The following is a 57,671-nucleotide window of genomic DNA, read 5'->3' as shown; positions in this document are numbered from 1 at the left end:
TTGCAGGGGTTCACTTTATGGCTGAGCAAGCCTCTGCCCTTAATCCAGACAAGAAAGTCCTAACTCCAGATCCTGAAGCAGGTTGTTCTCTGTCAGACGCCTTAGATGTAAAGACATTAAAGAAATTTAAAGAGGAATACCCAAGAGCCCCTGTAGTCCTATACATTAACACGAGCATATACGTTAAAGCGTTGGCTGACTACATAGTAACGTCTTCCACTGCAGTAAAGATTGTGAACAAGATAGACTCTGACGTAATACTCTTCGGTCCTGACGCAAACTTAGCAAATTACGTCGAGAAAAAAACCGGCAAAAAACTGATAAAAGTACCGCCGAATGGGAGGTGTATAGTTCACGCAAATTATACTAGGAAGATGGTTGAAATAGTGAGAAAGGAACATCCAAATGCCTTACTTTTAGCTCACCCTGAAGCTCCACAAGAGATAATTGAGTCAGCCGACTTCGTCGGATCGACAAACCAGATGATTGAGTTCTCTAGGAAGATCAGTTCTAACGAATTTATAGTAGCTACTGAATTAGGGATGATCAACGCTCTTCAAATTCAAGTTCCAGGAAAGACGTTTCACCCATTTGTTACAATGGAGAGGTGCGCTTGTGCTAGATGTCCTTATATGGCGATGATTACTTTGGATAAGGTTAAGAGATCATTGGAAGAGGAGGTATTTGAAGTAAAGGTTCCGCGCGACGTTGCAGATAAGGCTAAGGAAGCTTTCGAAAGAACTATAAAAGCGTTACAAGAGTGACGTATGATGATAGTAGTAGGATCAGGTATTGCAGGCCTATCCTCAGCAGTTTTCCTTAAAAAGGAAGGATATAACGTAAAGGTAATAAGTAAAGACGTTGACGGAGGTTCCACGCCTATAGCTAAGGGAGGGATGGCTGTCGCAATATCAAGAGATGATTCCCCTATTATCCACGCTGAGGACACGTTGAAGACAGGAGATGGAATGTGCGATGTAAAAACTGTAGAATACGTTACATCAAAGGCCAAGGAAGCGGTAGAGAATTTAATAAAATTAGGCTTTGAATTTGATAAGGGTCTAAGGCTTGAAGGAGGCCACTCTAAAAGGAGGGTAATGCATAAGACTGATGAGACAGGTAGGGAATTATATTTCTTCCTCCTTAAGAAGGCTAAAGAGATGGGAATACCAATAATTGAAGATACTTTGCTAAGCCTTAAGGTTAAGGATGGGAAGGTTAAGAGTTTAGTTTTAAGATCTGGTGAAGTTGAGGAGGATAAGGTTATACTAGCTACTGGAGGATATGGATTTCTCTTTAAGTTCACGTCTAATCAACCAACAAATACCGGAGACGGTATGGCCGTTGCGTTTAGATCAGGGGCTTACCTATCTGACATGGAATTTGTTCAATTTCACCCTACAGTAACAGCGCTAGATGGAGAGGTATTCCTCATGACAGAAACCCTCCGAGGTGAAGGAGCAGTCCTCGTTAATAGTAAAGGTGAAAGATTTACCCTTAACTATGACAGCAGGGGAGAACTAGCTCCTAGGGACGTCCTATCTAGAGCAATATACATAGAGTACGAAAAGGGAAATGAGGTATTTATGGATCTCTCAGGAATTGAGTGCTTCGAACAGAAGTTCCCCGTTGTAAACGCCTACCTGAAAAGACATGGACTTACTCCTAAGGACAAAATAAAAGTATTTCCTGGAGCCCACTTCGTTGACGGTGGAATCAGAGTTAACATTAGGGGAGAGACAAACGTAGTAGGGCTTTACGCTGTAGGAGAGGTGAGCGATACTGGACTTCACGGAGCCAACAGGCTCGCTAGTAACTCTCTTATCGAGGGTTTAGTATTTGGCTACAATATTTCAAATTACGTGGATAAATGGGAAGGACTTGGAGATCCAGAAGACGGTATAATAGAAAGGGTTAATCTTAGCAATGGCGGAAAAACTATTAGTGTAGATAGAATAAGGGAAATAAACTGGAGTTATTTAGGAGTGATAAGGAATGGAGAAAAGTTAAAGCTAGCATCAAACATCTACTCAGCAATACCTTCATGTCCATCTGAGGAGTCTAACGCTATGTTAGTTTCAGCTCTTATGGCAAGGTCTGCATTGATGAGGGAGGAGAGTAGAGGAAACCACTATAGGGAAGATTTTCCAGAGAAAGCTAAATCGTGGGAAGGAAAGAGAATATATTTCATTATAAAAAAGAATTATTGAAATAGATAAGCGGTATTACATCTACTTATACTTTTTTATATATACTTTTACGGAGAAAAAGAGTTTATCAGATATATAAGTTATAAGGGATCCTGTAAACTATATAATCATGGAGTCTGCTACTAGAACGGAACTTGATTGTAAGAGAATTGGAGGAGTTTGTATATGCTTAAGCTATGACAATTCCTATAAGTCAAATGATAATGAAAGGCAGATAGTTTAATTTCTAGTTCTTTAGTAGCTTTCTTGGCAGTTTAACCATTTCAAGGCAAATGATTATATTGAATATTAAATAAAATTCAAGATAATTATGTAAAATGTTTTGAGGAAATTTATTACCTATTAATTCTCTTTAATTTTATGGAGGATAGAAAAAGGGATAAGCTAGTAAATAGGCTGTTTTACGTAGCTTTGGCAATAATGGTTGGGGTGTATACATACCTAACTGTGAAAACTTTTGCGCCTGTTAAAGCATATATAGGGGACGAAGTGTGGTACCCTACTGCAGCTTATAATTACCTTAAGTTTATTTTCCACGTAACTCCACCGATGTATTTTCCTTATTCTAATGAGTCCGGAATTGCAACTTATATGAACTACTCCCATCCTCCTCTTGCGAAGTTTATAATGGATATATTTATAGCCATCCTTGGGTATTATCCAATAGCGTGGAGATTACCTAGCTGGATTTTAGGAGACCTAATGCTTATAGTTGCCTTCTTCCTAGGAAGTTCATTGTTAGGGGGAGGAAAGATAGGAAAGTTAGGGGGTCTAATGGCAGCGTTTATGATAGCTATGGACCCGAATCTGTGGTTACTTCACGGTATTGCAATGCTTGACATATACGTATCGTTCTTCGCTTTCCTCTCATTTTATTTTCTTATGAAGGATAAAATTCTATTAGCATCAATATTCTTGGGTTTAGCAGCAGCCTCTAAAGAACCTGCATTAGTGTTGATCTTTCCATTTCTATATTATGTTGGAGAAGTTATGAAAAGCCCTCTAAGAAGGACAATTTATGGAATAGTCATTCCAGCGTTTGCTTATTTAGCTGTATCCTCTCCCATTATAGCCTATACTGGAGGGCTAATTCAATGGATAAAAATCAAGTATTATCACATGGTAGCTTGGGACATAACTAATGGTCATATAGCTCTTTCCGCAGTGAGTCAGATATCAACTCCATGGGGATGGTTCTTAGACATACACCCATTTTATATGGGTCACGGATTTTACGCTAATATAAACCCCCTTGTAATGTTTCTATGGCTCTTTTCCACTCCAATAGCCTTTATATTAAGGGAAAAAAAGATGATTATGCTTACGATGTTTGGATGGACAGAGTGGTTAGGTTTTCTAGCAGTCTACTTTTTAGGAAATCACACAATGTTCAGCTTCTACTACACGGACTTCGCTCCATTTGTGGACACTTACGTTGTAGTTTCACTATTTGCGCTAGGCAAGAAAATGTTAGCTAGAAAACCCTCTAAGGACGTTCGTGCTGAAATTCCACAAATACCAAAGTGACTATTTAAGTGAAACTGCTTTCAACGGCTTTAAGTAGATCCAAAGGTCAAAGTAGTTCACCTACAACTCAAGGTAAACAGAAACTTCTATTAACGTACTAAAGTAAGTGAAAGAATATTTCTAATATACTCTTAAATGCTGTTAACGAGAATACTACTTATGGAAACAAAACAAGATAATGTATTACCTCCTGGACAGAGATACATAAAGAAGTTTATACATTACGCTGCTCTCGGAGTCCCCAAGGTTGAGTTAAACAGTTATAGGCTAAAAGTCTCCGGATTAGTGGAAAGGGAGTTGGAATTTAACTATGACGAATTACTTAAAATGATTAACGTGCATTACAAAAAGGATTTTCATTGCGTTACTGGCTGGAGCGTAAAGGATGTAGAATGGGATGGAATAAAAATAAAGGATTTATTGGACATGGCAAAAGTCAAGGATAGTGCAAAGTGGGTCATATTTTACTCGCTTGATGGATATTCCTCGATTGTCCCTTTAGAGGACGTAATTTCTGATGATTCGATAATAGCCTTATTAGTTAACGGAAAACCGCTAAGTAGAGAGCAAGGATTTCCTGCAAGGCCATTTATGCCCCACCTTTATGGATGGAAGAGCGCAAAGTGGCTAACAGAAATAGAGTTGGTTCAAAATTACGTTGATGGCTATTGGGAAAATTATGGTTATCACGAGAGAGGATATGTTTGGGACGAGGAAAGATTTAAGGGGCATAACGGGAAACATAGTGCAAAAAGACCTATACTTTAATAAGGTATTTTATTAGGCTTTCTACAGCAGTCCTATTTTCTGGTTTCAAAAAGACCGTAGCTATTTGATTTCCATTTTCCCCGATGGCAATGGAAAACCCCTTACCTTCTACTACAAAGGCCTTATAGTTTGTTATATTGAAGACGTGTATACTTAGATTTGAAGAGCTAAAATTAGAGATTGATAGATTACTTGACTGTAACTCCTCTACCGCTCCAAGTGCTAGTTCAAACACGCTTTCTGCTTGAGACTTAGAGGAGTAATTCAATATAGTTATCTGCAATATACTACTATTATTTTGATAAAAACTATAAAACGATATACTATTTAGTCCATTGTCTATAAATTGAAGGTATTGTGATATTTTACCTGTTTGGATCTGTGAAGTAGATATCTCGGTTGATGTGCCATTAGAGAAAGTTACCTTAGCTTCCGTACCATTAATAACTGCATTTCCAGAGGAGGATATGTTCTCAATCCAATTACCTCCTATAACTTTATCTACTGCCTGTGAATCAATTACTTTGGTTTGTGAGGAACTGGAATGTAAGAGGGAAGTAATGGTGGGGAGGTAAATAATAAATATTGTAAATGCGATAAGCAGGGCTATAGATCCAGCTAGAAGTTTGATCTTAGCAGATAGTGCTTTTTCCATGTCGTTTATCTTGTTTTTGAGTAAAATAAAACTCTTCCAAAATAGGATTTAAGCAAAGTCACAAACAGTCTAAGGGGAATATATCTTGATGGGGGTTTGGGTTTTACGTACATTTTTCACCATGTCCATAAAACCCTTGGGCTTCACCACGTTCTGAGCTGAAGCTCATCATCGCGCCCCATTAGCGGGATAACCCTACCCACAGTCCTGAAGATCTTGTCAAAGACCTTAGGTGTGTGGAAACCCGCACATGCTTAGTTCCTCCTCATCCTTTACTCTTTCATAGTCCCTCCTTCGGGTATACATACCCACATGTGGGACAGAATAATATTGTTTTTAGAATATATTAAATATTTTGGTTGGAAGTGAAAAAACGTGAAATGCATAAAAATGTCACAATTTAAGCGAAACTACTGACAACGGCAAATAATAAATTAACCAGATAGGACTTAGAGCTTTGTCTCACAAGATTAAAGATTTTCAAAAAGAAATAGAGAAAGTGATGTTTAAAGCAGAAAAGCACATATATCTTATAATCCAAATAATGATTTCTCTTGAATTTTAACACTAATTAAAAATCTATTTATTATATCTCTTTAGGAGAGCTATCGGAATCCACTTCACCAGGTAGGATATAACTTCCTATATATCTTGATCATGTTTAATATATGACCTTTATCTTCAGCTGAGTTGTAAGGACCTTTAAATCCTGTGGAGTTTCGCCATACCTTTACAAAGGTAAGGGATTGACGTATAGCAATAAGGTGATCGAAAAGTCAAAGCATCTATCTTTTTAAGGAGTGTCTAACAGTCCAAAAACTTATAGTTACCCATTTAAAAGCATTTTAAAATTATCTAACTTGAATAAATATTCCTTGCTGGCGTCAAACATAGATACAAATATTTACCTCGATTTCAAGCGAATTATATGGAAGACGCCATTAGGCTTGCAAAAGCAGGAAAACCGTTAACGGCTATGAACTTAATTAAGACTTACGTCCAGGAAAAAATGGAAGGTAAAGATCTGAAATCAATGGATAAGGTGTGTAGAGATCTTATTACAGCAGTACTTTCTGCCCCTTCAGTAAACGATGAAAGTTGGGGGGTCTTTGTTCCAGCTCCTAACTTAAGAGAAATTGAAGCAGTTGTTGAGAAAATAAAGGAATGTATTGGTTAGCCTAATATCTTATTCATCTCTTCGTAAAGTTCTTTATGCGATTCCTTTATTCCATCTAGTATCTGTTTTACTCCTTGGATTAAGTTTTCAGGATTCGAAACTTCGTTTCTACCGAAAGGTGTAACTAAGTATACTTTACCTCCTTTAATTGCTAGTTGTAATTTTGCGAATTGTTCTCCAATAGCTACTTCATACGTTATAGCCTCAGCTATCCTTATCTCGTCTCCTTCAATAAATATGTGCATATCAGATCCTTGAAAGCAAAACTCAAGGGATTTTCTTTTTGTATCTACAGAGATTTCCATGAGTAAAAAAAATGTTTAAAAGTTTTAAAAGTTAGTTGTATAAAATAACCTCTAAACTGATAAAGACTGTTTAAGTAGGTATTAGCAAGTTGGATCTTCTCAACTCGTCAAGGAATAACGCGTTTTCTATGACTTCGTTTTCTCTAAATTCTAGATTTTTAACCAATTGGACTGAGTTTGTACAGTCAAACGAACTCCTTGTGTACTTTAGGAGGGGTTTAACGTATGAAGGTAGAAAGGCCTTAGCTAAGAATGTAGGAACGGGTAACTTTATCGATCTCTTACCTAGTGCTTTTGCCATTATTTCAAAAAACTTAGTTATAGACACTTTGCTACACTCTGTTGCATAAAAGTACATTCCTTGAGGTCTCATTTCGCTTAGAATTTCTACCATTCTCGATAAGTCTTGGGCACTAATCGCGTTAAAGCTAATACCTAGTTTTGGTACAAGACCTCTCCGAGCTAAGTTATATATGCTGACATATTGTACGTGAGCTGAGTATTTTCCATAGACTAGTGTTGGTCTAATTATTGCTGATGGAAATCCAATATCCGTTGATGCTTTGTAAACAACTTTTTCACCTTCTACTTTTGTTTTCTCAAATTCAGTCTTGGGAGTAACTCCAAATAGGTGGGGATGCTCTGGTCTTATTCCTTCACCCACTAAACCGGGTAAACCGCTAAGGTGGATCAACATCCTGTTTCCAGTCTCTGATATTGCTTTAGTTACTGCTGAAGGTACATCAACGTTTGCCCTTCTCAAGGCATTTTGATCTCCAGAGATTTCTCCCACTGTGTTTACCACAACGTCACTCCAAGATACGTACTTCTTAAGGACGTCAAAGTTGTCTAAAGGGTCTAGCTTTACGGGCGTAACTCTTCCGTCAAGAATCTTTAGATAACGTTCCTTTACCGGATTGAGGTTTCTATAAGTTATTACCACTTCGTTTTCTGGAGTTAAGAAGTCTGCAACATGCATAGAAATGAATCCAAGTCCTAGTAAAAGATACCGCATATATCATATTCACTTTACTAGATAAAAATCGCTTGCTAAATAGATCAAAATAGGTAAACCATCTTCTCTTTCAGCTTTTCTTCACTTTCTGATTGTCTCCCTAACTATGAGGAAATCTCTGGAGTTCTTTTAAATTAACTGTAGGGTAGAGTCGTGAGCTAACATAATTTCACTTTTATTTTGAATAATTATAGAATATCATTAAATAAACAATAACCAGTCCTAATATATAAGGCAATACTAAAATGCATATTTGCAGTATGAGTATATTATTCATCCAAACCTTGGTTATCCACCATTTAACTTCCATTAATATAAAGAAATTCATGTGTAACATAGAAGGTTTTACTTTCATTATAACCAGGGTAATGTAGAAGGACTGTCACTTTTCCAGAAAACGTGTAAAGATTGCCATTCATCAAGCTATTGTAAAATACTTCTGAGTAATTCAGCTTTAAGCTAAACGTATTTTCTCCAGCAGGAAAACTCAGGTTTACAGGAGTAATTTGGTTGGTCCTAGCTATAAAAACGGAAAGATTATCATTTGCTATAGAATAGAACTGAACTGAGATAACAGTATAGTTAACTGGGAAAAACGTATACAAGGTTAGATTAGATATACCCCTGCTATAGGTAACATTTTTCACGTCTATACTGTAAACCACGTGGATTGGTTCCGTAGATGAAAAAGTTATGTAAACAAGGCTCCCATTCATAATCCCTTGAACTAATCCTCTAAGGATTAGTGAGGATAGAGTAGAATCCTCATAGCTGAAAGGAATTGTCACGTTTATTTTCTTACTTCCCGAGAGGGAAAAAGGAGGAATTTTAGCGGTCTGGTTTGTCTGATAGATCTGAACATACCCTCCTGTAACGTTTATTGGATATATTGTATCGTTTATCAAGATCGTAATTATAATCTTTCCTTGCGTTAACTTTACATCTAAAACTTTAGCAGTTGGAGGAGAAAGAACTCCTCTTTCTACCTTTATTATGTTTTTTGTATAAAATACCAAGACCATAGAAGATAGGAGCATTACTAAAACGATCGCGATGAAGACTTTTTCTTCAAATTTCATTGTATTCACTCATATTCTTTTTCCTCTCTTCTCATATCTAGTTTTGCCATGGATAGTATGCGCTTTATCCCCTCATCTATTGGTAGTTCCTTGAATTCTTCTCCGTCATAAATGAAGGATTTTCCTTCATAGAAGTAAATTAGAGGTTTTTCTGGAAAAAATGAACCTTCGCTTCTTTCTGAAAGAGGTATCTTAAATTCACCTGTATCTATTGATTCTTTTGTTGTAGCGTAAGAAACCCCTAACTCATTGAATAGATTGGTTAAGCCCTTGTATAAGTTTCCCTCCATTATGTCTTTGTATACTTTCTCTAGCAAGGTAAGTCTCTGATACGGTAACCATCTAGCTCTTGTTGCTGAGTTAAGGACAGAGAAAATTAGAAATGGAAACAAAAGGAAAAATGGGAGTCCAAAGCCAGGGGTTATTGGAGTTCTCATGTAAAAATATCCATTAAACGTTGGTACTACTGAATAACCGGAGTAGTGAAAGTACCTTAAGACGTAAATATATGAGGAGATTAACATAGCTAGGGTTAAGATTGAAGATATTCCGCTTAGATAAAGCGAATATCTGCTCTTCCTCCAGATAAGAGGAATGATTGAGGAAAATAAAGCAAAAATTCCAGTTGCCAAGGTTAATGGTAGGAAAATAAAGGTTGTGGATCCCATAAAAGTTACTTTAAGTCCTAAGAAAGTGAGGTACTGGGAATATATTGTTGAGTAATTGAAGATTACGGGGTAAAATATCCACGTGACAAGTAGGGAGAATCCAAAAAAGGATGAGATCAAAACTTCATATCGCATTAATTTCACCTTAGAAAAAAGAGATTTAAAATTGACTGATTATAGTGGTGGTATAGGAGGTAAAATCTCTGATGTCGGTGGGAGTGGTACAGGTGTTGTGGGAGATACTACGTTAGTACCTAGATCAACAGAAATAGTAGCTATTGAAGTTGAAGATGGTGGGGGTAAAGGAGTATTTGGCTGAACTAATAAAGAAACATAATAGTTTCCAGCCGGTAAAGCAACTGGAGTTGTAGTACCTGTAGATGCTTTACCAGTATTTACTAGTTGAATCGTAGTTTCGTATGCCCCAGACGAACTATAAATTACTAGATAAGCGTTGTCGATGGGATTTGGAGAAGTATATGAGTAACTTATATTGCTAGCAAATATACTAACAGTAGGGCTAATAACAGTAATTTCTAAGAATTGATAAAAATATGCATAACTAGAATTTGTTATGTCTATTGTAGTTGTGAAGGATGAACCGTCTTTTGGTACAGTTGTAGTTATATATCCTTTAGCAATTCCATTTGGACCAACAGCTAAAGTTAAAGGTGAAGAAACGGTCGACACACTTATCGAACCAGAGTAGTAGTAGATTACATCTGCTGTTACCACTGGTATCAATGCGGCTAAAAATACAAGCGCTATTATAATTTTTTTACTCTTCATATTATCTTCATCTTGTTTTTGAATACAGTCTATATAAAATTTTCCCATAATACGTTTGCAGGAAAATGGTAAATATTAAAGGGCTAAATGATATTAATTGATCTCTCTTGCGTTAAAAGATTTACTCTTCTTAACTAATTAAAATTTTTACCTTCTAGCTTCTAGCTTTGATTATTAAATTTTTTCTAGTGTATATACGGTTTGAAACGGATATCATTTAGTCATTTAAACATCTTTTTTTATACAAAAATTTATTTTTATTTACTTTTATAACCGAGTTATATTAAGTGCAAGTGGTATTCGTTGTTGCTTAACTCTATTAACTTAATAGAAGTTCAAGGAGGAATCTCAAATTAAATGGGTAATGATCTACAGTAAAATGCATTTTAGATAGTAATATGATCTCTTTGCAGAGTCATTTTAAGAATAATATTATCTTAATGCCCTACTCTACGATAGAAAATCGAACAGTTAACGTAGTTAATATATTGCGTAAATACAAGTTTCTCTAAGTAATTTAAAAAATTAATTTTTTTAAGAATTTTCCAATCACATAAATTATAACGCCTGACATGACGAACCACATAGCTACTGCAGTTTGAATCTCCTGTTGTGGAGAGTATGGAGAAAACGGATAGGACACATTAGAGTATTGAGGAACTTGAAGCAAGAAAAATATTGAGTAAGCAGTATCTGCAGTCATCCATAGAACAAACAAGGAAAGCCAGGAAAACAGCTTTAAGCTAGAACTGCCTATTCCTGCAAGTAACCCAGCTACTATCATCGATATGTCGTTAATTAATCTGAAACTCAAAAAAGAACCAGCTAAGGCAAAATAGTAGGGCGTGTGCCAAAATACGACTAGAATAGCAGATGGAATTAAAAGTAAGGGATTACCTCTAAAGACCTTATAAACTAGCAGGAAACCTCCTATAAATAGAAGGTAGTGAGATACCATGAATACCCATTGTTCTTTAAACTCTATTCCCTCAACGTAAGGATTAACAAAGGCTAATATCAACGCGATGGAAGCAATTAACTGTTTAATTGAAACCTCATTTTTTTGAATTTTCATTTTTTAATTCACCAAATAAAAAAGTTAATCCTTTACGTAATAGATGTAGTGGTAGAGATTTATTGCATACCCCCAGAGGACTAGAATTGTTCCTAAGTCAATACCAGCGTAAGTGCTCTCTATTCCTACGCTTGGTATTCTATACATAAGGACCATCAAAATTATCGAAACAACTAGGATAATGGGTATTGCAAAGAAGGCCATCTTCTTAGTGAAAGGTATTCCTGATGCTGAAGAGCTAGTAAACGCGTTACTTCCCCTATAGTTCATATATCTCACAACTTTGCTGACAAAATGGTAGACTAATATTGCTAAAATAGGTAAGATCATTAGACCAATCATTGAAGGCTTTATAAGGAAGTCGCCAAAGCTTCCGGCGAACAATAGGCTAGTTACTGCTGTCCCCAGTACTGTTGTTGGCCCTATCTTAGGAGTTTGAGGTGAAGCGACCTCTGCTTTCTTAGGTTTTTTCATTTTTCCAATAATGTAAATTACAGCAGCCAGGATAATCGCTGGTATTCCTAAGACCTCAAATTGCTCACTGCTGGGAACAGGAACTCCAGGATCAAGGTATCCCCAGAAAGATAAGGCAATTAGCGAGTATATTAGTACTGACATCACCCAAGTCCAGAACTTCCTACTGCTTATATACATGAGCTTACTGTTTTCGAAGAACGGTATTAACATCAAGACTACTAATCCAACAATTAATACAGAGATTACCATAGAAGGTAATAATGGGATACCATTAGGCAAAAGGAAGTCGACGAACTTATACAGGAAAAGGAAGAACCAAGGAGGATAAGGTTCAGTATGTATCGCTGCGCTTGAAAACGCTTGAGCTGCTGGGAATGGGTTAACTACAAGAGGTAATGAGATCTTACTTCCATCAATTACTGCCCCGTTTAAATTTGCTAAAATGTTAGGAACAATCAATATAACACCCCAAGTCATTAAAACTAATGAAAGCATGTATATGAAGTTCCTAGGCCACCATTGATTAAACTTTTGTTGTTCCTCTTTTGTATAAAATGCTGGGACTTCCGGCTTTTCTTTCTTTGAAGGTGTCATACCGTATCTTTCAGATAACAAAAAGTGGAAAGCAAATACTGCCCCTATCAGCGCTACCATTATTATGTGCCACCCGAGGATTCTATCGAAGAACTCGCTTCTCACCAAAGGATTAGACGACTCTACAGCGTCAGTCCCTGGACCGAATAACCATCCAACGATCGTCGTTGCACCTGGAAAACCCGAACCAATTAGCAGAGAAGTACCTATACTTACAGCGTCTATTCCTAAAACGTCTCCAACTAAACTATATCCAAAGAAGGAAGCGCCTAACGTTAAGGCTAGGAGTAAGACTCCTGTAACCCATTGCAGTTCCCTTGGTTTTTTGTATGCCCCTTTAAAGAAGTTTCTAAACATGTGAATGTAGACAAGAATAATCATTATATAAGCTCCGTACAAGTGACTAAACAGTAATACTGGCCCATAAGGCACACTATTTATTATGTTCATAGTTGATCCATACGCGTTTGCCGGTTCGTAAAGCAGTAGGAGGATCAGACCAGTAATTACCGTATAAATGAACGAAGCAGTAACTAGAGCTCCTAACCAGTAAGACACATTATACATGTAATCAGGAGTCCTAAATAGAGGTGCCTCATCTATTCCTACCCTTTCAAGGATTGAATCTATAAAGCCCTTTTTTCTCTCCATTTTCTCACCCAGATGAATTGATCTTATTATTTACTAAATTTTCCTTTATATTTTTATCTTTAATATTTTCCTTTATATTCTTAATAAGGTTAATGCCATCACGTGAAGCAAACAGAGCGGGAGGGGAGACAGAAGGAGATGACACGGAAACTCCTACAGATCTTCCTGTTCTTACGTATTCAGCTATAGCAGCTGATATAGTCATAACTAAGCCCGGTATCCCGATCTCAGCTAAAAGGCTCATAGCGTCCATGTAAGGCATAAACATTGGAGGATATGCAATTACCCTTCTTAGAAGACCTAAGTAACCAGCCACGCTCATTAAGTAACCCACTGTAACAAATGGTACTGTCCACCATATAATGCCTGCCAGCATTATCTTCTTTGCCTTAGCGCTGAAGTTTAGGCTTGGGTTAGTTTCCTTAAGTAGATCTACGAAAACTCCTGTAAAGCCTACTAGTATCAAAGTCCATATAACCAGATGGAAGTGCCCAACAACGTAGTAAGTATTGTGTACCACTCCATTTATCAGATTAATCGGTAAGGGAAGAGCCTGAACTCCTCCTATTATAAAACCTATTAAAGCAACTAAAAAGGTTAGACCTAGCGGGTCTTTCCAGTTATAACCCTGGCCAGTTAATACTGTTAGACCTAGATTTAGGACAGTTAGTCCTGATCCAGACGCTAACAATAGTGTGGAGAGCGTTATCCAGGCCCTCAGATCTACTGGCAACGGAAATGTTTGCAAGTGGTGTACCCATATTAGCATAGAACCAATGGCCAACAGGTATATGTTCCACCTAGCCCACTTTTCGCTATACAGAGATCTTCTAGCGTATATTGGAATGTAATAGTAAAGCGCTCCAAACAGAGGGAATGGAACGTAGTAAACAACAGGATGTCCATAGAACCAGAAAAGTATTGTCCACAATAGTGGATTTACAGTAACCATACTCGGAAAGAGGACAGCTAATACATACCATAGTTCAGCTGCAGTTAATGCGGGAAGAGTGAAGGCAATTACAAGGGCAAAAGCAACGCCATAAGCTGCAAAAATGTTAATCTTTTCATCCTTCTTTTTAGTTAGGTAAGCGTCTATTACTAAAGTAAGAGCAGCTATTGAACCTCCAGCAGAGTTTATAGCTAAACAACCATAAGCCAAAGCCATTAGTGAGCCGTGGTAAAAGAAGAAGGCCTGAAATGTTGAAGTATCTTCGATAGCTAAGGGAGGATACATGTACCATGCAGTATGGGGATCTCCGAGTAGGGCAACAGCTAAACCTAAGTTTGAGGCCCAGAACAGAGCCGTAATGAGCTTTTTGTGGACAATAGATAGCTTAGACTTATACATAGAGAATATTATTATAGCTATAGCAGCGTCTGGAACTAAACCAAGCATAGCAGCCCATCCATGTATTGTTAAGGCTGAGTAATACACAGGGCCTACTGCGGGTGAGTTTGCGTCATACGTTAAAAACGTCCTCAAATTCATTGCCGCAGTTCCTAGAATTATTAACCAGCTTACTGCACCTAAAAAGTACAGCCACGCTTCACCTATTGTATCCTTGGGATTAACTACTTTTGAAGCTAAATCCTTAAAGTTGAAAACTTGTTTTATTATCATATTTACATAATTCTTCCAGTTCATTTACTTCACCTCTAGAGTTCCAGTCCAATATGAGAAGTTATATCCAGCATATTCAGGTTCCCTCCAAGTATAGTTACCTGGTGTCTTAGGAGCATAAAAGAAGGCATAAGTCGTGTATCCTGGAGGAGAGTTAATTTGTACTACCCCATTAGGTAGCCTTAAGAAGAACCCAGTTATTATCTGGGGAGAATTAACAATTATTGCAACGGGTTGCCCAGGTTGGGCAACTATTAAGTCTGGTTTATATCCATCTGGTTGAGTTACGGTCATATTTACGATTAGTACGCCATTAATATCTTCAATCGTTCCATTTGGATCCTTCTCATACTGCAATACAGCGTTCTGCGCAAACTTAGGCATCCCACTGAATAGAGGCAAGCCATATCTATAGCTAGTACTAGACCCAGCGCTAACTCCCACTATATTCCAACCTACGAATACTCCAACTAAAATTAGCATTACTATAAACCACGCGACTTCTGCATGTTCTTTTAAAGTTTCCTTTAACGGCATTTTGCTCATTATAATTTGAGGTTATTAGCTTTTAAATTTTTATTTTTAAAGACTATCATGTTTTCGCAAATTTCAACAATATTTAAACTAGATTCTGTTTCCTAAGCTAACAAATTTAATTAAGTAAGTTAGTCATTTAGAGTATAATTATAATTAACTTTTTCTTGTTGTGTCAAACATTAGAAAAAGATCGGTTTTAATTTAAAATAAATTTATAGTTAAAAAGAAACTTTCATTAGATAAGTATCGATTATTGTAGTGGAAAAGTTTTATAATAGCGCTATTAAAATATCATCTAGATGGTCATGAAGGACAAGATTATCATTAAGAGATCGGACTTTATCTTCGCAAAGCGCTTATTGTGGAAGATGAGAAACCCTAGAACTAGATTCGACGAGAAGAAGTTTATGAAAGAGGGAAAGGATTACCTTTTTAATTATGCAGACGAGAATGCTGGGCCTCTCGATCCCAATAGAAGGGCCTTTCTAAAGGGCGTTTTAGTAGTTCTAGGAGTTGCTGCAGTAGCAAGCGCGGTTCCATTAGTAAACTCACTTAATCCTAGCGTAGTAACGTTGAAAAAGTTTCCTTGGATGATTATAACCGACGCCGATGGGAATCCGATTGAGGCTTCAGCAGTTCAGGTAAACGATCCGACCATTATGCTATTTCAATATCCGATGTTAGGAGACATTACCTTTCTGATAAATATGGGAGATGAAAACAATAAGCCAGTTAAGATACCTCCAACATCAGTACTAATACCCCAGACAGGAAAGACGTATCTTTTCCCTGGAGGAGTAGGGCCTTATGATTCTATTGTTGCTTATAGCGCAATATGTCAGCACTTAGGATGTGAACCACCGGAAATCCACTTCTACCCTCCCCAGTACTTCAAGCCTAACATGCCAACTCCGGACTTCATACCGCCTAGTGCATATCAAGCGGGAGTTAGCGCGGGAGCAAAGAGTATAATTCATTGCGATTGCCACGGTTCAACATACGATCCATGGAAGGGAGCTGCAGTAGTAACAGGTCCAACAGTAAGGCCCTTACCTTACGTACAACTATATTGGGATTCAACGACTGATTATCTATACGCAGTTTCGATGAACGTTCATGCTCCGCCAATTATGGATCATACCTCTGATTTAGAGGGGGCTGCGTATCTTGACACTTACGATGAATCAACTGGATGTCCAAAGCTTATTCTAAGCAAGGGACAAAAACCTCAGAACTGTTATACACCTTTAACTAGTGACGGAAATACATTCGCAGGAGGTAGTGGGTAAATGACAAGGCTTGGAATTGCGATATTAGCCCTTATATTTGGGGCAACAGCGGCACTAGCAGCGTTTATAACTTATACGATACTATGGGATTCGTCAACTTCCTTAATTTTACCAGAGTTGGTAAGATCCCTCAACCCCATCATTAGTTAGAGTGTAAGGTTTTTCGATTAGAAGGATCATTAAAGAAGATCTGCAACATGTAATGGCTTAAAACCAGATCTGAGTATGGAAAGAGAGCACACGCTATTTGTAGATATTACGGTATTTACTCCGGACTTTTCAATTTTGGTTTTCTTTATTTCCCTCACCTTATCTGACATTTCTGGATGAGTTATCCAATAGTCTCCACCAGAACCGCACTCAAACTGAGGATCCTCCATTTCCCTTACGTTAATTCCCATCTTTTTTATGACCTCAACAACATATTTAGTAAGACCTTTTCTGTAGGCATTACATGGATAGTGAATAGTAACTTTTCCCTCTTTCCTTGGGAGATCTACTCCCTTCCTTATTAGGAACTCTGCAAAGTCAAATACCTCAACCTCTAGACCGAATAATTCCTTGTATTCCTTCATATGAGCTGCACAGTTTGACTGCAAAGTAACTATTGGCTTTTTGATTGTTCCTAGCCTTGAGGCTAATTCCTTAGCTTTTTCGATATTTCCTGCACTAAAGTGAGCTAAACCACAACATCCATTTATTATCTTTACTTTATACCTTTTCCTTAGAAAATTCAGCGCTTTCTCTACAGTTTCCCTAAAAAGGACACCTTCAAGACAGCCTGGAAAAAGTACGATCTCAGGCTCGTCATCTTCTCCTTCTATCTGTCTTTCTACTTTCAATCCTTTTGTAAACTCCTTGAATCTTTGTGCTTCCTTCAAGCTAATTTTTTGCGAACCTTTTAAGAGTAAATATGTTGCCCTTGGGCTTTCTAGAGATCTCAAGAAAAGGGATTGTTTTACGTTCCTTTTCCTAAATGGAAGCACAATTTGTCCATACTTTACACCAGCAGGACAAGCTGTCTCACAAAGTCTACAGAACATACAAGTCTGTAATCCATAACTTTCAATTTTTGATCTGATAGCCTCAATTCTTCCTCTCGGTGAATGGACTTCGTTTCTAGTAACGGAAAAAGTGGGACAAGTCTCTAGGCAAAAACCGCAATGAGTACACATTGATATAAGCTTTTCGACCTCCAATCAATCCACCTCCATTAAGTGTTTATGGATCTCCCCAACGGCTATACACTCCTTCTCCTTGGGGGGAATAAGCTTGCAAGGATTTAAAATAAATTCTGGATCAAAGCTTTCCTTTATTCTTCTCATTACCTCTATGTCTTCAGAAGAGTAGTAAACAGGCATGAATTTCAGCTTTTCTATCCCTATCCCATGTTCTCCACTTGGCACTCCACCCAACGTTAATGCGTAGTAAGTTATCTCCTCAGCAGCTTTAATTGCATTAATCGTATTTTCTCTATCTTCGGAATTAAATCCAATTAAAGGATGAAGAGTTCCATCTCCAGCGTGGAAGCAGTTAGCCACTGGTAAGCTGTATTTTCTACCTATGGCATAAGTAAACTCTAAGATTTTAGGTAAAGAAGATCTTGGAACATTTGCGTCTAAAGTAAGGTAAGAAGGGGAATAATAAGCAAAGGAAGGGAAGGCTCCCTTTCTCCCTATCCACCATCTTGTCTTTTCCTCTTCAGAGGTAGGTTCATAAAATCTTCCATTACACTTGGATATTGCCAACTTACTTCTCCTCATCTCCTCCTCTACTTGGATGGAGTTACCGTCGAGCTCTATAAGGAGAATTGCCTCAGCTTCAGGATAATTAGCCTTGTATTGAGTGTTTTCTACTGCTATTATCGAAGGTTTATCCATAAATTCGAGGGAAGCTGGAGTTACTCCTACCTTATAAATTTCCACAACAGCTTTACCCGCATCTTCTACGTTGTCAAAGGCAGCTAGCAATGTTCTGCTAATTCCAGGTTTAGGGAACAACCTTAGAGTTGCCCTCAAGATTATCCCTAGAGTTCCCTCTGATCCAACGAATAGAGGAAGAGGATCCAAGTTACGTCCATTTAAATCTTCAACGGATCCGTCAGGTAAAAGAACTCTTAATGATACCACGCTATTGAAGGTAGTTCCATATTTTGGGGTATGCATTCCACCAGAATCATGGCTTATGTTTCCTCCTATAGAGGATACGACGTAACTCGACGGATCAGGGGCGTAAAAGACGTCACTATCAATAAACTTTCCTATGTGTAAGTTAGCTATTCCAGGTCCCACAGTAATCTCTAACCCTTGAGTATAGAATACCTTGTTTAGCCTATTTAATGATATGACGACTTCTCCTTGCGTGGGAGTTGTGGAACCGCTTAAGCTAGTTCCAGCCCCCCTTATCAGGTACTTTGTCCTTTTACTTTTAAAGAGTTTGACGATCTCTATAACTTCCTCCTCACTTCCGGGTAAAACAACAAGGGGAGGAGTAACCTTTAAGGGAAGAAATGCGGGGTATGAGAATAGTTCACGTTCCTGACCAGTAATAACCCACTCCTCTCCAACTATTCTTGTGACTTCTCTCTCTAAGCTCACGTCGTTAATTTTGACTCTTAGTTTAAAAGTGGACAATACAAAGAAAATAGACTATATTTAAATTTTAGGAGAAAAACAAGGCTATTGATTAAACAGGATTGTGCATCAAGAGTGCTGTTAAGTTTTTACAGAATACCTTTCATTTCTTATATATCTTCATGTTCAAAGACAAGTAATCACTTTTAGGACTTTTCGCTAAGACCTTAGTCTTCGAAGGAGAAATAAGTTATCAATATTTATTAATGCATATTATAAGAAAGTTGTTGTGGGAATATGGAATTAAGTAAAAAGGCAATACTCTCAGTTTTAGTAGCAGTTGTTGTATTTTTCATAGTACTGTCCTTGCCGATGAACTACTCCGTTTCTTCTATAATAGGTGTAGAAAACGCTACTATTGTTGCAGCAGTTGTCTATATTTTGTTGGCTTCTGGCGCATTTCTAATCATATTTAAAAAAGTTTTTGCATAATTTAATAATATATTTGATTATAGTAACAAGCTTTTTATACTGAAATTATGATTTTTCATATGTGAGCTCGAACAAGAGTTTATTAGGTATATATAACGTCATGGCGGACATTTTCTCAAGAAATCAATATACTCCAGCCCTAGCAGCAGCTGAACTTGCTTCCCTTATTATTACTTATTTCGCTGGAATGGGAATAGCAGTATATAGACTTCCTCTATCAGGTATTCCTCTAACTGCTCACATATATACTGCAGCGTTTGACGTAATATTTGCGATTGCCCTTTACGGTTCTACGACTAGAGCTCAAAATCTTCCTTTAAGAGTCCTATCAGTTCTAGACATATTTTCAGTGTTAGGTGCTGCGTTCTCAGGTTTATTCTACTTCGGAGGATTTGTGGAACCTATATATGCTATAGGAATGGGGACAGGCTTTGTATTTACAATAGTTTTTACTTCGCTAATACTCTTCTACGCTGTGCGACATTAACTTAAAATGAAAATAATTATATAAAATTTTTTTAATTAGAGATATTTTAGATGATATCTTTATAAGTGACTTTTTGCAAACATTACCTGATAGACGATGGAAAGTAAGGGGATTTTGGGAAAAGTAAATAGAAATACTCCAGTTCTTATTTCGGCAGCAATAGAGGAAATCATACTTATGGGAGCTTTTGTTGCAGGAATTACGGCATTATTAAACGATCAGTTTCCAATAACAGCTTCTTGGATGGCAGCTCTACTCTCAGCACACTTGAGCTTCGCTGTACTAAGTGGGTTAGGAGGAGTTCTCCTATTTGTTGTGACATACTTAAGTGATAGAAAGGATCTATTTTACCTTGGACTAATAAACGTAATTTTCATAGGTATAGCAGCTGCTAACGGTCTTATGTTCTATGCAACTTATAACTACGATTATTCCTATACTATGGCGATATCCTTCATCTTTGCAATAATTTGCACCTCAGGGTGTATTGCTTGGTCCATCTAAATTTATGAGTTGACATTAAGGATCAACTTGAATGACGGATTGACGCAAAGTTTTAAGGTAGTAACGCAGAGAGAATAACGTTTATGGAAAAAAGTGACTCCATACAGGAAGGTCCTTGATAACCTTTATATCATCAGTATGAAAGCGCATAATTACTTTCTAACTGTAGTAATTAATTTTTGTTAAGAAGTGGAACCCAGAGACATTGACGGATAGTTAGAGCGTATACAGAACTTTTAGCGATCTTTTGCTCATTATGAGAAGCATCAGCGCTACTTCTTAACTTCACTCTCAGTCAGATACGCTTCAGCGAGATGAAGATGTTGTCAATCTAGATAAGGAAAAGTATATGATAATACCTGAAACAAAAATCATAAAGGAGAAAGGAATAGCCCCTATTATAGCGTAAACTAGCAGAGAAAAGAAAATTATAGCTGAGGAAATCTTTAACATTGAGAAATTAAACTGGTTACCAAGATTTAAGATGGAAGATGAGAAGGAAAGTAGGTAGGCTAACATCATTATTATTCCCCCTATGTAAAGGAATAACACGACGCTCTTAAAAGGGAGAAGTGCAGAAGTTGCTAGCGAAACGCAACCTGCAATTAGTAAGTAAAACAGCTTAACCGTTAATCTAAAGGCGTGACCTAGTCCATCTAAAGCCTTTGTAGTTAGATATCCAAAAAGGAAGAGGAATATTAACGCTAACATTAAAAGCGGAGAATTAAATGAATACTTAATCCCTTCAAAGGATAGGGCGTAAAGCACAGAGAATATTGTTAGGAAAAGGGAAGAAGTTCTAAGCATTGCATAAGGTCTAGGGTTTAGTCTAAACTTCCTCATGAATATAAGTTTATTCTTAACCTTATTAACTTAACCAGTAAACCTCAATTTTTATATTTTTTTGAAAAATTCAAATTATGAAAAATTTTTAACCTTATCTCAGAGAATAAACTATGGTTCCTATATCAATTATTTTAAACGAAATCCATGGATTCTTTGCCTTAATTTACTTCGGTTCAGTTATGGTTTTTGGGATAGCCGTTGTTCCAAGAATAGGTAAGTTATCCGAGGGAACAGTTGGCGAGATGGCTAGAATATTTTTTCCTCCTATATTGAGCTTTGTTGAGGCAACAGGAATGGTTACCGTAGTGTTTGGAGCTGGGGAGTTCCTGCATTACCTCTTAGGCTACTATAGATTAGGAGGCATGAAAGAAGTCTATGGGATAATCTTTGGGACTACTTGGGGGTTATCTATTCTTGTTGGTGGTATATTAGGCCTAATAGGTTTCTTTATTGGATTTTTTATTGCTCATTATTTAGAAAGGATATTTAAGTTATTTAGATCCCTAGATCCATCAACAGAAGTAGAAATAGAGATGATACAAAAAAGGTTAAATTTTCTCTCTATTATCGGCGCGGTTTTACTCTGCGTAACCGTTATTCTTATGATTCTTGCTGTCTCAGTATTGCCATTGCCTTTAACTTAGTTGATCTATCATGGAAGTTTTGATTAATTCTCTATACGTGGAGTGAAAGTCCTTCATTGCCGCCATTAAGTACCATCTATCCTTTTCGTCAAGAAGTTGCTCTATTGAAGGCCCTATAGTTCTCCCCACAACTACTGGAATACTAACGTGAATTACTTCTCCCTCAAATTCTCTAGGGATAGCTATGCTCATAACTCTGTTCTCGTTTAGAGCTATAGATCTAACTATATCGGCTATAATTGTTCCAGGACCCCAAGTAGTTCCTCCCATAACTCTGATTATTTCCCCAGGTATTTGCTTAACATAGTTTTCAACCTCTTGATGTACACTTTCCTCAACTGGATTACCCTTAATCGAGACAGTACTCCAGAGAACAACGGCATCCTCACCGTGTTCTCCACCAACAAATCCATTTACTTCCGTCACTGGGATCTTATATTTCTTTGCTAGGTAAGACCTCATTCTCATGGTCTCAACTTGATCTCCTGCGCTTATGACGTACTCTTTAGAAAATTTCGAGAAAATAGACGCCATCATGTCAACAGGGTTAGTTACCATTAAGTAAATCGCACCTGGATTCTTGGGAGGTAGTTTCTTAGCTAAATCGTACATTATTTTAGCGTTATCAGCGAACAAATCTCTTCTGCTCATTCCTGCTTTTCTTGGCTTACCTGCAGTTATTACAACTATGTCAGCCCCGGTTACATCATCAAGCCTGTTTGAGGAAATCAGATCGGTATTTACTCCCTTAGTCGCAAACGCGTGCCTTAGCTCGTGCTCAAACTTCTCAGGAAGCTCGGGAATAATATCGTAAAGGATGGCCTGATCAAATATCCCGTCTATTAATGAGGCGTAAGTAATTGTTTGGCCTATCTTTCCTAATCCTATAAAAGCTATAGTTTTCATGTTTTCACATGATCATATAAGTAAAGTTCGTATTTAAATTTTCTCTAGAAAGTATATGTTATATACGCAACTTTTATAATTAAGAGAATTTAATATGATCTTATGGTTAGTAAAGTAAGGTTCCTAATAACTAAAAATCCTTTAACGATAGACAAAGGTGCTACTATTAAACAGGCTGTAGATATAATGTCGTCTAATAACGTAGGGTCATTAGCAATTATGGAAGATGGTAAACTTAAGGGGATTGTTACTGAAAGAGATGTAATTAAAGCAATTAGTAAGGGGATTTCAACATCTGAAACTGTGGAGAAAATAGGGACATTGGGTAATTTAATTACAGTAAATGAGGATGATTCTGTCTTTATAGCTGCTGAGAAAATGGGGAAGTATAACATAAGGCACTTAATAGTCCTAGGAAACGATGGTAATTTCATTGGAATTATATCGATTAGAGATATTATAAGGGAAAAGCAAGTCCTTAATGCGCTTTCTCAGACTACTGAGGAAGAATGGACAGGAAGTGATTAACTATGAGCGAGATAAGTAAAGGTTTGGAAAACGTTTTCATAAAGGCTACGTCTTTAACATACGTTGATGGTGAAGAAGGGGTTCTAAGGTATGAAGGGTACGACATTAATGACCTGGTAAATCACTGTAGTTTTGAGGAAGTAATTCACTTGATGCTGTACGGCGATTTACCAACTAAGGAAAAGTTAGCTGAGGTTAAAAATAGGTTAAACCAAAGTTATTCCGTACCGAGTAGTGTGATTAGGATAATGGAGGATTTACCCCATAATGCTGAGGCAATATCGATGATGGAAACAGCTTTTGGAGGACTTTCGTGCTTTTATGGTGTACCATGGGATAAAGCTAAAAACAAAGAAAGGGCTATAGAGATAATCGCAAAAGCTGCAACAGTAACGGCAAACGTGTACAGAATAAAGGAGGGATTGAAGCCAAGAATACCCGATCCTTCGGATAGTTATGTAGAGAGCTTTCTTGAAGCAACTTTCTCTAGAAGACCATCAGAGAAGGAGATCGCTGCAATGAACGCTGCGCTAATTCTTTATACTGATCACGAAGTTCCAGCTTCAACAACTGCTGCCCTTGTAGCCTCATCAACTCTTTCGGATATGTATTCGTGTATTGTCGCAGCCTTAGCTGCCCTTAAAGGACCTCTCCACGGAGGTGCAGCAGAGGCCGCTTATCAACAGTTTAAAGAGATTGAAGAACCGGATAATGTAGAGAAATGGTTTAACGAAAAAGTAATTGCTGGAAAGAAAAGATTAATGGGGTTTGGACACAGAGTTTACAAGACTTATGACCCAAGATCCAAAATATTTAAAAATTACGCAATGAAGCTCGCAAATGGAGAGAATAGAAAATACCTTGATATAGCGATTAAGCTTGAGGAGTTGGGTTTAAAGGAGTTTTCCAAAAGAGGCATCTATCCAAACGTTGACTTTTATTCGGGAATAGTGTTCTCTTCTCTAGGATTTCCAGATTACATGTTCACTCCTTTATTTGCCTTAGCTAGGACTCTTGGATGGTTAGCTCATATCATTGAATACGTTGAAGAACAGCATAGGTTAATTAGACCTAGGGCTTTATATATAGGTCCAGAAAAGAGAGACTACATTCCATTAGACGTTAGGCAGTAGGTTAAGAGGTAATTTTTTTCTTTCTTTCTTTTTTTCCCTTTAATTCTTTCTTTTTTAAAAAAATGAATTTAGATTTGTGCTTCTAACTTTAAATATTCACCTTTACTAGTGACTACTTCAACTACATGCTTTCCTTTCTTTGGGACTATACCTTTAAGACTTAATTTAACCTGCTTTCCCATTACATTAGAAGTGAAGTCATATACTGGATTTCCATCATAATTAACGAAAAGTATTTTGCTTAAGTTTGGTACTGGAACTAATAGGTCCATAATACTATATTCCCTCTTAACTCTTTTAAGGTAAAAATCTTGATAACCAATATTACATCATACAAATTCCATGACGTGTTACAAAGTCTATTTTACATAATTTTTAATAAAAAGAAATCTATTTAAAAATTTTTCTATATATTCTATGGTAAAGAGTGTTAAAGTTAGTATAAAAGTTCTTACTAGAAGCTTTGCTGATTGAAATATATTTTATCATTAAATATATGAAATAAACATTGTTTACTCATAAATCTTATATATATGATTATCTGTATATATAATAGATATAAAATGTCTTCACAAAAGTTGGAAAAACTAATGAAAGTAAAGGGAGTGATAGTAGCTGGAGAGTACAAGAATGACGGAACTCTAGTCGAATATAAAGGGCAAATGTCTAAGGAAATGGCTGATATGGTAGCAAAAATGGTCGCAGCTAATACTCTAATGGGAACAGTTCAGGCAGAGGCATTTTCCAAAATATCCGGAATGAAGTGGACACCATTTCATGGATGGGCAGTGGCAGCAGGGGATTACGCTGTGTGCGTTATGGGAAATTACGGAGTTTTTGTGAAGTTAGGAGAAGCTAGTTTTGACGAAGTGTTTAAGGCGCTATCAGAGTAAGATAAATTTATTTTTAAAAATTTTTTATATAATAAATTAAGACTTAAGTTTACTCCAAATATTTATCAGCTTATTATTGCATCATTGTTAGACTTACTTTGAGATGAAATGCTCTAACCTTTTCTTTTACCTGTGGCTTCTCTCTTAATTACTACTTTTTAGACTTTTGAGATTGTAAAGAAGTTACTTTAAAGCCCGCATTAATTTTTCATAGACATGGTTCCTTTTGGTTGAGATTAACACAACTGCATTCTAGACTTTACTGAAAATATTTTAGTGTACTATAGCAAATAGAGACTTCCATTTAGAGAAGTTGATGTCCTCCTCTGGGCTAACCTTAAGGATTACAGTCCTGGTTAGTACCCCTTCATCAGAGGACATTATGAAATATTGTTCTATCTCAGAGTTTAAAAACTCGAACCAGCTCTAAAGAGCGAGGCTTGATCTGTTGTCATTTAATCATGGTTAATTACTTATTTGTGGTAAATGAAAACGGTTTAAGGATTTTTATCATTATTTACAGACACATTGTGTTTATTTATCCTTTTATTTCGCTTTTTGAAGCAATTTCCAATTGGGAATCAAATGTTATTATTCTCTTAATTTTTAATCTTTTCATTACGCTAACAGTAACGCTATCAGTAAAGCTTAATTTATCATACTTCTTGAATATATCCCAGCCATTTTTTATATCATCTTCATTTATCTTTAATATGTCAAAAATCTCCATGACTTTTCCCCCTAGATCTACTGCGAGCCAAGGGACAACTTTTCTAATATAGGTAAGGAATTCGTCTAAAATATAATCTGTTATCACAAGCTTCTTTTCCTTTATTTCATTAAACAGTTTTAATGCTTCTTCATGTCTTGAATCCCTTGAATTGAGGAAGGCTATTAGAAAACTTGTGTCAAGGATTGCCATATCCCTCGTTGTAAACAACCTCATCTATATCTTCCTTTGAGGTGTCAATTCCCCAATTGGATATTAAAGAAAGGAACGTATCATAATTTCTGTTTTTCCCTCCTTTTATAAATTCAACAAAACTCTCCTCATTGATGCTTACAAAATCTATCATCAACGTCTGAAGTTCCTCAAGTGAGAGCTTTATATCTCTTTCTAGCAAAAGTTTAGACCTCAGTTTCTCCAACTTTTGTTTTGAATATTCATCAATTTTTACAGTAGTCTTCATATAAATAAAGTATACTTTTCTACTTATTATACTTTTCTACCATATTCTGAAAGTGTTGTGAATCCTAGGGTTTAGTACCTTAAACAGTTAATCGAGCATAATTGAACATATACAGACGGAAGCAGTTTCACATAAATCAGGGCATTTCTATACATTTCATGATTTTTTCCTTTTCTGCTGTGTAGAATAAATAATCCTTGAGCACTAGGCTATACAATAACATATAGATTATATCATCAAACTGTAATTAATAATACAAATTAAAAATCTCTTTCTATTAATTTAAGTTTTAGTTAGAGCTATTATTTCTCCTATTAGCATTAATACAAATCCTATTCTAAAGGCCCCAAAGAATACTGGTAATGATATGAACGAGGCTAATATTAGGAGTATCCCTGAGGCTACCCTATTGTTTATTAAAGCCCATTTGCCCCTAGAGGATACTTCGAAACACACTAAACAATCTAGGAGTACCCTATAGGGACAAACAGCACATCACACTGGGAATGAGGCTAGAAGGTAGTGAAACCAACTAACCTTCCCACATCAAGTCTAAGGAAGATATAACAGGTTGCCACGGGCTAGAACTTAAGGCCTAAAAACTTTACGTTAATCCCACTCTGAATGGATCCTAACGCATTATTCTAGACAGAGATGAACTTCTCTCCTAAAAAGGAAAAATCATACCTTGGGAAGAAGTCTTAATTATTAACCGGGTTAATTTATATATCGTTCCGTATATCTATAATAGTCTAATAATTTTCAGATAGAAGAAAGTCTTAATGCTGGAGATTTCACTTAAAGGAAGAGGAGGACAAGGAGTAGTAACTGCTGGAGAACTTCTCGCTAAAGGAGCAATTATCGAAGGACTTTTTGCTCAATCTGTCCCTTTTTTTGGCGGAGAGAGAAGAGGGGCACCAGTAAGCAGTGAAGTTAGAGTCTCAGACTCCCCAATCCCTTTACATAGGAGGGTTTACAATCCGGATATGGTCGCAGTATTTGATCCATCTTTAATGGAAATACTTAGACCTCTTGAAGGGATAAAGAACGACGGTATACTTGTTATTAATTCCAATTCGCCAAAGAGCTATTGGAAAAATACATACTTTCTTGACGCCACAGCGATAGCTATGTCTATCGGATTAACAATAGGTGGTTGGAGCGTTGTAAACACAGCAATGCTTGGAGCCATGGTAAAGGTTTCTAGGATAGTTGACGTGAACGCAATAGAAGACGCTGTAAAAGAGGAGTTCCCGGGAAAGCTAGGAGAGATCAACGCGGAGGCGGTAGAAATGGGATATAAAGAGGTGAGTTTAGTTGGTTAATGTTCAAGAAGGTATACCAATAGCTAGGCCAAAGATAGGATCTTCTGGCTTTACAGGAAGTTGGAGGATTACAAAACCTGTAATTCATTACGATGCATGTACTAAGTGTAGGCTGTGTTACTTTTACTGTGTCGAAAATTCCATTGACCTACAACAGGATCTTTATCCTAAAATTGATTATGACTTCTGTAAGGGTTGTGGTGTATGTGCTGATGTTTGTCCAACTAAAGCAATAGAGATGGTAAGAGAGGTGAAGTAAATGCAAGTTGAGTCAAAAGTTATAAAAGGCCTAGTCGGTAATCACGCAGTTGCTTACGCTGTAAAGCAAGCAAAACCTCAAGTTCTAGCAGTATATCCTATAACTCCTCAGACAACAATGTTAGAAAAGCTTTCCGAGTACGTGGAGAGCGGAGAACTAAAGGCCAAGATGATAAGGGTCGAAAGTGAGCATTCAGCTTTAGCTGCGGTTTACGGAGCAGCGTTAGCCGGATCTAGAGTATTCACTGCAACTGCCTCTCAAGGACTTCTATACATGACTGAGATGATTTATTGGGCAGGAGGTCAGAGAGTACCAATAGTAGCTGCTGTAGCAACTAGGGCTATAGCATCTCCTTGGTCTATTTTAGATGATCATCATGATTTTGTAAGTAAAAGAGACGCTATATGGATACAGCTAATGGCCGAAAACGTCCAAGAAGCTTACGATTTAACTATTCAAGCCTTCAAGATCTCAGAGGATAAGAGAGTTTTACTTCCAGTTATGATGGGCTTTGATGGATTTATCTTAACCCATACCTTAGAAAAGGTAGAGCTACTACCCGACAATGTAGTAGACGCCTTTATACCCCCTAGAGATTTTAATTTGATAGACTTTTCAGACCCACTAGGAATAGGACAGGTAGCATCTCCAGAGGATTACATTTATTATCGTTACGAAGCTCAGCGTTCAATGGAAAGATCTAGAGAAGTAATTACAGAAGTTGAAAGAGATTATGAGGATATAACTGGTAGAAAATACGGGCTTATAGACTGCTATATGTGTGATGATGCAGAATACATTATTGTATCTATGGGCGCTTGGTCCGGTGATGCGAGGGTTGCTGTACAGAAGGAGAGAGAAAAAGGAATAAGGGCTGGCCTTTTGAAAGTTAGGACGTTTAGACCTTTCCCCAAAGACGAAGTTAAGCAGATTGTAGGAAAAAGTAGAGGTGTAGTTGTATTTGATAGATCAGTATCTTATGGTTCTGGAGGAGTATTAGCTAACGAAGTAAAATCAGCCTCTTATGGTTTAGACGTTCCAATACATAGCGTAATAGCAGGTTTGGGAGGAAAAGATGTCAGACCACTTCACATGGAAAAGGTATTAGATGATCTTGCCTTGAACCAGCTAGAGGATGAGAGGTGGTTATTATGATGCTAATGAGAGGAAACGCAGCATGTCCAGGATGTCCTATACCTAGAGAAATTGACGCTTTGTTAGAAGTTACCGGACAAAAAACTGTTTTAGTAGTGCCAGCATCTTGCACTAGCGTTATAATGGGAGATACCAATGGTATGCCCTCAAGCGTTCCTGTAGTACATAGCGCGTTTGCTGCAGCACCAGCTATAGCCTCAGGAATAAAAGCTGCCCTGAATTCTAAAAAGGAAGATGCGACAGTTGTTGTGTGGGCAGGAGATGGTGGGACTGGAGATATAGGTTTGGCTTCCTTAAGTGGGGCAGCAGAGAGAAACGAAGATATTATGTACTTATGTTACGATAACGAGGCTTACATGAACACTGGAGTTCAAAGATCAGGCTTAACTCCGTATGGTGCATGGACTACTACAACTCCAGAAGGTAAAAGGGAAAGGAAGAAACCAATACCACAAATAGTTGCGGAACACGGGGTACCATATGTTGCCACTGCCTCAATAGCTTACATATTTGACTATCAAGCTAAGGTTAAGAAGGCAAAGGAAATTCAAGGATTTCGTTATATTCATTTGCTTTCTCCATGTCCACCTGGTTGGAGATTTGATTCAAGTTTAACGATAAGGATAGCCAAGCTTGCAGTTGAGACGGGCATCTGGCCTTTATATGAGATAGAGAAAGGAAAATTCAGGCTTACAAGTCTAAGTAAGACGTTGATAGATAAGTCTAAGAGAAAACCTGTTTTAGAATACTTAAAACTTCAGGGCAGATTCTCTAAAATGACCTCAGAAGAAGTAAAGAAATTACAAAACGAAGTTGATGAGTTCTGGGAAGAGATACAGAAGATCGACTAATTAAATACCATGAGTTTTTCTTTTAAAAATCTCGAGGTTAGACTGTAGTTAACAGTTTCACTTAGACCGTGAAAATTCTATACATATTACGTTTTTTTTTTTAAAATTTTTTAGGAATCAAGTATTATTGGGTAGCAAATGCGAGTAGAGTTGTTCAGTGAGAGGAACTCAAGAGATTGATAAAGGAAGTCTTCGTAATTAAATAAGCACTGGTTAAGGACAAAACGTTATCTCCCGCTTACCAGAAAGAGAGATTGTTAGGTTTGCGCATTCCGAATAAATGACAAAACTAACCTCCTCCCCGCCCTAAAGAGCGAGGCTTTCAGTTGTAAAGGAATTTATAGACTTCTACTTAATCTTACGAAAAAGGATTAGAAGATTGGTAAAAGCAAAGAAGAGTCAACGAAAAGGAGATAAATAGTTTGTGTAAAAGCGTCCAAAACTAGAGTTCAAGACGAAATTAATAGATCCTTGAGAGATGAATGACTTTCAAGGATATGAGAAGGGTTATCTCGCTAATGGATCGTGACGATCTTTGTTCGGAACGTGGTGAATCTCAAGGGATATAGGGTAATAAATGTCGATAAAGCCCAAACCACTAACTGAGGAAGAAGAGTGGGAAATCCAGTTATAAAATCTGATAGGAAAATCTTGGTATATTATGTTAAGAATTACAACCGAAAGCCTCGCCTTTTAAGGTGGGGAGGAGGTCAGATGTCCTTTAGATATAAGTTAAAAATTTTTGGTCTAACATAAAAAATAAGCTATTATATTTTATCTTGATTTTTATCCTTTAATTATCTTTAAACTAGGTTCTATTAACTATCTTTTTTACTATTTTAAAAAGACTAACTCTATTTACTTTAACAATGCTTAACGTGAATAAAGAAAACTTAAAAAAAGAAAAGTATTTCAAGTTACTACTAATTTTTTTAATAGAAGCGAAATGAAAATATATCCTAAATCCGAATTAGGAATTGCTTTTCTTTTTACAGCAGGAGCATTGTCCTGGTTATTAGCAATGGGATTAGCTGCTCTCTGGTTTAGAACAATATTGCTAACTCCCCATATAACTCCTGGACCTAATTATGATCCAGGATCTCTTTACTATTTTTTAGTAACCTTTCACGGACAAGCTGGAATATTTGTTATAGTACCTGATCTAGCGTTAGCAATATTCGCATATTCGCTCCATGTAGGTAAGATGAATATATTTCATAAGAAGCTGGTCACGTTAGCGTTTTGGATGATAAACCTTCCATTAATAGTTGAACAAGCTGGAGGCCCATTGACGGGATGGTATATGTATCCTCCATTAGCCCTACAACAAGGTAGTTGGTTAGTATATAAAGGAGCAATGATCGGCGTAGCTTACTTCATGATAGCTTTGATATGTCTTGGAGTAATGATAGCCGGTTATACGATGTTTGCAGATGCATACAAGAGTAGACCTAAGAACGAGAAAATACCTATATTCGCTTCTTATACCATGGCGTTTTCAGGGATGTTTATGCCGTTAACAATAACAGCTCTTATGGCATGTTCTTTGTGGTATTCACTTTACTTCTGGGCTAGGGTACCAGTAAATCCATTGACTTGGGTAGTCCTATTCTGGTTTTATGGGCATCCAGTTGTTTACTATGTTCCGTTTCCTGTATTCGGCGGTTTATATTACCTTATACCGAAGTTTTCTGGCAGATCGCTGTTTAGCGAAAGATGGGCTAGATGGAACATCGCCTTACTCTTCACTTTCGGTACGATTGCGTGGATTCATCACCTTCAGACTTGGCCTTTGCCTGTCTATATAAGAGCTTTCATAACTCCTACGACGCTAATACTTGCAGCTGGATCTGGATTAACTGTACTAAACCTTGGATTAACGATCATGACTGGAAAGGGATATAAATGGAAGGATCCAGTTGGGCTTGCTGCAGTAATTGCTCTAATTGGGTTCATATTAGCTGGTTTACAAGCGCTAATATTGCCAATAAACCCGTTGAACGTTATAGTCCACAACACTTACTACGTCGTAGGTCACTTCCACTTGATGATATGGACTATAATTCTCGTAGGGTTTACGGCAATTTTGCTTGACATGCTAAGATCCAAGATGGCAGGACTAGATTTCTCTGAATTAGCTAGAGGTCTCTTAATTGGAGGACTAGTTATGTGGACTTCCTCTGCTCTAGCTTTAGGTTATGACATGAGCTACGCTGGATATATTGGTTTTATAAGAAGATGGATGGCATATCCAGTCAAGTTTCTCCCATTTATGGACTCCATGACATATATTGCAGTGGCTATGGCATCATCTTTCCTCATATTCGCCATTCCGATACTGTCTACTTTACTTCCATTAAAGACTTCACTGTTTTGGTCAGTAACACAGGGAGGTTTGCCTTCTTCTTTTTCAACCTCAGCTCCTGGAATCATGGGATCCAAGACTGCAAACGTAGAGAAGGCAAAATAATTTTTTTAAGAAGATTTATTTCTTAACGCTGAAAAAACCAATTCACTTTCTTTTTTTCCGATGTTATTTATTTTGATTTTTCCATCGATTGATAATGTTACTAAATTTGGAAGATTCGATTCACCAACTAAAAAACCAACCTTAAGCTCGGAAGACAAACTAGTTAAGGCTAGGTCTAGTTTGCCATAAAAAGGAAGTGTTGGGTTATACCACAAGACATAATTCTGCTGTTTAAAACTTACAGAATTAAGAGAAGAGGTCCGCGTAAAGTTCAATTCTCTTACATATGATTCCTGCTCAGTAACCTCTAATATGCGTATAGCAACCCATATTGTAAGGACAGTTCTCATTAGTTCTTCTGTAGCTTTAATAGCTTCCTCTGTATTTGAAATCAAAGAAGTTAATGGAAATCCACACAAAGAATATAGATGATAACTCAAGAAGTTAGGCAAAACAACGTCTATTTGGTACTTACGAATAAACGAGGAAATCTCCTTCATTTTTTCTACGTAACTGTTTCTCCATAACTCTAATAATTTATTCAGTTTGTCGTCTTTAACGTCTAACTTGTACCTTTCCAAATCTTTACAAGACAACCATTTTCCTATTGTCCTTCTTTTTATAGAACTTGATTTATATTTTTCCAGATAAAGACAATAATCCTCATATATCCCGAATTCAAGGACTTCTTTATCTAGCAATGAGTTAGGGTCAATCAAATACTCAAAATTATTGTCCCTCCTTTTTATTTCAGATGCGAATTTAGAAATATGAACCAACTTACCGTTATCAATAATGTAGTAATAAATTCCTTTCCTACCTTTAGCGGGTTCAGTCAGCACAATGCTCATTATCATTATTTATTCAAAAGACATTTAAAAACTTTAACTACAAAATATCTTATACCTATTTTAACATTATAGCACATAATGTTCAGTGAATTAAGTCCAAAAAGGAATGCATAATTAAAAATGTAAAAGATTTTTCATCTCCACTTTGAAAAGTTACTTTAACGCTATGCCTTCTGAGAAGAGAAGTTCCAAAAGAGAACTGCGTTAAAAGAGGGGATAAAGTTCGGGGTTGAGAAAGCATTTTTAATTTTGAGTTTGAAGATTGTTATTTAGAGTTACTAGATAAGTTATTGATTAATTTCTTGATAAATGATGTGAGATTCGCAAAGGTGTCTGAGACCTAAATGCTTTCGCGTCATCGATCCTGTCCATATTATCGGAATGAGCTATTTTGCTTGAAGATATAATGACTAGTAAGTCCCTATTGACTAAAAACTCTAGGACAAACAGTGGAATAATTAAATCAAAAGGTTTAATTAGTTTGCAAAACCGAAGCTTAGACTTGCATATAATTAAGGTTAAACTTCACGTAGTTCTTTTTATGAAAAGCAACGGTTCAGTAGCATGCTAACATCACTTATCAGCGCCGTTGCCATTCATCACTTCATCCATAAGTTCTCATACTCCTTTACATATTTAACGCTTCTCTTTACGTCGGAGAAAAGCTGTGAGGCTAAGGCAACATCCTCAGATCTTATTACATTTCTTCCTCTTCTTTGCGCTATTACCAATGATGGATCGAGGAGCTGTACGGCATACCTCAAACTGTTTTCAGAACCCAATTTAGTTAGCTCCTCGATAGCCTGAGGCTCTAACTCTATTTCTAACTCCTCTGCTCTTATTTCTATAATTTCCTTTATTTCCTCAGCGTTATAAGGCCTTGTCGGAATTATTAGTAGTCTGTCTAGGAGGTCTAGCGGAATACCGTGAGGAGATTCATTATCCGTCCCCCTTATCTTAGTTATACCTCTATTTGTAGCTAATATAAGGATTGGAGCTAGATCTGTCTCCATAGCTCTAGTTAGGAAGGAGAAAGCTTCTAGGTCTAACATGTGAACGTCATCAATAAATAGAACTCCTGCAATTATTTCGCCTATTCCTTGGGAGATCCAGTCCTTTACAATCTTATCCGCTTCCTTTCTTATGTCCTCGTCTATCTGCCTTTCTGAGAACAGCGAGAAAATGGCTGAAACTGTCAAATTCCTCGCAGCTAGGTTAACGTCTAAATCGTTTAACGTAAAAGTAGTAGTTATCTCCTTTTCCTTCTTTACTTGCCCTCCAGGAATTTCTATGTATTTTGATGAATCTATATCATAACTTTTAGTTCCTTCAAAATCCTTTACTTTACCTTCTATAATTATCTTTCCTGTCTGCGCATCTATCATAATGACATCTCCTTTCTTTACGTTGAGAGATATAAGTTGCTGAGCTATCTCTTGACCTACTGTTACAGTAATGTTATCCTCCTTTGTGGCTAATGTTATTTGAGCCTCTACAGGTACTTGAGAGTATGGATTCATCCTGCTTTTAGCTACCTTTACCTTACGTTCCTTCACAACTCCTTCATAAACTAATCTCTTTTCCCTTAATCTAATCCCTATAGACTTCCTTATTAATTGCGTTAATAGTTCAGTTTTCTTGATCTCCAAGGAATAAATTTCTGAAGCGTTAATAGCAGTGAAAGGAGTGTCTTCACCTAACTCTTTAGCTATTGCTACAGCCAAGGCAGTCTTTCCCGTTCCTGGTGGACCAACAAAAAGAATACCCTTTCCAGCCATTCTGCCTTGTTTTATCAATTGGACTACTACTCCAGAAGCTTCTCTAGCCTCAGTTTGTCCTACTAGTCCATCAGCTACCACCTTAGCCTTTCCTTGATTGTCTAAACCTAATCCTTTTATATGAGAGTGTATACTTGCCCTTTGCTTTATTGGCTCTTTAACCTCTTTAATCTCAACCATTGTGATCAAGATTATATTATGACAGAGCTTTTGAAATTAATCATCTCATTTCTCCATCATTTGACATTTGATTTTACGATGGGTTTGGAGAGGCTAACTGTTTTGTTCCTTAGTTCTTCATTCTCTAATTAACCCTTAAACTACAACTTTGATCTTTTAACGTAAAGGCTTGTGAGAGAGTTTACATTGTTTCATGACTACCTTACCTCCTCATGGAGTCTATTGCGATCCGTGATATTGAAACTTAGAAGATGTTAAAGATCGATACGTACTTTAAGGGGATCTCCACATCTATTAAATTTTTATCTAATCCATATAAAATAAAAATCCTAAATAGTTAGTTATAGTATTAAGGTTTTTATAATAGAATGTAATCAATTATAAACTTTAAAATAAAATTTCAACTAAACTTACATAATTAATTCCTTAACAGATCTTTACCAATAGAAATCTATGGTTACCTTAAGAACTTTTTTAAATTCTCTGGATAAAAGAAGATCCATGAAACTTCTCTCTTTGATTGCTATTTTCCTTATCATTTTTATTGGAATTACTTTAATATATCCTGAACATGAATCTAAGTCTAATAGCTTTTCAGTGTTATCTACGGCTAGCGGAAATGAAACCATTTATTTATTAACTTCCTCAAATTACACATTTATTGTATATATTTGTAATTTTGTTAGTGGAGGAAAAGTTCCTTTTGCATTTCTTGTTTCGTCAACCTTACCTCACAATTTTACGATTCAGAATGGTTATGGTTATTATTATTTCTTTAACAACAACAGGTTAGTTCTTGAAAAGGATAATGTAACAGAGATTATTTGTCAGATTAGCGGAGAGGACTTTTCTTTCAATTCTTCAGTAGCTCTTGCAGTTATCAAATCGTTGAACAACTGGATTCCTAGTTTCTCGTTCTTAAATGAGAAGTTTAATATTAGCGAATTCGGAGAGGCACAAGAGAATGTAACGTTCTTGGTAGCGGAAAATGGGAGTTATGCTGAACTTTACGTTTGTTCCTATTCTAATAATATTTCAGCAGAAAAGGTTTTTAATCTCTTCACTTTCCAGCTCCCTATTAGGGAAATTATGGGATATAACGTAACTTATTTCCAAGGAGATCTAATAGCAATGAAAGGAAACAAGATAATTTCATTTATCACTAGAGACTCGAATTTCGTATTTAATAAAGAGAAAGCCACCGATTTCATCGAAAGACTAAACAACGCAACTTTGATAGAGTGGCTAACCACTTAATTAAATATAAGCCGACTGTTCTGATTCACCACTAGTTCCTAAGTCTCTGATTAACGTTGAAACTACAACTTTGATCTTTTAACGTAGAGGTTTGTGGGAGGGTTTACATTTTATTGTTTCATAGCTAATGATGCTCTTCATAAGCCCATTACTTTCTATCTCTTATGAAACTCAGAAGATGTTAAAGATCGATTTTACATACTTTAAAGGGATCCCCATTTGTCTTTGGTCTTTATCACCTCTCAGTTAAATAGGAATTCTAAATAAAGGAAGAGAGCTTAAAAAATCATATGAACTTCAGGTAAGAGATCTAATAGAAAAATTGTCGAGATAATATCAATTTGCTTGACATTAACAGATTACTTTTCTAAATGCTTTAAAATTATCTCCTTTACTGATCTTTCTACGTTATCCCAACTGCTGTGTAATTCAAGGAAGTTAAGTAGGGTATTATCATTCATTTCTTCCTCAATTTCTTTCTCACTCAATCTAAGAATGTCCGCTAACTTCTTTGCCATTTCTACTTTGTTAAATTCTTCAACTAATTTAACAGCCTTTAAATCCTTATATACGCTTCTAATAGCGGGAATCGAATATGCGACAACAGGCGTTCCCAAAGCCAGCGCTTCCAACATTACTAGAGAAAAACCATCAACGTGTGATGGGTAGATTAAAGCTTTTGACCTTGAGACAATGGCGTCTAATTTTTCCCTTTCTACAAAACCCAAGTATTCTACGTTAAGATTATATTTCTTAACTTTTTTCCAGAATAGCGTTTCATAGTACTTATTGAAGAACTTTCCAGCTAATATTAGCCTAGTATTTACTCCTAGGCCTTTTAGTATTCTTAAAATATCAGGAATTTCTGGAAGTCCTTTATCTTGGTTTAATCTACTCCAGAAAACTATGTAATCCTCCTTTCCCTTATTTCTATACTTTAATAGAGATGGATCGAAAGCGTTTCCAGGAATGATTACTTCTCCTTGAACACCGCTCTCCTCCAAACTACCTTGACTAACTGACGCAATGAAAGTTGGAGGAAATTTTCTAAGTAATTTTCTGTATCGGGGTTTTGCAACCAATTCGTTGTAAAGAAATCTAGTGTAGAATCCTTTTCCTGAAGGAGTTACCTTGTAAAATTTAACCAATCTTCTAAGGTAATTAAGTGAGTCCTTATAAAAAAGGGGTACGTGAATCGTTAGCCCAAACTTTCCTAATCTCTTTCCTAAATAAAATATATCAGGAGACCTATGGTCTGGTTCGTAAAGGAAATCAACATCTAGTTTATATTTTTCTAGAATGGATTTTGGATTGGCTTTCATATTTTTTTCGTTCATTTCGTAGAACTCATCTGAAATTTTTATTCCGTAAGTTTCTAATTCCTTTGCTTTTTTTATAAGAGTATCAGACGGTACATTGAATACTTGAGTAGAAGGAAAGTAAATTACGGAGAAGTCCTTAGCCAATCGTTTAACTACCTCAAAGGCATGTACAGCTCCCCCACCTCCAAACCAAGGATAAAGGAACTGATCGTAAACTATGCCGAGCTTAATCATAAGTAAGATGAAAGTCAACGCATATTTAACTCTATAGCGGTAAAGGTAACTAAGAGTATACTTCGAAATTTTATAATTAAACATTAGTGAAAATTAATAATGAATCATGATAAGAAATTACCTTATGTTGATTTTATGGAACTTTTTATAAGATATCATATTAATTCATAAATTTTAAACTAAAGTAATAATATTATACACTAAAAATGTTACCACAATAAAATTTTAAGTAGAGATTTCGGAAGATAGCTTGTGATAAGTGTTATTATAACATCGTATAACAGGAAAAATTCCTGAAAACTGCAGTTGAATCAGTACTTTCTCAGGATTTCAAGGACTATGAAATTACAGTTGTGGTTAACTTCAACGATTTGGACGAGTACTTAAAGGAAAAGGGAGTTAAATACGATCCACGTAGATAGAAGGGAGGTTGGCGTGAAGATATATGAGGCATTGAAGACGATTAACGGAGAAATAGTTGCGCCACTCGATGATGATGACGTGTTTTTGCAGGGAAAACTCAGATCAATCCAGGAGGCATTTAGTAACGATATAGATTTTTACAGGAACGAAGTGGTCGCTATAGACTCGGAAGGAAATGAGATTAATTCCCCATTTGATAGGAGTGAAATAAGGAAAATCGTACGGGCTGGAGACCACGCAATAGTAGATAAGAGAGAGGCGTATACAAAATTCAAGTCCAACGTAGATCTCCTGACTTTTAACAATAGCTCTATTGCGATCTCAACGGATTTGCTTAAAAAGCATTCTGAGTACCTAAGGAAAATAGAGAGGCTTACAGACGCTTTTTTCTTTTATATCTCCCTAAATAGTAATAAGAAGATTTTTATAGACTTAAAAAAGCTCACCGGATATAGAATTCACGGTGAGAACTCATCCATTAGATATCTTAATACCTTTGAGGATTTTTTAGCCTATATGAGACAGTTTTACATGAGCAGGGAAAGGGACTGGGAAAACATAAAGGAGGCAATGGAGACTGAATGGGCCAAGGACTACGTCACAGTGTTTTATCTGTTCACTAAGTGCTTGAGGGAATCAATAGAAGGAAGACATGAGGACAGGATGGAGTGCATTAGGGTTGGCTTAGACAGATATGTTAATGGATATATAGTTCCAAAAAAGGTTCTACTTCTTTCTCTTCTTCCACACTCACTTCAGAGGAGTCTGTGGAAAAGAGTTTGGAAAAACCAGGTTAAATCTCTTAACCCTAGCTCCCTTCTATAAATGTTTATTAGCCGATCCACCCCAACAACTTCATAATGATCGGAGTAATAGCTCACGGCTTGTCGTCTACTGGGTTCAGTGGAGAAGGTGAAGTCTACAGAGCCTCTCTTGAGGCATTGGAGGAAGCTGGGATTGATTACTTCAGTATAAGCTTCTCGAAACCCAGGAATAAGGTTAAAAACCCAGTTTACTTATTTCCGTTTCCAATCAGAAGGTTTGATAGATATCAGAGGCTTCTAGTTTATTATTCTGCGAAAAAAGTACGTAACAAAGTGTCACTTTTCCTTAATCTTAGCGGTTTCATAATTCCCCTATCTGACTATGCGCCACACTATATTTATGCGGGAAGATCACCGAGAGGATTGAACGTATCCGGTTCTATCCTAAAAAGGATTTATCAGTTTCCCTTGCATAGGATTCTGTCCACATTGAAATTCGAGGCAAAGAAGGCATTCTTCGCTGCCAACTCCAGATATTCAGCCAAGGCTATAAGCCAGATGTATGAGATACCGGAGCCCAGAGTGATCTACCCTCCAGTAGACGTCGAATTCTACTCTAGAGCATTTCAAATACATGAAAGGGAGGACCTATTCGTGACTGTGGGGAGAATAGAGAGGAACAAGTCATTGGAAAACGCTATAACAATTTCTGCCATGACTGGAATAAAGGGTGTAATAGTTGGATCCCTCTCTGATAGAAGATATCTCAAGGAGATTATCTCAAAGAAGAAAAGGATGAACGCTAACGTCGATATTTTGCCTAACCTTCCTCGTGAGGAATTATTAAAAATAATGGGAAGAGCAAAGGCTTACTTCCACCCTAGAATAGGCGAACACTTTGGAATACCTGTAGTGGAGTCCATGGCTGCCGGGCTAGTTCCAGTAGTTCCAAGGGAAAGTGGAGCGTATGAGGTAGTCCCAGAATTCTCCTACTCTTCGCTAGAGGAGGCAGTAGAGCAATTGAAGAGGGCGGTATCGGCTGAAGATAAGGTAAGAAGAGATATGCATGAAAGGGCTAAACCCTTTAACAGATCTAGATTCAAAGCGGAAATCCTCTCTTGGTTGAGAGAAGGTGTTGGCGCTAATCTCTGACCTCTTCCCCACCCTAAAGGACGAGGCTTTCAGTTGTAAGTTATCCTAAGATTAAGGCATTGATAATGACGTAAATTTACTAATTTAGAAGTAATTTAAAGATTTATGTAGGATCTGAATGGAATGGTAGATAATAATTTAAATCGAATTATCAAAGTCTTAACAGATGCTTATTTCGGTCTTGGTAACTGCCTACAAGCGTAAGGAGTATTTGAAACAAGCGGTAGACTCTGTGCTCTCCCAGGGAGATGACGATTCAGAGATAATTGTTGTAAAGGACTTTCCAGAGTTAGATGATTACTTGATGGAAAAGGGAATTAAATCGATAAGATGCGAAAGAAAGGAGCAAGGATTACGTGTGTACATGGGATTACTAAAGGTCGAAGGGGAGATTGTCGTATTCCTAGACGACGATGACATGTTTCTTCCAGGCAAGCTAAAAGCAGTAAGGGATGCATTTGCACGTGGAGTCGACTTTTACCATAACGAGTTCAAATTGATTGATCAAAACGGTAATGAAATAAAAAGGCCAAACAATAGGAGACTAAGTAGGATTTCAGGTAGAGAGGAAGTCCTAATCATGAGCAAAAAGGAGGCCTTAAGGAAATTGGGTAGCCTTCATCCAATCGCTGTGAATAGCAGTTCCATAGCAGTTTCAACTAATGTACTTCTCGAAGCTTCAGAATACCTTAGAAAGGTGACCAGGAACATTGATGGATTTTTCCTTTACTCTGCCTTGAGGTCTGAGAAACCCCTCGCTATAGATTTAAGGGAATTAACAGCTTATAGAATTCATGCGCTAAATTCGTCCATAACCCTAGCTAGAGATTTTCAGTCCTTTTTGACGGAAAGGGGTGAGTATCTACTTTTGATGGAGAACAATTGGCATATATTTCAGGATATGCTAAAGGGTAATTGGGCGGAGGACTATGCATCTTTTTATTTGGAGGCAACTAAATGCCTAAGAAGATCCATGGGATTTGGAGAGACGAGACTATCAGAATGCCTGGGTCTAGTCTTTAACAAGTATTTCAGGGGGTACGGAGATCCATGGAAAATTTTCCTCCTAACTAACATGTTTCCCAAGTTCGTGAGGTTATATCTCTGGAGGATTTATTGGAAGTTAAAGGTTAGAGAATAAGACTAACAACTGCTTGCGTTCAATTAAAGCTTAACACTCTCATCATGAAGGTTTCCTTTGAGATAGTTTACCATTTTACCAAGAAGGAGTGTTACTGATTCTCTGATGGTTGGGTATTGGTAGAAATCCGCTTAAGGAGAAACCTATCTTTATCAACTTTACTTCCCAACCTTCCACTCCTTAACGTCATTGAATATGTCTGAGTAGACTTCAACTCTCGATGTTAAGTTATGTTTTTAAAAGTCTTTTTTAATATCAATTTTTCCAATGGTATAACATGTTTGCTGTCTAGGATCCTTGCCTTTGTTGCTTATTAACTTTAAGCAATTGGTATTGCATTTTGCAATCCCTTGTTTGTGGGCATGTTAAATTTATCCTAACTCCTTGACCAACGTTTATTGTATTAAGGTTTAGTGATGTATTATATTACTTTTTTTTGAACTTCCATTTTTCGACTTTTTCCCTCTATTATCATGAGTTAAGCTTTTACATGTAATCGTAAAACTATGTTCATGAGAACTGTAGGAATTACGTTTTTCCCCGGTTGGAGGGAAAGATTGGGAGGTTTTGAAAGCACAATAAAATCGGCGTGGGACATGGGATTTACAGAGATCTTTGTTGGTCTTGGCCCTGGAACTCACTGGAGAACGCCAGTTACGGAAGCAATAAAACTGGGTAAGGATATTATGAAGAGAGCCCAACTCATGGGATACTATGTTTTCTCGGATATAAGTCCGTCTATACTCTCACAGCTCGGCATAGGTATTCAAGAGATCTGGAAACTTAGAGATATGGGAATAACCGGAGTGAAGTTGGACTATGGTTTTGCCATAGACGCAGTTAATCCCATAATCTCTCAAGGGATGTACGTTGAACTAAATGCCTCAACTGTAACTGAGGAAGAAGCGAGAAAATTAACGGAAATAATTACGACGGAAAAGATAAGGGCATCCCATAATTACTATCCAGTACCGTTCACAGGTCTATCCCTTGAAGCCGTAAAAAGGAGGAGCTCAATACTGGAGGGAATGGGTATAAGAGTAGGTGGTTTTATTCCTACTTCCGATTTTAAGCTTAGAACTACAGCTGAGGCTCTAAGGGAATTACCTCCCAAGATAGCGTCACAAGTTCTCTTCTCACTCGGTGTAAGCAGGGTATTGATAGGCGATCCTTTCCCCACGTGGAAGGATCTTGCGGAGGTCTCAAGATCTAGGAGAGAAGACTGGATTACCGTCAGACTAAGGCCTTATCCAGGTATAATAGGGGATATATTCGGAAGGCTATTTGTCCTAGACAAGGATAAGGAATATGCCATTGTTGGCTTTAACCCTCTCCCACTATACGTTCCTCCCAAGAATACGGTAATGAGGAGAAGAGGAACAGTTTGTCTAGTCAATGAAAAGAGGGAATTTACAGAAGTATGGATAATGAAAAGGGATGCACCACCCGATCCGGCATTTAACGTTATAGGGGAAATAGGGGAAGAGGACCTTCGGCTTATCGAACTCTCCTCTAAGGTGGTCTTCGAGGCTCATTCCCCTATTAAACCTTAGTATACCAAGAGTATTAGATAAGACAAGCGAGTATTCTATAGAGGGGGAGAGAAGGGTTTGAATTTTATATATGAATACTTTTTGTCATCTTAACGTAATTTAATACGTCCGACGATACCTTGGTATTGCTTCACGATAAGACGATACTAACTTGGAAAGTCTAGTTAAAATTTCTCGAAGTGAAGACGTTCTAACCGCTGGTTATTATGCTTGTAAAGCTCGTGGAATATCCTTTAGTTATCATCTCTAGAAGAGACAGAGGTTTCAGAGGAATCATGAAACAGTTTCAGGTTTATGATAACAGAAGACTTTAAAGCGATTATCATTTTATGATGAACCTGCGTTGATGCACACAAAGGCATGGTATGATTTGCGTCTAAAGGGATATGCAATTAGTCCCAATACCTTGACCACACTAGAGGTAGTTGTGATATTTTGGATGTGTAGGTAAGAAACTTAGAGGGCTAAAATACGAACAATCTAAAGTCCTCTAAGGATAATCTGTTCCTGCGAAGATCCCTAAATCACTAGGTTAATTTTGGGTTAGTAGGACAGAGGTTCCAAATGTGTAGCTAAATTACGATATATCCTTGCTTTGATATTCAACGACTTTTATCTCTTATGTATCTTAAAAACATTAAGGCAAAGATGGTTAAATTTTTTATAATATATTTGATCAAAGATTTATGCAAAATAAGGGAGAAAATAAACTTCTAATCTCCTTATTAATAGCTTTCTTTTTAGGAGGCTTTGAGTTAACAGTCTCAGGTAGTTTAAATCAGATAATAGCTAGTACTTTTAACTCTCCTTCTATGGCACCTCTTGTAATTTCAGCGTATTTAGCAGGTAGCGTAATAGGAAGTTTTCTCTTTGGAATTCTTGTAGATTCTTTCGGACGGAAGAGAACGTTAGAAATTGGACTTATAGTTTTTGTATTAGCCTCTTCATTGATTGCAATTTCAAGCAATGCGTTCGAATTTCTCATTCTTCAAGGGATTCAGGGTTTAGCGATAGGTGGTGATAGCACAGCAGCATCTCCAACTATTGTGGAAATGATAGGAAAAAATTGGAGGGGAAAGGCCTTTGTGATAGTTTCGACTGTATGGTTTTTGGGTGACATGTTGGCGTCTATTATTGGACTTTACCTCCTTTCTTTTTTACCCCCCTCTGAAGTCTGGAGGTACTCATACCTTTTCGCTCTTTTTCTAGTAATTCCTTTTGTTTTTATTAGGTTTACTCTTAAGGAAAGTCAAGTTTGGAAAGAATTTGGAGTTATTAAGAGGAAATTTACTTCATTACAAAAAAGAAATATTATTCTCTTTACAGTCATATCATCAATTGACAGTATAGTAGCTTACGTATTTCCCTTTATTTTAATTCCCGACTTTATCGCACCCTATTTAGGATTTTCTAGTTCTGGTGCAGTTAGCTTTACTGACGACGCTATACTTGGAGCGACTTTATCTTCTATCATAGGGGGATTTACTTTGGTTTTAGGGTTAATTGATAGACTTCCAAGGAAGAGTTCCATGATTATAGGGAGGACGTATATGTTGATCTCTTTTGGAATAATGATTCTCCCTATTTATCTTAAGTCCCCGTTAGGAATTATACTGGTCTTTGCAGCAATTTCTTTTTTATCTCCCTTAGGTCTCTTCGCCGCTGGCTTGGCTTCGACGGAAGTATTCCCTGCATCCATAAGAGGAAAGGTTGTTGGTATCGTTACTGGTATCTCTAGCATTGTAAGCGCAATAGCCCCAATAATCTTCTTTTCCCTATCGTCATCTTTAGGACTTCTATTTTCAATGATAGTATTAATTGCATTTATAGGAATAGACGTTAGTTCTGTCTTGATTTTAAGGATTCCAAATACAACAAATATTGATATTCAAGAAATAGAAAAATAATATTTATATTGTTAATATTTCATATCCTTCTTTTATCTTATTTAATACATATATTCCACCTACTGGAGCAAATTCATCTATCATTCCATCCTCTATATTCTCTTTATCTAATCCTACATTTTTCATTGCAACCTCACATGCAACAATCTTAATATTATGCTTCTTTGCGTTCCTTATTGCCTCAAGTATTGGAGAAAAGATCATTTGTTTTTTATTTAACGCTTCGACAGCTGGAGTAAGGAATATCATTTCAATCGTTATATTAGGATCTGCCTCTTTCATTTTCATTCCCATTCCAATATTAGCTAACATCTTAGCCATGTTCTCTCTTCCTGTTAGGAATACGAAAAGGACTTTATCGTTCATAAATATTGATTAGGCTTCTAACTTTTAAGTATAGTTTATAAAATTTTCAATCATAAAATTGAATAAAAATAATAAACTCTTTTAACTTTGATATTTCTCTCATAAAAATCCAGAAAACTTGAGTTCAAAAAGAGGAGGCTTTGAAGGTAACATAGAGGAATGTATTTATGTCCTTTACGTTAACGTTAATATGAATGTCTCAAAGAAAGAAGTAAAAGGGATTATAGCCCTGCTAATTAATAACTATTCATCAGAAAAGTACAACTACTTAGCCGAAAGGGAAATAGAAAGGGAATTTTAACACACTTACAAGCAATGGATTGTATAGAGCAATGCCAATTGTTTAAAGTTAATAAGCAACAAAGGCAAGGATCCTAGACAGCAAACACGTTATACCATTGGAAAAATGATAATATTTTAAAAAGAAAATTAACAAATGACTTTTAAAATGTTGTTTGGCACATTGAGAGTTGAAGCATATTCAGCATATTTGATAACGTTAATGAAGGGAATAAATCTATTCCCAAATTTTATAATCCTCTCTCCTATTGCCGTTGTCAGCAGTTTCGCTTAAACCGTGACATTTTTATGCATTTCATGATTTTTCACTTCCAACCAAAATACTTATATATTCTAAAAACAATATTATTCTGTCTCAAATGTGGGTATGTAGACCCGAAGGAGGGACTGTAAAAGAGTAAAGGATGGGGAGGAACTAAGCATGTGCGGGTTTCCCCACACCTAAGGTCTTTGACAAGATCTTCAGGAGTGTGGGTGGGGTTAACCCGCTAATGGGGCGGATCGCGATGATCAGCTTCGGCTCAGAACGTGGTGAAGCCCAAGGGTTTTATGGACATGACAATAAATGTCCGTAAAGCCCAAACCCTCGCAGTAAAGAAAGTTTCATCAAATCCCTAGTCTTTCCTCTCTCCATTTTACTTTTAGTTAAATATTTATAAAAAATTTTTCCTGAATAAAGATATTTATTCAAGTAATTCCCTTATTTTCTTAAACAGATTTGGATTTCCAAGAACTACTAACTGTTCTCCCTCCTTAAGTTCTGCATCCCTAGAAAAGTAAGGATCTAGCTGGTTTCCTCTAATAATAATGAGAGGGACAATGTCCTTTGGAAGTTCGTTGATCTTAGCTTTTTTCCTGACTTGAAATATTCCCAGAACAAAATTTTCTTCACTTCTATCTGGGAAAACTATTCCAGCAACGTTATTGGATACAGCAGCCGCTGCTGTAATCCTCCCTACAATTTCGTCATAAGGTATAACTAGATCCGCTCCACCTGTCTTAAATACATCCGTCAAACTTGGGTCTTTGATAACTGATATAACCTGAAGTGGTGGGTTCAGCTTTTGTACTTTTAAAGTAATAACTAATGTCTCCATATCATCTCCCATTGATATTATTGCGTTTTTAGCCTCTTTTATGCCAGCACTAAGCAAGTTCTTATCATCCTTAGGATCGCCTAAAACCACCTTATCCCCCGATATTTTACTTGCCAGTTCAGAAGAGTGGGTTAGAACCACGTAATCAACGCCAAGTTTTTCCATTCTTTTAACTGCACTAATAATTACGTTTCCGTGGCCTATTAAAACAGTATGCCCTTTCATATGAGTTCCCCTCCATCTTGCTTTCGCGTCAATCCAAGAGCTTCTCTTAACTACTGTAGAGACTATAGCTTGAATTATACTTGTATAAAGTCCAACAGCAAATATTATAGTGAGAATAAGGAATAACTTCTCTGTAGAAGGCATTTGAGAGATATTTGGAGCATAAAGTCCAACAGTAGTAATTACATTTACGCCTGCATAAATAGCTGAAATCCAATCTAGATGCTGATAAACAATAAATATTAATGCATTCAAATAAACCGCAATTCCAAGGAGAATAATTTGAAGGAGAATTTTTCTCAAAACCGAATACGGGGCTATCATATTCTCCAGAACAGGAACAACAAAGTGGTTCCATATTCTTTTTGAGTCCAACGATCATCAGCGTTCGCTTATATCTAGAATTAAAAAGCTTTTTTCCCAAGATGTTTTATCTATTGTTTGCTTCATTTCAGATGTCTTAGGACGTATTTATGGTCCTTCGAGTCTTACACAAATGCACATAGGATTTAACAGCAGATCTTTTTCAATTGAGTTTTAAATTCTGATAATTAGTTCACGCTCTTTCAATAACGATGCTACCTCCTTGCCCTCCTCCTACGCATAAAGTGGCAATTCCGTAATCCTCTCCATCTATGTTCAGTTGTCTTGCAAGCGTCCCCACTAATCTAGCTCCAGTAGCGCCCAATGGATGTCCAATAGCTATCGCTCCTCCTCTCTTGTTTACTTTTTCTTCTTCTATTCCTAATTCTTTAATAGTGTTTAACACAACAACGGCAAATGCCTCATTTATCTCCCATATTCCAATGTCCTTTACTTGCAATTTCGCTTTTTCTAAAGCCTTTTTTGATGCGGGTATAGGACCCTTTCCCATAACATCTGGTGGAACACCTGCATAACCAAAGCTCTTGATTTTGGCTAATGGGGTTAATCCATATTTCTCTATACTTCTTTTGGACATTAATAAAACATATGATGCTCCTGTATTAAGAGGGGCTGAGTTGCCTGCTGTTATAACTCCATTAGGCTTAAAGGATGGAGGAAGTTGTAGTAATTTCTCTAATGAAGTGTCAGGTCTTATTGATTGATCTTGATCAATTTCTCTGTCACTATCTTCAACCTTAACGCGGATAGGCATTATCTCCCTTTTGAAAAAACCACCTTGAAATGCCCTGTAAGCTAACTGATGACTTCTCAAGGAAAACCTATCCATTTCCTCTCTGCTTATCTTAGCCTCCTCTGCTAACTTTTCTGCAGTTAAGCCCATAACATAACCCACTTGTAAGTCGTAATCTGAATACTTGGGATCTTTAAGAAAATTAACATTAATCTCTATGTTAGGATTATCATACATAGGTACTTTAGACAATTTCTCTATCCCACCAGCTATTACAATGTCAGCCATTCCTGTCGAAATCTCCATGGAAGCAGTTGAAATTGACGTTAAAGAGGACGCACATTGTCTGTCAATAGCCATGGTAGGTATGGTGTACGGTAACATTCCGGCAAATATCTCATGCCTTCCTCCATAACTCCACTGTTCTCCAACCTGAAGGGCACAACCAGTAACTATCTCTTCAATGTCTTGTGGATTTATATTATTTCTCTCTATTAACTCCCTAATCACTCTTCCAGCAAGTTCCTCAGGTCTTAGGTTATAGAATAAATCCTTTTGCGGTTCTTTTCTTGAAAACTTAGTAAAAGGCGTTCTAAGGAAATCTACCAAGTAAACTTCATCTAACATTTTTATCATTTACCTTTATGCACTTGACTGCATAAATAGCTTTAGGAAAATGCGCATGAATTACCTTTAGAGAGGAACTAATTGTTGCAAAGATCTAAGCCATAAGCTTAAATGATAGCTAATATAGTGTTTTGTTAACATAGACAAGAACTAATCTTTGAGAAAATGATAATTATACTCCAAATTATTTGTTCTAATCTCCTCCTGATTTATAATATAGAACATATTTATTAATAAATTTATAAATAATATACTGCGAAACAAGTTATACATAGATTTAAATCAAAACTTCATTAACCAAAAAAATAAATTTTTGAACTTGAATCAGATGTCAGGTAATCCGATGTACGTCCCAAAAACTGAAAGAGGAAAGGAAACTGTAAACAGAATAATTACGTCCTCTCTTGAACTTTTTGCTGAAAAGGGATTTTCTTCTACAAGTATAAACGACATAACAGAGAAAGCTGGAGTAGCTCATGGCTTATTCTATTTCTATTTTAGGACTAAATATGATATTCTTGATAATATTGTAAAAATAGTTAATTTAGATATGCGTAAATACCTTAAACTCAGTACTATGGGACTAGATAAAAGGATAGAAATAGAAAAAGTAGGAATGCAAAAGTTTCTCGAATGGATGAAAATCAATAGGAAATATTATAGAATTCTTATAGAAGCTCAAGTACATAAACCAGAATCTTACACTTGGTATTTTGAGACATTATCAAAAAGATATTCCGAAGAATTAAGAAAGGCTATGGATGAAGGACAAATAATTAAGGTCAATCCTGAGTTGCTTTCTTATATCTTTATTGGAATAGGGCACATGCTAGGGTTAAGATATGTATTATGGCATAACGATGGCTTAACTGAAAGAGATATGAGAGATTTGAACCTTATTATAGAGAGAATGGTCAGTCCATAATTTAAATATTATTTTATTTTCTATCTAATCTCTTTTAATTCATGTTGAATGAACTGAAATATTGTTCAATTACTTTCAGATTAAATTTAATCATTTTTAATAGATTTTTAGAGCCGATTGTTATGTAATTTTTCCTGCGAATAGGAAAAATCTTCATTGGTCTCAAGATGTCTATCTAAGATATTTACTAAAATGAATTCTTTTTATTAATAAAACTTCATGCTAGTAACAAAATAAAGAGGAAGGCTCATTAATTAACTCTTCCCTTATGGAAAGATTCATAAGCAATCTAAAGCTAAGTGTCTTTTACCTTAAAAACAAAATTATTGAAAATAGTATCTAAACTAGCATATTTCGAAGAATTTTATTACTGTCCTTTTTTCTATTTTATTATTATATTTATCTATTATTAAAAAATTGTATACTTATATTCTTTAAGTAATAGATTCAAGTAGGATCGCACCTTAACTATTCGCCAACGAATTTTGGTTTTCTCTTTTCTAGAAATGCCTTAATTCCCTCCTTAACGTCATTTGTTGTTAATAGCAAGCCAAACAGCGCTCCTTCAATTAGCATTCCATCCCAAATATTGGTTTCATTACCCATCTCGATTGCTAGTTTTGCTGCAATCAGGGAAGACGGAGACTTCTCCGCTATTTTGGTTGCAACCCTTTTAACCTCTTCCTCAAACTTTTCAGGAGGTACAACCAGGTCAACTAATCCAATTTCATATGCTTGCTTTGCAGATATTATCTCTCCAGTGTATATTAGCATTTTAGCCTTCCCTTTCCCTACTAGTTTAGGTAATCTTTGAGTCCCTCCAGCACCTGGTATTATTCCAATATTTATCTCTGGTTGACCTAACTGTGCAGTTTCAGATGCAATCCTAATATCACAAGCCATCGCCAACTCTAATCCTCCTCCTAAAGCGTAGCCATTAATTGCAGCTAATATAGGTTTAGTATATAGTGAAATCTTACTTACTAGTTCTCTCAAAGTCCTATATCTAATTATATCTATAGGCTTAAGATTTAAGAAAGAGGCGATATCAGCACCCGCGGAAAACGATCTCCCATTGCCAGTTAATATCAAAGTTCTTACTCTATTATCTGTTTCAAGTTCGTCTAACGCTTTATTTACTTCCTCAACTAGTTCTTGAGTTATGGCATTAAGCATTTCAGGCCTGTCTAAGATTATCCACGCCAAAGGTGGTTCAATTCTTAGTAATACATTTTTGTATTTTTTCTCTTCAACCTTGTTGTAAATGTAGAAACCTTCACCAGTTTTAACTCCCAACTTGTTTGATCCCATCATTTGCATAAGTAAAGCATCTACATTGTAAAATTCATTATTTGATTCAAGCTTAAGCTTAGAGATCGCGTTGACCACGTTATCTATTCCTATTTCGTCAGCGTATCTAAGTATACCCTTCGGTAGGCCCAATCCAAGCTCAACGCTTAGGTCTATATCCTCCTTTGAGGAAACTCCATTTCTTAACAACCTCGCCGCTTCGTTCACCGCTCCGGCTATGATAAGTGATGGATCAACCTTATCCTTTAGCTCTATAGGTATGTCAGGTTTAGAATATTTTCCAGGTGAAGGATAAGCATAAAATCCCTTACCGCTCTTGACTCCAAACTCCTTCATCTTAAACTTCTCGTCTATAAGACTACATCCTGGTAATTCTATGCCAAGTTGTTTCCAGCCTTCATTTATAAGATAAACTACGTCTATCCCAGTGTAATCCATTAGTTCAAAAACTCCCATAGGGAAACCTAGTTTATATCTAGCTGCGGCATCAACTTCTGTGAAAGACGCTAACCCTTTTTCAACAATTATACACGAACCATTAAATATACCGAAGAGAAGTCTGTTGACTAGGTAGCCTGGAACGTCCTTATTTATCATTACTGGTTGTTTTCCAATTCTTTTAGCTAGTTCATAGACAATTTTAGCTGTCTGATCAGTCGTCTTTTCTCCCTTCATCACCTCGACGAGTGACATGAGAACTGGAGGGTTGAAGAAATGCATACCAATTACTTTATCCTCTCTCTTTGTCGATCTGGCGATAAGAGTAATGGGAAGACTGCTTGTATTTGTAGCGAGTATTGCTTCTTCCTTTAATGTCTGGTCAAGGGACTGGAATATTTGCCTCTTCAGATCTAATCTCTCTACCGCAGCCTCTATCGCAAAGTCAACGTCTTTAACCTGTTCGCTTAAACCAACTATTGGCTTAATTCTAGCCATTATATGGTCGACGTTTTCCTTTAATCTCCCTTTTTCATGAAATTTTTCTAAACTCCACTTTATCTTCTGCATTCCACTATTTACAATATCTTGAGAAATATCGCTTAAGTACACTTCGTATCCACTTAACGCAAAAACCTCAGCAATTCCGTGCCCCATTGTGCCAGAACCGACCACGAGAATTTTCTTAATCTGTTCTATATCCATTAATAAATTGGTAAAACTGACTGATAATAAAGATTTCTAGTTTTCCTTTTCAACAAATGTTAAATACAGTCAGATTTTAACTATTATATATGGTCTTACCATTCAGCGGATCGGAGGCGTACTCCATAAACGTAAACCAGAATCACGAGATCTTTAGAAAATCAGTAAGGGAGTTCATGGAGAATTATGTATCACCTCAGGTAGAGAGGGGAGAGAAGGAAGGAAAAGTGCCTGATGAAGTATTACAGAAGGCAAAAGAATTAGGACTTTATGGCATACAAGCCCCAGAGAAGTATGGAGGACAGGGAGGAGATATGTTAATGGTCGCAATAGCTCAAGAGGAAATGACTAGAGTATGGCCCTCCTTTGCTACTAGGATATCAATTGGAGGACTCTATATGTCACCTATACTTCTTTATGGTACAGAGGAACAAAAGGTAAAATATGTCACTCCAGTAGCTAAAGGGGAAAAGGAAGCTGCATTTGCAAATACTGAACCAGTAGCAGGTTCAGACGTTTCTGGAATTCGAACTGTAGCAAAGAAGGTCGGAAATAAATACATAATTAACGGTAAAAAAATTTTTATCACCAATGGAGGCTATGCTGACTACTTTGTGGTTACAGCCAGAACTTCTCCCCCAGAACCCAATGCTAGGTGGAAAGGAATTTCTATGTTTATTGTCGAAAAACCTTGGAAAGGAGTTAAGGTAGAAAGTAGGATTGAAACTATTGGTCTAAAGGCTTCATACACAGCTGAACTACTTTTTGATGACGTTGAAGTTCCTGAGAGTAACTTGATAGGTGAAGAAGGTATGGGATTTAAATATGCAATGGCAGCATTTGATAGAACTAGGGTCGGAGTTGCTGCGCAAGGAGTAGGGGCTGCACAAGGGGCATTAGAAAAGATGGTAACTTATTCTATGCAAAGATCTGCCTTCGAAAATTCCCTAATAAATTTTCAGATGGTACAAGAAAAGATCTCTGAATCATTAACCGAAGTAAATGCAGCTAGGCTTCTCACCTACTGGGCGGCTAGTCTGTTTGATAAAGGCGAAGAGAACGAAGCAATCATTGCCGCTTCTATGGCTAAGTTCTTCTCCACGGAAGTCGCTGAGAAAGTCGCAATAAGGGCAATAACAATTCATGGCGGTTATGGAGTGTCAGCAAGTGCAGGAGTTGAGAGATATTTGAGAGACGTTGAGGTTATGAAGATCTATGAAGGTACAAACGATATACAGAAGTTAACAATATTGAAGGAAAGTGCAAAGAGGTTATTGGGTTTAAGATTATAAGTTAGATTTTTAACCTTATTTATATTAACAATCTATAATGGACAATCAATCTTATTATTATGATTATCAGTTAACAATAGATAAAATCCTAGATTCTGGCTGTACTACATTTCCCAATCAAGAAATAGTTTACAGGGATCTAAGGAGATACACTTTTTCCTCATTTTCTGAATCAGTAAAAAGACTAAAAACTGGATTAAGAAGGTTAGGAGTGAGGAGAGGGGATAGGATTGGCGTTATTGACTGGGATACAGATGTCTTTCTGCATTTATACTACGCTATTCCTTCATTAGGTTCAACTCTCCATACAGTAAACATAAGGTATCCCCCAGATCTCATAATAAAGACAATATTGCAGGCCGAAGACAAGTACCTAATTGTAAGGGATGAGTTTATGCCACTTGTAGAGAAAGCCAAGAATTTGATACCACCAGGAATGAAGATTATAACCTATAACGACAACAAGGAAAAGGTAAAAAGTGACGTTCAATCGATAAACTTCTGGGATTTAATAGAAAGTAATGAACCATCTGAACCTGAGGAATTGAACGAGAGAACGGAAGCCACACTATTCTTTACATCAGGGACAACGGGAGAACCCAAGGGTGTAAGCTTTACTCATAGGGATCTTGTACTTCACGCTCTTTCTGTGTCATTAGTTGGTTCAAGACCACCGATCAATATTAGTTCTTCTGATGTGTACCTTATACTAGTTCCAATGTTTCACGTTCATGCGTGGGGTTATCCTTATGTATTCATGATTTCGGGTATAAAGTACGTATTACCCGGAAAATATGATTACGGTAATATATTGAGGCTTATGGATAAGGAGAAAGTAACGTTTTCTGCCATGGTCCCTACAATACTATATCTACTTATTACGCATCCTGATTCACAGAGTTTTTCTCACGTGTTCAAAAGATGGAGAGTCGTAATTGGAGGATCAGCCTTACCTGAAGGCTTAGCTAGAAAGGCAAAAGAACTTGGAATTACTGTTGTTGGGGGATATGGACTTTCCGAGACAGCTCCTGTCCTAACAGTGGGCTTTTACAATTCGTTAATTATGAATTCGACGGAAGACCAAAAGTTCATGGAGCAAATAACAGCTGGAACTACAATACCTTTAGTTGAATTGAAAGTTATTGATCCAGCTACCAATAGTGTGGTGAAGGGCAAAAAAATAGGTGAGATAGTAGTTAGATCCCCATGGTTAACTAAGGAATATTATAAGGATAAAGGTAAAACAGAACTGCTATGGAGAGGAGGATGGTTACACACAGGAGATATGGGTTTTATCGACGACTATGGTTATCTTCATGTAGTAGATAGAGAAAAGGACGCGATAAAGAGTGGAGGGGAATTCATACCTACTCTTCTGCTAGAAGACGTAATCTCATTGCATCCAAACGTCTCACAAGTAGCAGTTGTTGGTATAAACGATGAAAAATGGGGGGAAAGACCTATAGCGTTTATAGTTCCTAACGGTAAAGTATCAGAAGACGAAATAAGGCAATTTCTACAGGTTAAAGTTAATGAAGGTAGAATACAGAAATGGTGGATCCCCGATAAGTTTATCTTTGTTTCCTCTCTTCCTCTAACTTCAACAAATAAAATCGATAAAAAAATGTTGAGGGATATGGCCAAAAAATAAAAATATTTCCTACTAAGAAGTAAATTTTAATTGACTAAGGACGTTATTAAGCAACTAGTGCTTTTTTTTTTAAAAAAAAGAAAAACTTAATATGTTATAACGTTAGAAGGAAGTATGGCAAAAAACATAGTCGTAATGATAAACTCAGGTAAAGATCAAAAACCCAAGATATTAACTGGGCTAACTTTAGCTTTGGTAGGGAAGCAAAAGCAATTATTCGATGATATTCAAGTAATATTCTTTGGTCCCAGTGAGCAGCTAATTGCGGAAAACGATCCAGATGTAATGAGTATGCTCAACCAAATGATGAGCATAGAGAAAGTTTACGCGTGCCAACTTGTAGGAGACTCTATGAAAATAACGGATAAACTTAAGGCAATTTCAGGTCTAAATGTAACGTTGGTAGGTCCCTTAATCGCAGACTTAGTATCTAAAGGCTATGAAATATTAAATTTTTAACCTTTTTTGAATTAGTTTCAACTAGAAAACCTTTATAAGTTCTATCTAGGAAAGAAGTGAATCCAATTCGTATTTTAAACGGAACTGCTTAACATGTATATTTATATTGTTTTGTTTTATAATTCTAATTTATAAATAACTTTAAATGAGTTTTATAGGAAATCACTTGATTTTCTCTAAAATCCATAGAATTATTCCGGAGAATATCATAAGAAGCCCGATTAATTTTACCTCTAAGGTGTGAGCTAACGGATTAACCTTTAATATAGTTATCTTCACATAAACGGGAGATGTTACAGTACCTGATATCTCCTTAACTGATTGGTTAATAACTTTTTGCGTTGTAATGTTGCCGCACTTTAAACTCTCAGTTTCGTTTATAATTTTTTTGACAATTACTGACTGAATCTGTTTATATCCTTCAATTACCCATTTTCCAGGTGAAAGATCTGTGGAATAAGGCAATTTCTCTATAGAGATCTTACCATTATGAGAAATCGTTATGTATACTGTAATGTTAGAAGAATTTGAGGATATTGTAATTACTCCAACTGCAGTAGATGGGATAGATATTGTAAATGGTTTTTGAGTTAACGTTCTAGTAAAAGTTATATGCGCATTAATAGATATTAAGCTTAAGGAAAGTAGAGCTATTCCTATAGCTATCAAGACACTTTTCATACTTCTAACCTCATAAATTTAACAAACGTGAGTGTTAAAGCTAATACTGCTAGGATAAGATCTATCTCAACGCCGAATACTATTTGAGGGAGGACATTTTTTCCAAGCGAGTAGACTATCCATAATACATAGGGATTAGTAAATGACGTTAAGTATAGATGATTGTAGAATCCTTGAATTAGAAGATAATAATTAATTGATCCGCCCAAAATAAATGTTCCTCCTAAGATAAACATTGAGATCAGGGTAGACACTCCAGGGCTCCTAAATAGTATGGTGAGAAGGAAAGTTACGTTTTCAGCAAAGAAATATCCTGAAATGAAAGTTAAGTAAAGCAACGGAGGTACTCCTATTTCTGCCATAAATGAATAGAACAAGGTTGAAGAGACCCAAAATAATAAGGGCAATACAACGTCCGAAATGTAAATAAAAACAAACAGCTCTTCCCTTTTTATTGGAGACATTAAGAAGGAGATTATACTTCCTCTATACATATGGTCTCCTGTTACAAAAACTATATTTCTCAAACCTAAGGAAAAAGCTAAAGTCTCCGACACGCTAATTATTGGTATGAAAGCTAGAACTATTCCAAAAAGCTCAAACCCTGATCTCTCGTAAAAAGCTGATAGGAACACGTTGGATAATAGCATAGTTGGAAGGATTAACTCTAAGGTTGGATCTCTATACCTTTCCTTGAATATTATTCTAAATATCTGTAAACTTCTTGAAAGCCTCATCAAGGGAAGACCTCCTTAAGCTAATAATCTTTACTCCTCCATCCTCGAGTTTATCTACAACCTCTCTTAAATTACCTCTAACCCTTAGGTAACCTCCTTCAAGTTCTCCTAAACCAAGGATTCTCTGAGCTTTTTCGGGATTATCAACTAAAAGAAATATTTCATCTCCAGCACTTAATGCATCGTTTATCTTACCTGAGAATGTAATCTTTCCTTGATCAATGAAAACCACGTGAGTTACTATTTTTTCCAACTCTGAAAGTATGTGAGAAGAGATGAAGAAAGTTACCCCTTTCCGATGAAGTGCTTTAACTACCTCATAAAACTCCAACCTTGCTTTGGGATCGAGATTTGCAGTAGGCTCATCAGCGAGAATTAGTTGGGGTTCCTTAATTAAGGCTGCAGCTAATTGAACTCTCTGAGCTAATCCTGAGGAGAGTTGATTTAACTTCTTATTCAGGTGAGAGTTTAGTTGAAACTCC

Annotated in this window: 58 protein-coding genes (1 of these 58 running past the window's edge); 30 read left to right on the top strand and 28 right to left on the bottom strand. The window is 36.7% G+C overall.

Annotation, left to right across the window (positions count from 1 at the left end; all coding sequences use genetic code 11):
* From nadA to CM19_RS01685, 4 genes are all read left to right on the top strand, one after another.
* Positions 1–764 carry the 3' portion of a quinolinate synthase NadA gene (gene nadA, locus CM19_RS01700; RefSeq protein ID WP_048098717.1) on the top strand. It extends 175 nt beyond the left edge of the window, so the window shows 764 of its 939 coding nt (coding positions 176–939); the start codon falls outside the window, past its left edge; it ends in the stop codon at positions 762–764.
* 3 nt (positions 765–767) lie between these two features.
* Positions 768–2,210, top strand: a complete 1,443-nt coding sequence (locus CM19_RS01695; protein WP_048098716.1) for an L-aspartate oxidase — start codon at positions 768–770, stop codon at positions 2,208–2,210.
* A 360-nt stretch (positions 2,211–2,570) separates the two neighbouring features.
* Complete coding sequence (locus CM19_RS01690; RefSeq protein WP_048098715.1) at positions 2,571–3,737, top strand: glycosyltransferase family 39 protein; 1,167 nt, start codon at positions 2,571–2,573, stop codon at positions 3,735–3,737.
* Positions 3,738–3,896: 159 nt separating this feature from the next.
* Entirely contained in the window at positions 3,897–4,505 is a 609-nt protein-coding gene (locus CM19_RS01685) for a sulfite oxidase-like oxidoreductase (RefSeq protein WP_048098723.1), read from the top strand.
* Here the strand turns inward: CM19_RS01685 and CM19_RS01680 are convergent.
* On the bottom strand, positions 4,495–5,160 hold the full coding sequence (locus tag CM19_RS01680) for a hypothetical protein (protein WP_048098714.1): 666 nt from the start codon (positions 5,158–5,160) through the stop codon (positions 4,495–4,497). The genes CM19_RS01685 and CM19_RS01680 overlap by 11 nt on opposite strands.
* Positions 5,161–6,088: 928 nt before the next feature.
* Here CM19_RS01680 and CM19_RS01675 point away from each other — a divergent pair.
* Positions 6,089–6,337: a hypothetical protein gene (locus CM19_RS01675; protein WP_048098713.1), complete on the top strand. Its 249-nt coding sequence runs from the start codon at positions 6,089–6,091 to the stop codon at positions 6,335–6,337.
* On the opposite strand, the gene CM19_RS01670 is transcribed toward CM19_RS01675, so the two are convergent.
* The 9 genes from CM19_RS01670 to soxA all read right to left on the bottom strand — a co-directional run bounded on the left by CM19_RS01670 (position 6,334) and on the right by soxA (position 15,151).
* Complete coding sequence (locus CM19_RS01670; protein WP_048098712.1) at positions 6,334–6,642, bottom strand: hypothetical protein; 309 nt, start codon at positions 6,640–6,642, stop codon at positions 6,334–6,336. The genes CM19_RS01675 and CM19_RS01670 overlap by 4 nt on opposite strands.
* A gap of 70 nt (positions 6,643–6,712) precedes the next feature.
* The gene (locus tag CM19_RS01665; protein WP_048098711.1) at positions 6,713–7,657 is read right to left on the bottom strand and encodes an NAD-dependent epimerase/dehydratase family protein; all 945 of its coding nucleotides are present in this window, start codon (positions 7,655–7,657) and stop codon (positions 6,713–6,715) included.
* Positions 7,658–7,956: 299 nt separating this feature from the next.
* On the bottom strand, positions 7,957–8,736 hold the full coding sequence (locus tag CM19_RS01660) for a hypothetical protein (protein WP_150111349.1): 780 nt from the start codon (positions 8,734–8,736) through the stop codon (positions 7,957–7,959).
* A gap of 5 nt (positions 8,737–8,741) precedes the next feature.
* Entirely contained in the window at positions 8,742–9,539 is a 798-nt protein-coding gene (locus tag CM19_RS01655) for a hypothetical protein (protein ID WP_150111348.1), read from the bottom strand.
* A 39-nt stretch (positions 9,540–9,578) separates the two neighbouring features.
* A complete protein-coding gene (locus CM19_RS01650; protein ID WP_150111347.1) occupies positions 9,579–10,193 on the bottom strand; it encodes a hypothetical protein in 615 nt (204 codons plus the stop codon).
* A gap of 517 nt (positions 10,194–10,710) precedes the next feature.
* Complete coding sequence (locus tag CM19_RS01645) at positions 10,711–11,268, bottom strand: DUF1404 domain-containing protein (protein WP_081801176.1); 558 nt, start codon at positions 11,266–11,268, stop codon at positions 10,711–10,713.
* Between the two features lie 24 nt (positions 11,269–11,292).
* Complete coding sequence (gene soxC / locus CM19_RS01640; protein WP_048098707.1) at positions 11,293–12,990, bottom strand: proton pump complex cytochrome B SoxC; 1,698 nt, start codon at positions 12,988–12,990, stop codon at positions 11,293–11,295.
* Between the two features lie 4 nt (positions 12,991–12,994).
* Positions 12,995–14,614 (bottom strand): proton pump complex quinol oxidase subunit SoxB, encoded by a 1,620-nt coding sequence (gene soxB, locus CM19_RS01635; RefSeq protein WP_235185596.1) that lies wholly within the window; start codon positions 14,612–14,614, stop codon positions 12,995–12,997.
* Positions 14,615–14,638: 24 nt separating this feature from the next.
* Complete coding sequence (gene soxA / locus CM19_RS01630; RefSeq protein ID WP_048098705.1) at positions 14,639–15,151, bottom strand: proton pump complex quinol oxidase subunit SoxA; 513 nt, start codon at positions 15,149–15,151, stop codon at positions 14,639–14,641.
* 305 nt (positions 15,152–15,456) lie between these two features.
* Here soxA and CM19_RS01625 point away from each other — a divergent pair, with 305 nt between their 5' ends.
* Both CM19_RS01625 and CM19_RS13185 read left to right on the top strand, forming a co-directional pair.
* Positions 15,457–16,440 (top strand): Rieske 2Fe-2S domain-containing protein, encoded by a 984-nt coding sequence (locus tag CM19_RS01625; protein ID WP_052349411.1) that lies wholly within the window; start codon positions 15,457–15,459, stop codon positions 16,438–16,440.
* Complete coding sequence (locus CM19_RS13185) at positions 16,441–16,590, top strand: hypothetical protein (RefSeq protein WP_200869379.1); 150 nt, start codon at positions 16,441–16,443, stop codon at positions 16,588–16,590.
* A gap of 29 nt (positions 16,591–16,619) precedes the next feature.
* Here the strand turns inward: CM19_RS13185 and CM19_RS01620 are convergent, their stop codons facing one another.
* Together CM19_RS01620 and CM19_RS01615 are read right to left on the bottom strand one after the other, a co-directional pair.
* A complete protein-coding gene (locus CM19_RS01620; protein WP_235185594.1) occupies positions 16,620–17,639 on the bottom strand; it encodes a (Fe-S)-binding protein in 1,020 nt (339 codons plus the stop codon).
* Entirely contained in the window at positions 17,640–19,037 is a 1,398-nt protein-coding gene (locus CM19_RS01615) for an FAD-binding oxidoreductase (RefSeq protein ID WP_048098702.1), read from the bottom strand.
* A gap of 273 nt (positions 19,038–19,310) precedes the next feature.
* On the opposite strand from CM19_RS01615, the gene CM19_RS01610 reads away from it, so the two are divergent.
* The 3 genes from CM19_RS01610 (at position 19,311) to CM19_RS01600 (ending at position 20,496) form a co-directional block, all read left to right on the top strand.
* The gene (locus tag CM19_RS01610; RefSeq protein WP_048098701.1) at positions 19,311–19,505 is read left to right on the top strand and encodes a hypothetical protein; all 195 of its coding nucleotides are present in this window, start codon (positions 19,311–19,313) and stop codon (positions 19,503–19,505) included.
* Between the two features lie 61 nt (positions 19,506–19,566).
* Positions 19,567–19,992: a hypothetical protein gene (locus CM19_RS01605; RefSeq protein ID WP_048098700.1), complete on the top strand. Its 426-nt coding sequence runs from the start codon at positions 19,567–19,569 to the stop codon at positions 19,990–19,992.
* Between the two features lie 96 nt (positions 19,993–20,088).
* Entirely contained in the window at positions 20,089–20,496 is a 408-nt protein-coding gene (locus CM19_RS01600) for a hypothetical protein (protein ID WP_048098699.1), read from the top strand.
* Positions 20,497–20,802: 306 nt separating this feature from the next.
* Here the strand turns inward: CM19_RS01600 and CM19_RS01595 are convergent, their stop codons facing one another.
* The gene (locus CM19_RS01595) at positions 20,803–21,339 is read right to left on the bottom strand and encodes a hypothetical protein (RefSeq protein WP_048098698.1); all 537 of its coding nucleotides are present in this window, start codon (positions 21,337–21,339) and stop codon (positions 20,803–20,805) included.
* A gap of 113 nt (positions 21,340–21,452) precedes the next feature.
* On the opposite strand from CM19_RS01595, the gene CM19_RS01590 reads away from it, so the two are divergent.
* Complete coding sequence (locus tag CM19_RS01590) at positions 21,453–21,986, top strand: hypothetical protein (protein WP_048098697.1); 534 nt, start codon at positions 21,453–21,455, stop codon at positions 21,984–21,986.
* Here the strand turns inward: CM19_RS01590 and CM19_RS01585 are convergent.
* A complete protein-coding gene (locus tag CM19_RS01585; protein ID WP_048098696.1) occupies positions 21,978–22,892 on the bottom strand; it encodes a lactate/malate dehydrogenase family protein in 915 nt (304 codons plus the stop codon). The genes CM19_RS01590 and CM19_RS01585 overlap by 9 nt on opposite strands.
* 102 nt (positions 22,893–22,994) lie before the next feature.
* Between CM19_RS01585 and CM19_RS01580 the strand changes: the two genes are divergently transcribed.
* Entirely contained in the window at positions 22,995–23,420 is a 426-nt protein-coding gene (locus CM19_RS01580) for a CBS domain-containing protein (protein WP_048098695.1), read from the top strand.
* Positions 23,421–23,422: 2 nt separating this feature from the next.
* Positions 23,423–24,553: a citrate synthase gene (gltA, locus tag CM19_RS01575; protein ID WP_048098694.1), complete on the top strand. Its 1,131-nt coding sequence runs from the start codon at positions 23,423–23,425 to the stop codon at positions 24,551–24,553.
* A gap of 68 nt (positions 24,554–24,621) precedes the next feature.
* On the opposite strand, the gene CM19_RS01570 is transcribed toward gltA, so the two are convergent.
* Positions 24,622–24,825 (bottom strand): hypothetical protein, encoded by a 204-nt coding sequence (locus tag CM19_RS01570; RefSeq protein WP_048098693.1) that lies wholly within the window; start codon positions 24,823–24,825, stop codon positions 24,622–24,624.
* Between the two features lie 291 nt (positions 24,826–25,116).
* Between CM19_RS01570 and CM19_RS01565 the strand changes: the two genes are divergently transcribed.
* Complete coding sequence (locus tag CM19_RS01565; RefSeq protein WP_371810382.1) at positions 25,117–25,446, top strand: DUF2173 family protein; 330 nt, start codon at positions 25,117–25,119, stop codon at positions 25,444–25,446.
* Between the two features lie 538 nt (positions 25,447–25,984).
* Here the strand turns inward: CM19_RS01565 and CM19_RS01560 are convergent.
* The 3 genes from CM19_RS01560 to CM19_RS13035 form a co-directional block, all read right to left on the bottom strand.
* Complete coding sequence (locus CM19_RS01560) at positions 25,985–26,392, bottom strand: type II toxin-antitoxin system VapC family toxin (RefSeq protein WP_235185593.1); 408 nt, start codon at positions 26,390–26,392, stop codon at positions 25,985–25,987.
* Positions 26,355–26,636 carry a hypothetical protein gene (locus CM19_RS01555; RefSeq protein WP_048098690.1) on the bottom strand — a complete coding sequence of 94 codons (282 nt, stop codon included), beginning with the start codon at positions 26,634–26,636 and terminating at the stop codon, positions 26,355–26,357. The genes CM19_RS01560 and CM19_RS01555 overlap by 38 nt, the downstream gene beginning before the upstream one ends.
* 282 nt (positions 26,637–26,918) lie before the next feature.
* Positions 26,919–27,092, bottom strand: coding sequence for a hypothetical protein (locus CM19_RS13035; RefSeq protein ID WP_160164856.1), 174 nt, complete (start codon positions 27,090–27,092; stop codon positions 26,919–26,921).
* A 326-nt stretch (positions 27,093–27,418) separates the two neighbouring features.
* On the opposite strand from CM19_RS13035, the gene CM19_RS01550 reads away from it, so the two are divergent.
* The 5 genes from CM19_RS01550 (at position 27,419) to soxB (CM19_RS01530) (ending at position 32,696) form a co-directional block, all read left to right on the top strand.
* Positions 27,419–27,961 carry a 2-oxoacid:acceptor oxidoreductase family protein gene (locus tag CM19_RS01550; RefSeq protein ID WP_048098689.1) on the top strand — a complete coding sequence of 181 codons (543 nt, stop codon included), beginning with the start codon at positions 27,419–27,421 and terminating at the stop codon, positions 27,959–27,961.
* The gene (locus tag CM19_RS01545) at positions 27,954–28,220 is read left to right on the top strand and encodes a 4Fe-4S binding protein (RefSeq protein ID WP_048098688.1); all 267 of its coding nucleotides are present in this window, start codon (positions 27,954–27,956) and stop codon (positions 28,218–28,220) included. Before CM19_RS01550 ends, CM19_RS01545 begins: the two co-directional genes overlap by 8 nt.
* Positions 28,221–29,375: a transketolase C-terminal domain-containing protein gene (locus CM19_RS01540; RefSeq protein ID WP_048098687.1), complete on the top strand. Its 1,155-nt coding sequence runs from the start codon at positions 28,221–28,223 to the stop codon at positions 29,373–29,375.
* Positions 29,372–30,226 carry a 3-methyl-2-oxobutanoate dehydrogenase subunit beta gene (locus tag CM19_RS01535; protein ID WP_048098686.1) on the top strand — a complete coding sequence of 285 codons (855 nt, stop codon included), beginning with the start codon at positions 29,372–29,374 and terminating at the stop codon, positions 30,224–30,226. The genes CM19_RS01540 and CM19_RS01535 overlap by 4 nt, the downstream gene beginning before the upstream one ends.
* Before the next feature lie 946 nt (positions 30,227–31,172).
* Positions 31,173–32,696, top strand: coding sequence for a proton pump complex quinol oxidase subunit SoxB (gene soxB / locus CM19_RS01530; RefSeq protein WP_048098685.1), 1,524 nt, complete (start codon positions 31,173–31,175; stop codon positions 32,694–32,696).
* Positions 32,697–32,701: 5 nt separating this feature from the next.
* Here soxB (CM19_RS01530) and CM19_RS01525 read toward each other — a convergent pair whose 3' ends face one another.
* Positions 32,702–33,547, bottom strand: coding sequence for a hypothetical protein (locus tag CM19_RS01525; RefSeq protein WP_048098684.1), 846 nt, complete (start codon positions 33,545–33,547; stop codon positions 32,702–32,704).
* Between the two features lie 599 nt (positions 33,548–34,146).
* Positions 34,147–35,505: a RuvB-like helicase gene (locus CM19_RS01520; RefSeq protein ID WP_048098683.1), complete on the bottom strand. Its 1,359-nt coding sequence runs from the start codon at positions 35,503–35,505 to the stop codon at positions 34,147–34,149.
* Between the two features lie 501 nt (positions 35,506–36,006).
* Here CM19_RS01520 and CM19_RS01515 point away from each other — a divergent pair.
* Complete coding sequence (locus tag CM19_RS01515; RefSeq protein ID WP_150111346.1) at positions 36,007–36,762, top strand: hypothetical protein; 756 nt, start codon at positions 36,007–36,009, stop codon at positions 36,760–36,762.
* A 359-nt stretch (positions 36,763–37,121) separates the two neighbouring features.
* Here CM19_RS01515 and CM19_RS01510 read toward each other — a convergent pair whose 3' ends face one another.
* Positions 37,122–38,318: a glycosyltransferase family 4 protein gene (locus tag CM19_RS01510; protein ID WP_048098681.1), complete on the bottom strand. Its 1,197-nt coding sequence runs from the start codon at positions 38,316–38,318 to the stop codon at positions 37,122–37,124.
* 435 nt (positions 38,319–38,753) lie between these two features.
* On the opposite strand from CM19_RS01510, the gene CM19_RS01505 reads away from it, so the two are divergent.
* From CM19_RS01505 to CM19_RS01485, 5 genes are all read left to right on the top strand, one after another.
* A complete protein-coding gene (locus CM19_RS01505; protein ID WP_048098680.1) occupies positions 38,754–39,566 on the top strand; it encodes a glycosyltransferase family protein in 813 nt (270 codons plus the stop codon).
* Between the two features lie 35 nt (positions 39,567–39,601).
* Positions 39,602–40,657, top strand: coding sequence for a glycosyltransferase (locus CM19_RS01500; RefSeq protein ID WP_048098679.1), 1,056 nt, complete (start codon positions 39,602–39,604; stop codon positions 40,655–40,657).
* 166 nt (positions 40,658–40,823) lie between these two features.
* Positions 40,824–41,798, top strand: a complete 975-nt coding sequence (locus tag CM19_RS12470) for a glycosyltransferase family 2 protein (protein ID WP_052349406.1) — start codon at positions 40,824–40,826, stop codon at positions 41,796–41,798.
* A gap of 512 nt (positions 41,799–42,310) precedes the next feature.
* A complete protein-coding gene (locus CM19_RS01490) occupies positions 42,311–43,351 on the top strand; it encodes a MupG family TIM beta-alpha barrel fold protein (protein ID WP_048098678.1) in 1,041 nt (346 codons plus the stop codon).
* Positions 43,352–44,037: 686 nt separating this feature from the next.
* Positions 44,038–45,258, top strand: a complete 1,221-nt coding sequence (locus CM19_RS01485) for an MFS transporter (protein ID WP_048098677.1) — start codon at positions 44,038–44,040, stop codon at positions 45,256–45,258.
* A gap of 3 nt (positions 45,259–45,261) precedes the next feature.
* On the opposite strand, the gene CM19_RS01480 is transcribed toward CM19_RS01485, so the two are convergent.
* The gene (locus tag CM19_RS01480; RefSeq protein WP_048098676.1) at positions 45,262–45,624 is read right to left on the bottom strand and encodes a DsrE family protein; all 363 of its coding nucleotides are present in this window, start codon (positions 45,622–45,624) and stop codon (positions 45,262–45,264) included.
* A 118-nt stretch (positions 45,625–45,742) separates the two neighbouring features.
* On the opposite strand from CM19_RS01480, the gene CM19_RS01475 reads away from it, so the two are divergent.
* Positions 45,743–45,925, top strand: coding sequence for a hypothetical protein (locus CM19_RS01475; protein WP_048098675.1), 183 nt, complete (start codon positions 45,743–45,745; stop codon positions 45,923–45,925).
* Between the two features lie 682 nt (positions 45,926–46,607).
* Here the strand turns inward: CM19_RS01475 and CM19_RS01470 are convergent.
* Both CM19_RS01470 and CM19_RS01465 read right to left on the bottom strand, forming a co-directional pair.
* Positions 46,608–47,621, bottom strand: coding sequence for a potassium channel family protein (locus CM19_RS01470; RefSeq protein WP_048098674.1), 1,014 nt, complete (start codon positions 47,619–47,621; stop codon positions 46,608–46,610).
* A 181-nt stretch (positions 47,622–47,802) separates the two neighbouring features.
* Positions 47,803–48,990: an acetyl-CoA C-acetyltransferase gene (locus CM19_RS01465; protein WP_048098720.1), complete on the bottom strand. Its 1,188-nt coding sequence runs from the start codon at positions 48,988–48,990 to the stop codon at positions 47,803–47,805.
* A 328-nt stretch (positions 48,991–49,318) separates the two neighbouring features.
* Between CM19_RS01465 and CM19_RS01460 the strand changes: the two genes are divergently transcribed.
* Entirely contained in the window at positions 49,319–49,915 is a 597-nt protein-coding gene (locus tag CM19_RS01460) for a TetR/AcrR family transcriptional regulator (protein ID WP_235185590.1), read from the top strand.
* A gap of 468 nt (positions 49,916–50,383) precedes the next feature.
* Here the strand turns inward: CM19_RS01460 and CM19_RS01455 are convergent, their stop codons facing one another.
* A complete protein-coding gene (locus tag CM19_RS01455) occupies positions 50,384–52,369 on the bottom strand; it encodes a 3-hydroxyacyl-CoA dehydrogenase/enoyl-CoA hydratase family protein (protein ID WP_048098673.1) in 1,986 nt (661 codons plus the stop codon).
* An 89-nt stretch (positions 52,370–52,458) separates the two neighbouring features.
* Between CM19_RS01455 and CM19_RS01450 the strand changes: the two genes are divergently transcribed.
* The 3 genes from CM19_RS01450 to CM19_RS01440 all read left to right on the top strand — a co-directional run bounded on the left by CM19_RS01450 (position 52,459) and on the right by CM19_RS01440 (position 55,771).
* A complete protein-coding gene (locus CM19_RS01450; protein WP_048098672.1) occupies positions 52,459–53,661 on the top strand; it encodes an acyl-CoA dehydrogenase family protein in 1,203 nt (400 codons plus the stop codon).
* A gap of 37 nt (positions 53,662–53,698) precedes the next feature.
* Complete coding sequence (locus tag CM19_RS01445; protein ID WP_048098671.1) at positions 53,699–55,312, top strand: long-chain-fatty-acid--CoA ligase; 1,614 nt, start codon at positions 53,699–53,701, stop codon at positions 55,310–55,312.
* Between the two features lie 114 nt (positions 55,313–55,426).
* On the top strand, positions 55,427–55,771 hold the full coding sequence (locus tag CM19_RS01440; RefSeq protein ID WP_048098670.1) for a DsrE family protein: 345 nt from the start codon (positions 55,427–55,429) through the stop codon (positions 55,769–55,771).
* 162 nt (positions 55,772–55,933) lie between these two features.
* On the opposite strand, the gene CM19_RS01435 is transcribed toward CM19_RS01440, so the two are convergent.
* The 3 genes from CM19_RS01435 to CM19_RS01425 form a co-directional block, all read right to left on the bottom strand.
* The gene (locus CM19_RS01435; RefSeq protein ID WP_048098669.1) at positions 55,934–56,452 is read right to left on the bottom strand and encodes a hypothetical protein; all 519 of its coding nucleotides are present in this window, start codon (positions 56,450–56,452) and stop codon (positions 55,934–55,936) included.
* Positions 56,449–57,189, bottom strand: coding sequence for a hypothetical protein (locus CM19_RS01430; RefSeq protein ID WP_048098668.1), 741 nt, complete (start codon positions 57,187–57,189; stop codon positions 56,449–56,451). Before CM19_RS01430 ends, CM19_RS01435 begins: the two co-directional genes overlap by 4 nt.
* Positions 57,158–57,671 (bottom strand): ATP-binding cassette domain-containing protein (locus CM19_RS01425; RefSeq protein ID WP_048098667.1); only part of this gene is annotated, 514 nt, incomplete at its 5' end. The genes CM19_RS01430 and CM19_RS01425, both read right to left, overlap by 32 nt.

The sequence above is a fragment of the Candidatus Acidianus copahuensis genome, from assembly GCF_000632495.1.
Lineage (GTDB): Archaea > Thermoproteota > Thermoprotei_A > Sulfolobales > Sulfolobaceae > Acidianus > Acidianus copahuensis.
Note: the sequence above shows the minus strand (reverse complement) of the source record. Positions and strands in the feature narration are given on the sequence as shown.

Excerpts from the sequence above, each read along its gene's own strand:
- CM19_RS01675 (WP_048098713.1), top strand. The coding sequence starts at position 6,089 with ATGGAAGACGCCATTAGGCTTGCAAAAGCAGGAAAACCGTTAACGGCT.
- CM19_RS13185 (WP_200869379.1), top strand. The coding sequence starts at position 16,441 with ATGACAAGGCTTGGAATTGCGATATTAGCCCTTATATTTGGGGCAACA.
- CM19_RS01650 (WP_150111347.1), bottom strand. The coding sequence starts at position 10,193 with ATGAAGAGTAAAAAAATTATAATAGCGCTTGTATTTTTAGCCGCATTG.
- CM19_RS01480 (WP_048098676.1), bottom strand. The coding sequence starts at position 45,624 with ATGAACGATAAAGTCCTTTTCGTATTCCTAACAGGAAGAGAGAACATG.
- CM19_RS01515 (WP_150111346.1), top strand. The coding sequence starts at position 36,007 with ATGAAACTTCTCTCTTTGATTGCTATTTTCCTTATCATTTTTATTGGA.
- CM19_RS01595 (WP_048098698.1), bottom strand. The coding sequence starts at position 21,339 with ATGAGGAAGTTTAGACTAAACCCTAGACCTTATGCAATGCTTAGAACT.
- CM19_RS01460 (WP_235185590.1), top strand. The coding sequence starts at position 49,319 with ATGTCAGGTAATCCGATGTACGTCCCAAAAACTGAAAGAGGAAAGGAA.
- CM19_RS01660 (WP_150111349.1), bottom strand. The coding sequence starts at position 8,736 with ATGAAATTTGAAGAAAAAGTCTTCATCGCGATCGTTTTAGTAATGCTC.
- CM19_RS01560 (WP_235185593.1), bottom strand. The coding sequence starts at position 26,392 with ATGAGGTTGTTTACAACGAGGGATATGGCAATCCTTGACACAAGTTTT.
- CM19_RS01670 (WP_048098712.1), bottom strand. The coding sequence starts at position 6,642 with ATGGAAATCTCTGTAGATACAAAAAGAAAATCCCTTGAGTTTTGCTTT.
- CM19_RS01655 (WP_150111348.1), bottom strand. The coding sequence starts at position 9,539 with ATGCGATATGAAGTTTTGATCTCATCCTTTTTTGGATTCTCCCTACTT.
- CM19_RS01645 (WP_081801176.1), bottom strand. The coding sequence starts at position 11,268 with ATGAAAATTCAAAAAAATGAGGTTTCAATTAAACAGTTAATTGCTTCC.
- CM19_RS01500 (WP_048098679.1), top strand. The coding sequence starts at position 39,602 with ATGATCGGAGTAATAGCTCACGGCTTGTCGTCTACTGGGTTCAGTGGA.
- CM19_RS01535 (WP_048098686.1), top strand. The coding sequence starts at position 29,372 with ATGATGCTAATGAGAGGAAACGCAGCATGTCCAGGATGTCCTATACCT.
- soxB (WP_048098685.1), top strand. The coding sequence starts at position 31,173 with ATGAAAATATATCCTAAATCCGAATTAGGAATTGCTTTTCTTTTTACA.
- CM19_RS01430 (WP_048098668.1), bottom strand. The coding sequence starts at position 57,189 with ATGAGGCTTTCAAGAAGTTTACAGATATTTAGAATAATATTCAAGGAA.
- gltA (WP_048098694.1), top strand. The coding sequence starts at position 23,423 with ATGAGCGAGATAAGTAAAGGTTTGGAAAACGTTTTCATAAAGGCTACG.
- CM19_RS01520 (WP_048098683.1), bottom strand. The coding sequence starts at position 35,505 with ATGGTTGAGATTAAAGAGGTTAAAGAGCCAATAAAGCAAAGGGCAAGT.
- CM19_RS01590 (WP_048098697.1), top strand. The coding sequence starts at position 21,453 with ATGGTTCCTATATCAATTATTTTAAACGAAATCCATGGATTCTTTGCC.
- CM19_RS01510 (WP_048098681.1), bottom strand. The coding sequence starts at position 38,318 with ATGATTAAGCTCGGCATAGTTTACGATCAGTTCCTTTATCCTTGGTTT.
- CM19_RS01570 (WP_048098693.1), bottom strand. The coding sequence starts at position 24,825 with ATGGACCTATTAGTTCCAGTACCAAACTTAAGCAAAATACTTTTCGTT.
- CM19_RS01455 (WP_048098673.1), bottom strand. The coding sequence starts at position 52,369 with ATGGATATAGAACAGATTAAGAAAATTCTCGTGGTCGGTTCTGGCACA.
- CM19_RS01525 (WP_048098684.1), bottom strand. The coding sequence starts at position 33,547 with ATGAGCATTGTGCTGACTGAACCCGCTAAAGGTAGGAAAGGAATTTAT.
- soxC (WP_048098707.1), bottom strand. The coding sequence starts at position 12,990 with ATGGAGAGAAAAAAGGGCTTTATAGATTCAATCCTTGAAAGGGTAGGA.
- CM19_RS01445 (WP_048098671.1), top strand. The coding sequence starts at position 53,699 with ATGGACAATCAATCTTATTATTATGATTATCAGTTAACAATAGATAAA.
- CM19_RS01450 (WP_048098672.1), top strand. The coding sequence starts at position 52,459 with ATGGTCTTACCATTCAGCGGATCGGAGGCGTACTCCATAAACGTAAAC.
- CM19_RS01625 (WP_052349411.1), top strand. The coding sequence starts at position 15,457 with ATGAAGGACAAGATTATCATTAAGAGATCGGACTTTATCTTCGCAAAG.
- CM19_RS01490 (WP_048098678.1), top strand. The coding sequence starts at position 42,311 with ATGAGAACTGTAGGAATTACGTTTTTCCCCGGTTGGAGGGAAAGATTG.
- CM19_RS01555 (WP_048098690.1), bottom strand. The coding sequence starts at position 26,636 with ATGAAGACTACTGTAAAAATTGATGAATATTCAAAACAAAAGTTGGAG.
- CM19_RS01690 (WP_048098715.1), top strand. The coding sequence starts at position 2,571 with ATGGAGGATAGAAAAAGGGATAAGCTAGTAAATAGGCTGTTTTACGTA.
- CM19_RS01485 (WP_048098677.1), top strand. The coding sequence starts at position 44,038 with ATGCAAAATAAGGGAGAAAATAAACTTCTAATCTCCTTATTAATAGCT.
- CM19_RS01435 (WP_048098669.1), bottom strand. The coding sequence starts at position 56,452 with ATGAAAAGTGTCTTGATAGCTATAGGAATAGCTCTACTTTCCTTAAGC.
- CM19_RS01565 (WP_371810382.1), top strand. The coding sequence starts at position 25,117 with ATGTCTTCACAAAAGTTGGAAAAACTAATGAAAGTAAAGGGAGTGATA.
- CM19_RS01580 (WP_048098695.1), top strand. The coding sequence starts at position 22,995 with ATGGTTAGTAAAGTAAGGTTCCTAATAACTAAAAATCCTTTAACGATA.
- CM19_RS01665 (WP_048098711.1), bottom strand. The coding sequence starts at position 7,657 with ATGCGGTATCTTTTACTAGGACTTGGATTCATTTCTATGCATGTTGCA.
- CM19_RS01440 (WP_048098670.1), top strand. The coding sequence starts at position 55,427 with ATGGCAAAAAACATAGTCGTAATGATAAACTCAGGTAAAGATCAAAAA.
- soxB (WP_235185596.1), bottom strand. The coding sequence starts at position 14,614 with ATGATAATAAAACAAGTTTTCAACTTTAAGGATTTAGCTTCAAAAGTA.
- CM19_RS01540 (WP_048098687.1), top strand. The coding sequence starts at position 28,221 with ATGCAAGTTGAGTCAAAAGTTATAAAAGGCCTAGTCGGTAATCACGCA.
- CM19_RS01550 (WP_048098689.1), top strand. The coding sequence starts at position 27,419 with ATGCTGGAGATTTCACTTAAAGGAAGAGGAGGACAAGGAGTAGTAACT.
- CM19_RS01585 (WP_048098696.1), bottom strand. The coding sequence starts at position 22,892 with ATGAAAACTATAGCTTTTATAGGATTAGGAAAGATAGGCCAAACAATT.
- CM19_RS01600 (WP_048098699.1), top strand. The coding sequence starts at position 20,089 with ATGGAAAGTAAGGGGATTTTGGGAAAAGTAAATAGAAATACTCCAGTT.
- soxA (WP_048098705.1), bottom strand. The coding sequence starts at position 15,151 with ATGCCGTTAAAGGAAACTTTAAAAGAACATGCAGAAGTCGCGTGGTTT.
- CM19_RS01610 (WP_048098701.1), top strand. The coding sequence starts at position 19,311 with ATGGAATTAAGTAAAAAGGCAATACTCTCAGTTTTAGTAGCAGTTGTT.
- CM19_RS12470 (WP_052349406.1), top strand. The coding sequence starts at position 40,824 with ATGCTTATTTCGGTCTTGGTAACTGCCTACAAGCGTAAGGAGTATTTG.
- CM19_RS01695 (WP_048098716.1), top strand. The coding sequence starts at position 768 with ATGATGATAGTAGTAGGATCAGGTATTGCAGGCCTATCCTCAGCAGTT.
- CM19_RS01465 (WP_048098720.1), bottom strand. The coding sequence starts at position 48,990 with ATGTTAGATGAAGTTTACTTGGTAGATTTCCTTAGAACGCCTTTTACT.
- CM19_RS01680 (WP_048098714.1), bottom strand. The coding sequence starts at position 5,160 with ATGGAAAAAGCACTATCTGCTAAGATCAAACTTCTAGCTGGATCTATA.
- CM19_RS01685 (WP_048098723.1), top strand. The coding sequence starts at position 3,897 with ATGGAAACAAAACAAGATAATGTATTACCTCCTGGACAGAGATACATA.